The sequence below is a fragment of the Legionella beliardensis genome (genome assembly GCF_900452395.1).
GTDB classification, from domain to species: Bacteria; Pseudomonadota; Gammaproteobacteria; order Legionellales; family Legionellaceae; genus Legionella_C; species Legionella_C beliardensis.
Genome location: NZ_UGNV01000006.1, coordinates 1 through 57,671, shown reverse-complemented (window position 1 = coordinate 57,671; position 57,671 = coordinate 1). Strand labels below are relative to the sequence as shown.

Sequence of the window (57,671 nt, the reverse complement as noted above, 5' to 3'; positions counted from 1 at the left end):
TATGAAGTATGCTATAGACCATCTGTGGAAATACGTGGTTTCGCTGATCTTCGAGTACGTAATTAAGTTTTTTTACGTAGAAGTAGAAAGCCTATATACTTTTTTAGCAAAAGTTGGAAGTGCATCCATTAAGTCTGATTAATTTTATTATTAGACCTTTCTCGACTTGAAAGTACACTTATTTAGGTGTATTATTTAAAATAAAACGAGTTAGTTGTGATTACCGACGTTCTAATAACAAAGCAGGCGCTTAAAGATTTAAAGCGTGCGCCTAAACATTTACAAGAAAAATTTCGAGCATGGCTAGTAGCGATTAATAAAATAGGCCTTACAGAAACAAGAAAGAGCCCTGGTTGGCATGATGAGCCATTAAAGGGTGACCGGGCAGGCCAACGTTCAATCCGGCTAAATAAACAATGGCGTGCAATTTATATTCTTAAGAAAGATGGCACAATCGAATTTATCGAGGTAATGGAGGTAACACCACATGACTACTAAAAGATCTCAAGCCGTTGATGCACTTGTGGCAACACAAGATATTTGGGAGGCCATGACCTTTGGTGGACTTATTCGCTCTTTACGCTTGAGTGATGAAATGACGCAAGTTGAGTTAGCTAAAAAAATTGGGGTTTCAAAACAATTTTTAAGTGATGTTGAGCATAATAGAAAAGACATTGGGATCAGCTTTGCTAAGAAAATTTCTGATGCCTTAGGGTATTCAATTGAACCTTTATTAGAATTATTAATTCGAGATCAATTAAGAAGTCAGCATTTAAATTATATAGTAGAGTTGAGAAAGGCATGTTAACCACTTGTTAATCGGGTCTAATAATAAATAGTTAAAAATACCTTGAATATCTATCTTCTAGTAGATAGAATAGTGTTTATGAAAATTACAACCATGCAAGAAAAAATATTAAATGCTGCTGAGAACTTGATTCAAACGATGGGTTATAACGCGTTTAGTTACAAAGATATCGCCCATGCAGTAGGTATTAAAACCTCTAGCATTCATTATTATTATCCTGCCAAAGAGGATTTAGCTACTGCAGTAATTGAATGGCATTTGGAGCGGGTAAGTGTCTTGCTGGACGAATTAAACGCTAACAATAATTTGTCCCTGCAAGCAAAGTTATTGAGCTTGGTAGACATAGTTATCTCATTGACTATAAGTAATGATTTAAAAATGTGCTTAGGAGGTATGCTGGCATCAGATGTAATTTCATTGCCTGAGAAGGTGAAAAAGAAAGTATGTATTTTTTTTGACACATTAGAGCGGTGGATAAGAGAAACACTTAGTAAGGAAAAAAAAGCTAATAGCTCATGGAGGAATCTTTATACGGTCAATGATTTGGCGAAATATTTGATTGTACAACTAGAGGGTGGGTTACTTATGACGCGCTTATACAAGGATTTTTCTTATATAGAAACGGTAAAGAATTTTATAAAAATAACTCTTTAATTTTTTTAACTAATTAATCTATCTATGGGTAGATAGATTAGCAAATTGGAATACTTATGAAACAAAAAATTTTATTAACGACATGTCTTTTAACGTTGGGATTGATAAATTCTAATTATGCAGGTGAAATGATGACGAATTCAAAAAAGATTAAAAAAGCAACTTTTATAAAACTATTAAGTAAACCAGAAGCTCAATCACAGCTAGAGCAATTCTTGCAAAAAGGGGCGCTACTCGTTCGGCAGACAGAGCCTGGTACACCGCTGTGGTTTGGCTTAAAGGATGGTAATAGTTTGGCTATTTTTGATGTCTTCTTTGATGACAAAGGTAAGGAGCAACATTTTTTAGGGCAGGTGGCTCATGCTTTAAAAGAAAATGCTAACGCGTTAGTACAAGGTGGTTGGGAAAAAGGTGTGTTACAAAATGTGAATCATTTTGACATTATTGCTGCAAATCATTTCTCAACGGCTCAAGTTTTAAAGACAAAGGAAGTGTCCTTTATTATCTTCAAGGCAAAGCCAAGCAAAAGCCAAGCGGTTGAAGCTTTCTTAAAAGAAGCAGCCCTGCTTGTGTCTGAAACAGAGCCTAGCACTTATTTCTGGCTGGCTTTGAAAGCTAATGAAGATACGTATGTAGTATTTGATGCTTTCCCAAGTCAAAGTGCTCAAAAAGCACATTTTTCAGGGCAAGTAGCTGCCAAACTTCAAAACAGTGCTGGTGAATTGATCGTAGATGGCTGGGAAAATGGTGTTTTGGCTAACGTACATAATTTTGAAGTTATAGCTGTTTCTTAATACTGAGCTACATTTTTCGGAGTCTTTTAAGTAAGTCTGATTATCACGGTAATCAGACTTAGCGCAAAAATTTACGAGGCGGATTAGTTCATTAATACCCTACTTCAAGCGATTAACATGCCTTTCTCAACTCTACTATATAATTTAAATGCTGACTTCTTAATTGATCCCGAATTAATAATTCTAATAAAGGCTCAATTGAATAACCTAAGGCATCAGAAATTTTCTTAGCAAAGCTGATCCCAATGTCTTTTCTATTATGCTCAACATCACTTAAAAATTGTTTTGAAACCCCAATTTTTTTAGCTAACTCAACTTGCGTCATTTCATCACTCAAGCGTAAAGAGCGAATAAGTCCACCAAAGGTCATGGCCTCCCAAATATCTTGTGTTGCCACAAGTGCATCAACGGCTTGAGATCTTTTAGTAGTCATGTGGTGTTACCTCCATTACCTCGATAAATTCGATTGTGCCATCTTTCTTAAGAATATAAATTGCACGCCATTGTTTATTTAGCCGGATTGAACGTTGGCCTGCCCGGTCACCCTTTAATGGCTCATCATGCCAACCAGGGCTCTTTCTTGTTTCTGTAAGGCCTATTTTATTAATCGCTACTAGCCATGCTCGAAATTTTTCTTGTAAATGTTTAGGCGCACGCTTTAAATCTTTAAGCGCCTGCTTTGTTATTAGAACGTCGGTAATCACAACTAACTCGTTTTATTTTAAATAATACACCTAAATAAGTGTACTTTCAAGTTTGGTTAGGCATAATAATAAAATTTATTAGGCTTAAGATTGAATTTTAAGTGCGGGAATGCAGCTTTTAAAGTCAATATTTCTTAATATCTTCTAAGCTCTTATTTAATAACTAATAATTATTTTATATCCTCAAAGTCTTTATCGCTGCAAATCACTTATGCATTTTTTAACCTTAAGTTTTACGATAGCCAATATTAACGTTAATTTAATTTTTTCTTAATAATAATCTAGTAAAATCATTATAATTTAATCAATTTGTATATTTTATGAGAGTTCCAGTTGAAATTTCCGGAGAGATTCCCCAACAAAGTCCTGATTTACAAGAGAACCAATCGAAACTTTTAGTCAATTTTAATGAAGAGCTGCCCAATGGAAAAGTATCAAAAAAGGAAATACGCACGCCTATTAAACGACAAAAGGGTATGACTTGTACACTATATGCAATGAGAAGAATAGCTTTTTTCAATAGCTTAGCAGATAGTAAATCTATTCAAGCTTATACAGAGTTAAAAAAAGCTTTGTCTGACTTTAAAATGACAGAAACTTGTTTTAAACATTTAATTCATACAGCAAATAAAATAATAAAAGATTTTGATCTTAACCTTGAAAAAGCCTTAATTAAAAATTTAAGTTTTATGCATTCCTACTCAAAAGCAGGAAGTATGTATAGGTTTAATTTATCGCCTATCGAATTCTATAATCAGCTAGATTTATTTCCAAAGTGGGTAATTCTCTATAGTATTTTAATTCAAAGAATATTAGCTCCTCTATTTAGTTTACAACAAACAGATTGGCATCCCAGTAAAGGAATGGATGCGCTTCGTGATTCGTTAAGTAAAAAAGGGGCTCACTTTTTTATGGGAAAATATGGGACATGGTGTTATAACAAACCGCCGAAAGAATATAAGGATCTATGCACCTCAACTCGGAAAGTATTATATTTTGATAAAGACAGTTATCAAGCTGATGAAGCTATGTTCACACATGGAATTATTGTTGATCAAATTAAAAATATAAATGGTAAAAATATGGTCTTTTATAGAGATCCAAACTATCCATCTTCTCCAGGTAAAAAAGAAAAGGTATTTATGCTAAGTTATGAAACCTTTGTAAAAAGGCTAACAGACTTTCGGGGTTTAAATTTCCAATCAAATGAATGCTCTTCAGAAGAAAAATTTGGATTAGTAAGCTGTATTCCAGAAAAAATATATAGTATTCGTTAACTTTGAATATGTTATTTTTGCCTCAAACAAAGAATAAAGAAAGTGCGGTTGCATTAGCTTGTTGAATCTGCACCTGAACTCAACAGATTAGGTCTGATTAGCCCAGTTATCAGACTTAAAAGGTAAAATTTAATATTGATTTTAGTATTGTTAATATCCTTCTCCCGAGGGTTTAAAATTATTATCTTAAATAATTTTATTTTGGAGCATAGTTTTTTGATTTGGGCATACTTAATGGAAGGTATCCATATTGATCTTCTATTCTAGAATTACCTGCTTTTATACTTTTATGTAGTGGCAACACAATATTCAAAAAAAATGAAGGGTTTGTATATTCCGGGTTTAACTCTGTCTTGGCATTTTGGGCTTAGTTTATGAGGCTCTTAAAAGAAGAATATTAAAGTAGTCATAATGTAAGTCCTTGTACTCTTTGATTTAATTTCAAGATATCTTCAACCATTGACCTTAAATCATAGTTTTTACCTCGAACTATATACTTTATCTGGTTCTCATCGAAAATAATTTCTCTTAAATAATTTTCTTTATTTATTTTCTCTCTCCGTTCATCCAAACTAGAAGAATGAGCAAAGCCTAGAGTAGATACGTCCGAGAAGTAAGCAGTATTAATCAATCTCTCATCGAAGTGTTCAATATGATCCCTAAGCTCTCGGTCATTTTCATTAAAAGAAAGCAAACCCTTACGTAGCATTTTTAAGTGTTCTTTGATTTTATCTTTTTCATCATCTGAGCCAGGAAATTTGTTTTTACCTTTAAATCCATCCCCTTTCCAATAAAATAATTTAGAAATATTTGCATGACTTACAATACAAGAATGAATGTTTCTAAAAAATCTATGTTTTTCTTTAGCTGTCCGTAGAACATAATCCTGTATCTCCTCAAAACTAGATAATTCAGTCGGTGAGTTTTTAAATATTTTAATATATGCTCTTAAATTATCCTTCGAGCTCTCAAATGCATCAATTGCCATCGTACACTGCAGTTCAAATTCCATATTTATAACTAGGATAAGATTTCCAAAATTATGTGCTGGCAAGATTGACTTCCTTCATAACTTATATATTTATATAGCTTAGTATTTTCTATACCAATCATCTTTTCAAATACTTGATTTAGTAACTTTGAAGAGTTCTTTTTGTCCATATATGGGTTTCTTCCAAAACTTGTTTTTGATACAAAATTCAAGAATATTATTGAAATTTTTAGCAAATATTAAAAAATGAAACAGTTTAGAGTGATTATAGTAATTAAGTCGTCTATTAAGAGAATGATTACTATTTAAATAAAACTAAAATTTAAAAGAAGAGATAAATTCTAAATTTTAGATAACGAGATGAGCGCTTCTACTCTAATAAGCATATTAACAGTTGATATTTATGCTAGATTATTTATAGAGCATAGGCTAATTAAAAATTATATATGAGCGAATGTTGGTACCTAAGGATTTAAAAGGAGATGAATTAGAGGATATATTTCAGCTGCTCAGCTTAGAAAACTTAAAGGGAGTTATTTAGTGAATAATTATTCTATTCTTATCTGCAACATACTTAGAGTAGAGTTATTAAAACCTAAGTTTGCTCCTTGCTACACGGAACCATTATCAAATACATTTAATTATATTAAAAATAAAATTGACCATAAAGTTGCCATTGATTTTCATAATTTCGAAATCCAGATTTCCATATCGACAGACAAACCAGTTTCTTTTAATGATTTACGCGATGAGTTTCTATGCCTACATGAATTATTTATGCTATTACTTGGATACTTCCCTGATATCAAAGAAATAAATATTTTTGGTGAAAATGAAAGTAACAATGATTATCTGAAAGAAAAATCCCAAAAATTGCATGAAGATTTACTTAGCTGTTATTACTCTTATAATGATATAAAAAAAAATTGTACCTGTCTGATAGATATAGCCACTTTCGATTATAAACACACTATCCTAAAATGGATTTCTTATAGGCATAAGTATAATTTACAGCATAGACTTTATTTATATACCACTTCTGCCATAGAGTTTTTAATTGACCTAAGATTGGCATTGCTTAGCCAAGTTTTTGAGCCTATGTTTCAGGTATTCTGTCAAAGGAAAAAACCAAAAATATTTAAGAATATATTACAGGAAATAATATTAATAAAGGGAACTCATATTTTTGAAAAAGAGATCAATAACAAGAAACTTGTCCCAATTATCGATAAAATAAAATCTAATAGAAATCAATTATTTCATGTTAATAAAATGAAAAATATACCTACTGGTGCTGAATGTTTATGTCTTTTTCATAAGCTCAACCTTTTATATAGACATTCACTCTTATATCACTTAGAAATAAATTTTGAAGATTATTCATTTAATTTTAAAAATTTAATTAAGCTTATAGAAGCCAGTTTTAAAGAATGTTCATAAATTCTATTCTAAATTATTTTAGTGAACTTTGATTTGCGTACAGTGATTACGAACCACTTTAGGGATAATTGATGGCTCTTTGCTATTTTAAAGCAATATTCAGTAACCTATCCTTTTATAAACACTACACGCTAGATTTTCTACCTAGAGGTAATATATTAATTCAAACAAATGTTATGTATTTTTAAATAAATGGATTAAGCACTGATGTTTTATAATAAATCTACTTGATATAATTTTGACTGATCGTCATAATCAAGTCTTTTTAAATATAAGAGATAGATTTTAAAAAATACTATCTCTAGAATAATTTTCACATTGTCTTCATTATGATTCCACCAGAAAAAATTAAAATTTCTCATTGGGTAGTTATGGGCGATAGCCTCTCTGATATCGGATGTACCGCCAGACGTTATCTTTTAGGAATCATACCGTTAGCTTCTTTTTGTATTTTAACTAAATCACCCAACGGACGATTTACTGATGGTTTTACTTGGTCTGAATATTTTATTAGTTCAATTTTATATGATAGTGAGTTAACCCAGCCTCGTGTTTCTCCATTATTATCAAGAGCTATAGAATTTAAGCCTAACTTAGATAAAATGATTCCCGAAGCTGAAAAAATCTCACCATTAATTAATAGCAACAATCATAACTCTATTACAATTAGTACACAATTTGATGATTACCCTTATTTAAACTATCAAGGTTACGAAGATTTTGCGCGGATTTATGCTGAAGGCGGAACCACTTCAAAAGATTATACAGGAAGACCTAGTAAAAGTATTAGTCGATTTTTTAGTCGGATTATTTTAAAAAATCTTAATAGCTTGCGCAAGGATTTATATCATTGGGATCAAAGTAGGAATATTACCCCAATACAAAAAAGTCAAACGATGATTATTGAGTGGACAGGTGCTAATGACCTAACTACTGTTAATTTAATACCAACTCAAAAAGAAGCACAACAAGCGGTACAAGCAAGAATAAAAAATATAAAAAAATTAATTGAACAAGGTTACAGGCATTTTGTTTTATTTGATTTGCCTGATTTAAGCTTAACACCACGTTTTCAGTATAAATCTAAAGAGGATCGTGCTCAAGCACATGCATGCTCAGAATTTTTTAACACTACTTTAGCCAAAGCCTGTCAAGATTTATCCGAAATTTATCCTTATTGCTCAATTGGCCTACATGATGTTAATAAACTCTTAATTAAGGTATTTGAAAATCCTAAGTTTTATGGTTTTGAAAAAAGCTTAAGGAAAGAGAGCTATACTGCAAGAAAGTCACCTAAACCGGCGGATAGCTACATTTTTTGGGATGATGTACATCCCTCTGACCATATGCATAGATTAATTGCCAATGATTTTAGGCAAAAAATTCAAAGTAAATATTGCTTTGTTTCACCCGCTATAATCGACAAAAAAACAATTGAAGACCCTATTACTGTTTCTGAGGAACAATTATTATCTTCTTTTCAAAAAAAATACCTGGCAAAGTTAAATAAAGATAGGCATAAATTTGGTTTGTTTAGGCGTTCTAAGATAGAGCCTGATAAAGCATCATTGTCAGAGATTTTCTATCACGGACTTTTTGGTGAGGGTTATAGAACGTGTCAAACTTTGAAATCCTTACGATGGATTGACGATAAGGGAAATATAAACTTAAATAGTCTTGCTTTGAAAAAAGCTTGGTTACAAGCTAATTCATTGGCAGCAACTAAACCTTCATTTTTTTTATCTATTTTAAATCATCCTGTGACTCAATTAGCTGCTATCTTCTTGTTGATAGGAGGCGTCATTGCCTTAACTATAGCGAGTTTTGGATTAGCTGGCGTGATTGCTGGTATGAGTGGAATAGCTCTAGGAGCCTCTGTAATAAGTGGTACAGGTAGCATCTTGTGTGGAGGAGCTATGCTGCGGAGTTCATTTTTTAATAAAGAAAAAGTAATTGCAAATAATGGATTAAATTCAACGAATTTAAGTACTTCATATTTAGGATTAGCAGTGAGTTAAATTATTACATCAATTGCTTAATTGAATTTTCTAAGCACAAAACTATTTATTATTAGGATTCAATAAATATTATTTTATAAAAATAAATCAAGCTGCAGGATTTTAAAGCTATGTGCCAGAACTTAAGAAATGCTATCCAGCGGTTGGCAGCTAATTTTTATTCGTTTAATGAAACTACTTTTATCTCCTTGTAAGCTTATTTCATAAGTAATTTATTGGTAACCTTTTTTATTCCTGTCAATTAATTTAATCTTAAATATAATAATCAACGATTGTAATTAACACGTCAATTTATCTCGGGTTTATCTTTAATAACTATGCTACACGAATCCTAATCTTATATAAAAACGTTAGTGTGAGTTTTGTCATATGCTGATTGCTACTTATAATGATAAGCTATATCAAAATGGACTGTGCGTCGTTTTGCTATCAGGCCAAATAATGCCACTTACTCCTAAACAAGAATTTATAGATTTCAGATTAATTTTTGCTTTTCTAGTAGAATAATCAAATGAGGTTAAAACTTAAGCCTGGTAAATTATTCATGATTATTCAGCGTACAAAATAGAGTCATTTTATCTGCTCCTATGGTATTATGAGTCACAAAATCTTTTATCTTGGCGTACCTAATCTTAATTGATGTAAGAAATTCAATGATACATCCACTTATATAGTTATAATGAATACATATAATTTATCAGTTATTGATTTAGCTATTCCCTCACCCAAAGTAGGAAGCATTGATACTTATTCAGGTTATAGCCTTACGTCCAAGCTTGCTATCAAAGCGCACCAAGATTTTCAATCCCAGCAATTGAAACGGCATTCTAATTATACGCCAGAATTAAGTATCGCCCACACCATTTCTCATCAACACTGCCTTTTTAATATTTCAGGAAGAATAGACGGCGTTTATCAAGAAGAGACATTGCGAATTGAGGAAATTAAAACTGCTTTTGAGCCTCATAAGTTAATTGAAGTATTGTCAGAAAATTATTATAGCCACCCTTTTTGGCTTCAGCTTCAAACCTATGGCTACATTCATTGGTTAAAAAACAAAACTATTCCCAAACTTAATTTATTAATCCTGTCATTACGAAATAAAAAAACCTACCCGCTGGTTTTAGACTTTAATAAAGATGCTTTTGAAAATTGGCTTAGCAGCCGTTTAAACGAATTGGTTTTAGAAATTAAAGAATCTAAACAACGAATCAAGTGGCGTAAAAAGCAAAGTAAAAAATTGGTTTTTCCTTTTGAACAGCCTCGACCACACCAAAATGAATTAATGGAATCGGTAATTAGCGCTATGGCTGTTAAAAGACAAATGCTTATTCAGGCCCCAACTGGCCTTGGCAAATCGATTGCCATCTTATATCCCACCCTAAAAGAATCATTAAAACGTGGTCAAAAAACGTTCTACCTTACGCCGAAAAATACCCAACACCAAGTTGCTTTAAAGGCAGTACACCTTCTGCAAAATAAGGGCGCTTCATGCACGTCATTAGTCCTTACGTCCAAAAAAAAATTGTGTATGAAAAATGAGCCAATTTGCACGAGCAAACAATGTGAATTTGCCGAAAATCACTATACTAAATGCACTGCACATGAGTTGTTGCATCAGATTCAAGAACACCAAAACCTAGATGCGTCCTTTTTTAAAGACCTCGCAAAAACCTACCAAGTCTGCCCTTATGAGTTACAAATGGAGAGCATTCCCTTCTCTGATGTCGTCATTGGCGATTACAATTACGTTTTTTCTGCCACCAATACGCCTGAACGAATAGTAGGTTTTCAATTAGGAGAGAAGGAAAAACCTAATTTAGTCATTGATGAGGCGCATAATTTACCCAGTCGAGGCATGGATTATTTCTCACCAGTTCTTGAGGTAGAGTTCTTTAAGACCTACTTATATGAGCTTGATAAATACCCTCAGGCCTTTCAAAAAAAGCTGAAAGAAATTTTAAATCAATGTATTGCTACCATTGAGGGCTGTGCTCTTCCTAATGTCTATGAACCCCATCTGACGAAAGCGCCAGAAGCGTTATTTAAACGGCAAGAGGAATGTCTTAATCAATTGCTCACAGACTACCTGGAATCAGATTTAGCGATTGAGCCTAACGATCTCATTTTAAAGCTCGTTAATTATTGGTCAGATTTCACTGCAGCTCTTGAGTTCGTGAATCAAGGACGTGAGGAGTTTTTTATTTCCTTTAATCCTAAACGCCATGCTTTAAAAATTAGTTGTTGTGATGCCTCCAGTTTTCTAAAAGAACATTACAGTCATTTTGAGCAAATAATAGGCTTTTCAGCTACCCTTAAGCCGTTTGATTATTACAGTCGATTAATGGGCTTAAATACTTCCCATCTACATACTGAGGAGTTTTCTTCTCCTTTCTTACCTACAAACCGCAAATTGCTGCTCATTCCACAAGTATCTACAAAATACCGCTATCGACAAGCAAATAGTTCAAAAATTATTGAGGTAATCATTCGTCTATCAGCATTAAATCCTGGTAATTATTTTGTTTTTTTCCCAAGCTTTGAATTTTTAGACCAGGTTTTTTCACGAATGCCTTTTCTCTCGTCATTTACGCTGCTTCGCCAAGAGCGGCGAATGGAGGAAAAAGAAAGTAAAAATCTTTTGAAACAACTTCATCTAAACGATAAAAATCATTTGTTTTTTGCAGTGCAAGGAGGAATGTTTGCGGAAGGCATTGATTACTTAGGTAGATTGGCCATTGGCGCTTTTATCATAGGTCCGCCTCTCCCCTCTTTTAATTGGGAACGAGAGCAAATGAAACAGTATTATGAGACTCATTATAAAGAGGGGCAAGCGTACGCCTACACCTATCCTGCGATGGCAAAAGCAATTCAGGCAGCAGGAAGGGTTATACGTAGCGAAACCGATAAAGGTTTAATTGTATTGGTGGATAATCGTTTCCTTCAGTCTAACTACAGTCAGTGCCTGCCTAAAGATTGGTTTGCTCAAAGTCCGAAAGAGCTTGTCTCAAGGTCAATTTTAAAGGATGTGCAGTTATTTTGGAGTCAAGAAGAAAACATTCAAACTTTGCATCTTAAGAATAATAAAAAAACTATGAAGAACTAAGCATAAATGACTGAATTAGCCCAAAAAAAAATTCTTATCGTGGATTGTCAGACGACTGGAATGCACCCCAGTACAGGCTATTTATTACAAATAGGCTGGAGTATTGTAGAGCCTTCTACGTCGCAAACTTTTGATATTGAAAAATGGACTTTAAAGTTACCTAACGAGGAGTTGATTCCTGGCAAAATTAAAAAAATGCTTCGTCTTACCGAGGCAGAACTTTCGCAAAGTGTCGAGCCCAAAACGGTATTTGACAAATTTCAACAAGTTTTAAAAGAGCTCGGTTCTGATCCTATCGTCATTGCGCATTACGCTCAGTTTGAAAAAAACTTTTTAAGCCAGTTTTATTTAGAGCAGGTGCAAATGAATGAATTAAATTTTAAATTAATTTGTTCTCAAAAAATAGCAAAACGACTATTACCTCACTTACCTAGCCATAACTTAAAAGCTGTGGCAGGGTTTTTTAAATGGCCTAATACGCCTAAAAATGACATTCATTCCCATGTATCCATGACTATTCATGTGTGGCAACAGCTTTTACCTAAGCTTCTTATGGCCAATGTATCCTGTTATACAAGTCTTCAAGCATGGTTAGCCACAAAAGGTCTTAATAAAAAAAACGTGCATTATGAATACAATATCGAGCGGTTACAAAGACTGAAACTATCGGCTAAACCAGGTGTATACCGAATGCTAGCTGAGGATGGCACTATTTTATACATTGGTAAGGCTACCTCTTTAAAGGCTCGAGTTAATTCCTATTTTCGCGGTGTCAAAAATAGAGATCGACGCAAATTAGAAATGTTAGCCCAAGTTTGGAATATCGAAACCATAGAATGTAATACCCCTTTGGAAGCGGCCTTACTTGAATCCGATGAAATTAAAAGATGGTCGCCATCCTACAATGTTTTATTAAAATCAGAGAGTCGAAGACTGATTTTTTATAATTACGACTATAACAAATACTCTGAAAACAAAGATTCTATCTACTTCAATGGACCTTATAAGCCTTATGACGCCATTGTGATGATTATAGAATTATTTAATGCATTTAAAGCACAATTAACTATTGATTATTTTGATGATAGCCTTAGTCCTGAAATAATGAATAAGGCATTGATACTTTTTTTTAGTACTTATGGTATAGAGAATCCTGCGATTGAGAAGCTATGTATGAGACAGCTATTTCTTATTGGTTATAAGCTATTAAAACAATTTGAAAGCATGCATGGAAAAGGTTCATTTCAAAAAAGGTGGGCCCAAGAAAAAAAGAAAAATCTCGAAGAAGAGTTGGTTTTGGAAGAAAAAATAGCCCGAAAAATTGCGCGTATGCTTATAAGGGCGGCGGAGGCAAAACGCAAAAGCAGAAGGATTATGCGTTTATATAATTCAACTTTTATTATCCAATCCACTCAGGAAAAATTAACAGTGATAAATGGGGAGTTAATGGATAAAGCAACTATTACACCTATACCTTTTAATTTGTTTCATTATGACCGCTTATCTATTTTGTTATCGGCTCTAGAAAACAAAACCATCGACTTAGTTCCACACTTCTCTCTTAAACATCATTTATAAATCAAACAAAGTTAATTTTCTTATCTCAATAATCTTTTCTTGTTGTAGTTTAATTTAATCACTAGAAATTGGACAGAACGGCATTTTCGTAAATAGCCTTAATGATTTAACCAGGTATTTTTGGGATACTACATGAGAAGATTTCAATATCATTTTATGTTAGTACACCTTTGTCCAATGAAATACAATGGCAAGTAGCTATGGGGTTTCCATAAAATTGGCTAGAACCTCCTCTTTGGAAATGAGTAGTTTTAAATTAAAATTGACTGCACTAGGTTTTCATAGAGTAGGTAGACAAGCAATTACTCTTAAATAGTTTTTTAATTAACAGGTATAATTAGATAGTTCTTCTTTCTCGTTTATTAGTCTTTACTTCTTTGTTATTGATTGTGGGCGCTGCCAATACGCAGCCGCCGAAAACCTTTACGCAAGCTAAGAAACAGCTACGTGTTCTTTTTGCTCTGCAACGTGAAACGTTGTATTGCCGATGTCGCTTTGATGCCCGACTTCAAGTTAACTTAAAGAGTTGTAATATGGAGTCTGCGGCTAAATTTAAACGGGCAGAGCGTATTGAGGCTGAGCACACGATGCCTGCTGAAAATTTTGGTAATCACTTTGCGTGCTGGCGTGAGCCCCTATGCATTAAGAAAAATGGCAAACGTTACAAGGGAAGAAAGTGTTGTGAAAAGAGTGATAAACTGTTTAGTCAAGCGGAAGGTGAGCTTTACAATCTTTGGCCTGCAGTAGGCCTTGTTAATCAAGCACGCTCTAATTATCGTTATAGTATATTAGAAAACCATACTCTTTTTTATAGCTGTCCCATTACGATTGACAAAGCGTCTTGACGAGTTGAGCCTGCAGATTTCGCAAAAGGCATTGTTGCGCGTGCTAATTTATTCATGTCTGAAAATATGGTATTGAGCTACGTGAAGCCCAGCAAAATCTTTTTATCGCTTGGGATAAACAATTTCCCCCAGAGGCGCATGAAAATGGTGGGCAGCAGCTGTTGCTAAAATAGAAGGCTATCCGAATCCTTATATCACCAATCACCCGTTAAAAACGAATGGCTCTTTAGCAAAATAATTTTTGTTACCCAGGTTAATAAAACCATCAAAGAAGGATAAATTAATCTTATTTTGCCAGATTTTAGAGGGACAAGCTTGTTTTGTAATTAATAGAGCACCTGGGCATGATGTTTCCTAAGTCTAGTAATGAATGACTGCTTTCAAGCAGTTTTTTGTTTTCTTAACAAGATGGGAAGGATAAAAAACATCATTGTGGGCTAGTTCTTCATCTTTGGCAGACTAAATTGATTAGAATAAGTCTGCCATTAGATTAACTTAGTTAAAAATTTTATAGTAACTTACTTTTTATAAGCACAATTATTGTTAGTTACTTCTGCTATTTCATCAGCCATTAATTCTAATGCTTCTACTGAAGGCTTAGTCCTACCTTGTGTCATCTGGCTAACTCTTGCTGAAGGGTTATAGTTTTCAATATTATGTTCGAACAAGCTTCCTTTTGGTTCAGCAGGATGCTGCTTAAAAAATCCTACTCTTGAAGAAGAGGCTAAGTCTTCGGAATTATTAGCGACTGGATAAAAATAAATTGAACCATTCGATGATTCTAGAGCCAGGTGAGTAGAGCCATCTGATAACTCGATATATTTTCTCTTCATAGTATTTAACCCAAATTTAAGGTAAACACATTGTACTATTAGATTAAAATTTAGTCAACAAGTAATTTAAGTGGATAATCTGTGTGTCTGTCATTTAACTTTTGATTGTATGAAGGATAAAAAGAGTTAAATGACCACTGCCCTATTTAAGGCCTAATTTCTAAATAATTACCTTATAAGTCATTTCTAAAGGTGTTAAGATCAATTTTTATTTCTAGAGTATTATTTCATGTCAGAAAAGAGTCGTGGCACCGTAAAGTGGTTTAAAGAGGATAAGGGCTTTGGTTTCATTGAAAGCAACGGTAAAGATTACTTTGTTCATTTTAGCGCTATTCTAAGCAGTGGTTTTAAAACCCTTTCAGAAGGTGCTGCTGTGTTATTTAAACCTACACAAGGTAAAAAAGGACCGCAAGCTGAAGAAGTTGAGGTTATTTAATAGATTTTGGATATAGCCATTCGTTAGCTTATTTTTTACTTAATCATTAAATTTCAATTTGAAAGACGTGTGGCAAACCGTACACGTCTATACAGCTTGCGGGTATCCTTAGTTACCAGATTAATTAAATAATTACCGCTTCTAAAAATGGCGTAGTATATAATTTCTTAAACTGTTAATTTAGCTTCACTTAACGCAATAAAGTGCATTAGAAATAATCAGCTAATGCTTGTCCCTCAAGTCGCAATTCAATCAGCTGCCCAAACCACCATGTCTCATTTAAATCAATTTTTAATAACAAAAAATCATCCGTTGTTGTCTGATATTTAATAAAACAATTACCCTGCTCTTGGTAGATTTTATTAAGAATAAGACCATATTCTTTAAAATAAACTAATCCATAGCATGACTTTTCAGGCCTAATTTCTGGGTTAATGAGGACGAGACTTTGATTTGGCCACACTGGGTAAAAGCAAACTTTAATGTGGCTTTACAACGTACCGTGATGGAGCTGCAAGGCATTCCTGCTTGCCTCTTGAAACCATTGCACCTAAAAAAAGTCTCGTTGCGTCATGCTCTTTCGGATTGCCGCAAACTCATTTGATAGCCATTGAAGAAGCGATTAGTCATCACTGCGCCACCGCCTGGGTAAAGCTTCGTAAGCAAGGATTGGCCGCTCATTACATGTCTATCTTTCTCCACACCAATCGTTTTGATGAACATCTTAAACCCTACTCTAAATCCATCAGTTTTCGCCTAATTAATCCGACCGATGATATAAGACAATTAACCGCATGTGCTAAACACGTGTTAAGCGCCTGTATAAAGAAGGTGTCCCGTATAAGAAAAGTGGCATTATGCTCGCTGAACTAACGTCTAAGTCACCTGCGCAAATGGATTTATTTAATTAGCCTTCGGATGCCATACTGGCTAAATCTGAAAAACTAATGAGACTCATTGAGTCTATTAATAAACGGTATAGCGCACGTTCAATCCGACTTGCTACCGAAGGCTTTTAAAAGCAATGGACGATGAAGAGAGAGATGAAAGGCCCTAGTTATACAACGTGTTGGACTGAGTTACCTGTCGCTAAAACATAAGAGTAAGATTAATATTTTTTAGCACATTAACTTAATGGCTATTTATCCTTAATCCACCCTCAACGTTTAAGCCACACTCTCTACATTAATTAGCAAATCTAAGCCTTCTCGATTCTATAAATACTGCTCGCTATGAAATTGGCGCCATCTGAATAGTTAGAGGTTTAGTCGAACGCATTTGTAATTCTAGTATTCAATCAACTTAGATTAAATTATAAACGAATGTCGTTTTTGCAACAGAGCCATATTAATTTTGAAAATTCAACGCGGTCATATTAGTTAATAGATCATTGGCCTATGCTTGTTTAACAGCAAAACTATTGGCTGTTGAGGCAATAAACAAAACTAACCATGAATAGAGACGTAATAACTTCACCGATTTGTCCTTGTTTGAGGTCAAACCTCACCATTAAAAAAAGAAAATGATGAGGCTCATTCATTCTATTAATTTGGCGTAACAATATTGAATCAAAAATCAAAGGTATCAATAAAACTTAATAATTGATTTAATGCATCTTTCTTACCTTCAGTTTTTATCTCATTAGTATCTATAGCTTGTTGCAAAATCTTATTTTTAAGGATAATTTGATTCAATGTTTCTCTATTTGGCGTTATCGTTGCATCCGCTTGATTCGATTGGATAAACCTTCAATGTGATGTAAACTACCATTGTTAAGCTCAACCACGTATTGCTTATTGATATCGGGGAAAACAAAATTCATAGTAAGGGTTGTATTAGCTGCTTTCTCACCATTGAGTTTAACGGCAGTGTAGAATTAATGAGCCGTTTAAGTTTGCCATAGTCAGATTCTAAGCGGTTATTACGGTATTTAATTTGCAAATGTCTAACCTGTGGCGCTAAATTTCCTTTCTTCTTCAATTCTTTAATAGCCTGATTATACGCTAGATTCTTGTCTGTATTGATGAATATAAATCAAGTTGATATATGACTTTTCATCTAAGTTGCATACTTTGTATTTTTTATGATTAGTTTGATTAAGTTGACGATAGCCAATTAATTGCTAAAATAGCTGGTCGGTTTTTATTATTGATGAAGAAATTATGTTTGGTAAAAAAGAGTTAACCTTTAATTTTGATGCTCAAGCGATGCGTATCGCTACAGCTAAAGCTGTTATTGAGACAAAATTAAGCAAAGAGTTTAAACTACATCCGGCTCTGTTGGCATTAAATCCACTTAAAAATAAATTAGACGAAGAAAAGAATCCTAATAAAAAAGAAGCAGCAAAAAAGATGATTTGTGCTATGGAGAGTGCAATTTTATTTCAACTAGCCTCACTTCAAGGTTTAGGGAATATTCATGAAATATCGCCCCACCATATTTCGACCTTAATTTATCTTCAAGAATATAAAGAAAAACCTAATTTTAAACAAGAATTTGATGCTGCTGTAGCTCTAGCCAGACCTATTTTAGATGAACAATCGGGTTGGAAAAAAGCTATTGATTACATTGCTAATATTATTCTTAAGCTAGATATATTTTCAAAAGAACCTAGCAAAAAACATTTTTCCTTTTTTGCTCCACCTAATCGATTCGAAGCAGAAATTGAAAAGGTTGAGGAAGAGATTGAGTTAAAGTTAAATACTTAATTGAGCATATATAAATTATTACTTACTATCGGCAAAAGATGTATAGGGCTGATAGAGCTATTCAAGACCTACTTATAATTTCGCCGTGAGCAGCGTACCATTCTTCATTGGCACACCTATCGCGCAAAATGCGCTTTTAATTGATGCAGGCCTCCAGGTGGCAAGGTTCAATAATAACCTATTTATCGGTCTCTTATGTTGACCGGTATAGTAACCAGGTCACTGATGATGGGGTGATTGCACGCCTGACTTGGCACTTTGCTTAATCACTTAATGTTGCGCCAGAGCTGATAGAAAGGCTAAGGCACAAAGGCCTGCCTAACCCCTGTACATACTTATGAACCTTTTTCAAATTATCATTTTAGGTGAATATCTTCCATTGGTCTTCGCTGAACCTCGACCAGTGCTTTCTTAGGTTTTAAAGCTGGCGCGCTTTGGCGAGATTCAAGAAAATACAGTGTCTATGTTTTAACCCCACTTAATTATACTTATAATAATTTACCCTTTTCAGAATCCGTAGCGACACCAAGTGCTGGTTTGCAAGCTGGCCTAGATGTTCTATTAAGACAAGGATTTTCTCTTAAATTATTATTAGAGCTTGTCTATTCAGGGCCTATTAAAAGTAATCAGAGTATTGTTCAACTGCCTAATCCACTTGGCTTAACCCGTATTATTGAGTTTCAAGCTATTTAGCCTTGAAACTCAAAACTAAATGGCACTTATTACTTATCGTATTCAACATGAATAAGAAAAATGGACTAAAATTACCTCAATTGTATGAAGATTAGTAACACACTATTGGGATTAATCATATGTTTTACAAAAATCAACAAGTAAAAGATAAGGTTTCGCAAATTATTACGGTGCTTAGAAGTTTTTTTCACGAGAAGAAGCTTTGCAAAATGGATTAGCGGCGAAGAGCCTGCAAACCGTGATTAACGCTGCCCGGATTACAGCAGATGCTCTTATTAGATAGATAAATCAAGTAAAAGATAAGGTTTCGCAAATTACGGTGCTTAGAAGTTTTTTTCACGAGAAGAAGCTTTGCAAAATAATGGATTAGCGGGCGAAGAGGCCTTGCAAACCCGTGATTTTACCACGCTGCCACCGGAGATTTTACAGCAGATTGCCTCTTATTTAGATAATCCAAAAGATGTGGTGAGATTATTTCAATTATCAACCGCTTTAAATGAGATCTTTTCTAATGAGGCCTTTCTAAAAGAAATTGATTTTGAAAAAAATTATCTCCAATACCAAGATACTCGTAATGAGAATATTATCAAAACTATGCCGGGTCCTAGTGCCAATAAATCACCTGATGCAACATTGAATATTTTACTTTATAGCTTAGAAAACAAAAAAAATATGAGCGATGTTAAAAATTTATATTACAGTGAAACGAATGATTTGGACAAAAAAAATGATTTCGCCAACCACCTTCTTCGTAGTGATGATAAACGACCAATTGATTTATGGCATGGTATAAATTTTGATTTCACTTCTCAGCCTGGCTGGGGAGTAATGGTTTTTGACACCTTTCTTTATACTGGAAAGAACGGACATATAAGACACGCCCATGCTATCCTTATTTTTCCGAAAGACCAAGCAGAAGCAGAACAAATGATAAAAGAAATTCGAGCCGTTACTGCAGATAAATCCATTTATATTAAAACGGAAAATGGGAATGACTATAAAGAACTTTTAGGACCTCATATTTATTTAATTAGCAGAAAACATCATGATGTTCGAGAAACCTTAACTCATATTTTAGTTTCCGAATTTAGAGTAGCAAACCAAGCGCAAGAGAATTTACAGAATATGCCCACGCTTAAATGAACAATACCTTAATCTATATTGGATACATTCTTCAAATAGGGCTCACCTCTAAAGCAAGGTATTTTCAGTCGAAAAATCCACTCAGTCAAGCGCAAGAAATACTCAAAGAAGATAATGAAGATACCAATATAAACGCTATTACTTAATAAAACAGAAAACTATTTTTAATAGCACCATCTTAATTTAAATAATTCACCCAATACTTTATTGTGTTAGTTATTGTCTAAAATAACCAACATTTGCCTAACCAATAATAAATTATTTAATAAAAATCATTAATAATTACTTTGTTTTAAGCAAACGAATACTTTAGCTAGTTAAGGGTCTTAATAATGATGATTTATAAATTAAGAATGGTATCTAATTATCTCATAAGGTCAAAATACCTTTTTAATTCCTACGGTGATAGGGTAAGACAACATGGGACCATTTTCACCACCAATAATACGGGTTAAGCCAAGCGATGGGACGATACTCTGATTACTTTTAATAGGCCCTGAGTAGACAAGCTCTAATAATAAGTTAAGAGAAAATCAAAGGCTATATATTAAATCAGAAGTCGTTTAAAACATCATTTTTTGGAGACAATACATGATTAGATTAGTTAGTTATGCTTAGGGCAATATAATTAGAAATGGCTATTTTTAAGTAGGCCAGCCTAGCGCCAAAAGCGCTTTGGCCAGAAATAGGTTAGCAATCTATCATTTAAGATTTGATATCATTGTATTACTTGCATGATTAGATTCGCTTTGATTATATTGATGAGGGCGGTGATGAAAAAAAGAAGCTATATGAGATTTAATAGACTGTTTGGGCTCAATAGGTAAGGAAGAGTCAAGTAACATTTTCTTAGCCTGCAAAGAAGCAATAAATTCTTTATATCCATCAAATTTAGAGGTAATTTCATTTTGAGTAGATTTATCGGTAAATAAATCAAGCGTCATCCAGAGTTGAAAATTGATATCTGTCTGCTTTAACATATTAGATAAATACTTATCAAGAAAATTTGACTTTTTACTATTTGTCCAGTTTTCATCCCAACTCTTTAATAACCTGCTTGTATTAAAGTCTAACTGAGGGAGAGAGGATTTTGCCTTATCAGAGGACTGCTCATTTATCGCTTCTTTCGACAAGCCAAAAGCAAGTATATCAAAAAGAAAAACAGTCGACTGTACTGATAACTCATAAAGAATTTCATTATATGGCGATTTAATGTCAGTTAAATTTTTTATAAAAAATGCCATACAGTCTCGAATCGCAATTTGTAAATTTATCGAGTAATCATTATAGTTTTCACCTGCCTCATAAAACATATCAAGCACTTGAAGCATCTTATCGATTAGTGATTTATATTCTGCGCTTGTGGCGGTGAATTTCTGGGTAAACTCTTTGGTACTTAAGCTGAAATTTGTACTTGCATTAGAGAAACTATTGTTGATTCGTGTTGTTTTACAAAAACTAGTGTGGGAATAACTTCTATCTTCTGAAATTTCTATCTCTTTTTCTTCTTCTAATGTTTTCTCATGCAACTCAAAGTGATATTTTCTATCAAGATTTACTTTACCTTTGTAAAATTTATTATTTAAAATGGTCTGATAAATCGCATCCCTCTCGCATTCTACGCCGTTAACAAAGTATTTTGTCCATTCTATCCGTATAGGCTCAACAAGATTTGTTACAGTTTTTGTTATAGTTTTTGGCATACATCTTCCTTTATACATAAAATAAAAAGTGCATTTAAATAAAATAACATTATATAGTTAAATCATTATAAATGAATCCGATTATTTTAGAGCCGTAGAGTATATGGTGTTGCAAAAATAAGAGGGTTGTATACTAATTGAATTTAGCTGGTTCTTTCTATAAGTTTTAAAAATCCTGCTGATTTCAAATGGCGCCATTTTCATGGTACCGTGATTTTGCAATGCGTACGCTGGTATTGTAAATACGGGATTGGTTATCGAGATGAAGTAGCCTTCATCAATGCGCAGTTCGGCATTTACAGTTGAGATCCACCTAAATTTAACGTTTATTGTTACTCCGGCATTATCCTCACAGTTACCTTTTCTACTCATTGAACTGATTTTCCATAATACGTCCTAAATAAGAACGCCATGAACTTTGTCTAAAATTTTGACAGAATCCAGCGTAGCTATTGTATCTCATAACAATTTTATGTACAATAATATAACAATTAGACTTTTATTATTTCAATATGATAAGCCTTGATGAATTAAATCAACTACATGAAAATTTAAAAAATAATATTTTTTTTCGTTCTCAGTATAATATATTGAGGCAAGAAGGCAGAGAACATTGGGAAAGAGTTGTTTTTTGCATTGAAAAAATGATAGAAAGTTATTATCTAGAAGATATTGTAGCCCTCAAAAAGGCATTTAATAATTTTTTAAAGGAATTAAGTCTTGTAAAACAAGTGAATATAGGAATTGAGGTTTATGCCACATCTTCTTATTATCTAGAGTTTCAAAAATGGTATCGGATTCTTTTGAATAAAACGTTACCTGAAAAAGGCTATTTTGAAAATACACATTATTTTATGCCTTTAATTGATATTCTAGCTGCGCAATATCAACAGTATGAAAAGAAAAAAGTAGGTTTCGTTGATGATTTGCAACGACAAAGAGAGAGAAAAAAGAAGCGAGAAGCAGATATTTTTGCTTTAAAAATAGCGCCTAAACAGAATGAATTTTCTTCTCTTTTAAATGTCTCAAGTTATGTATTAGCAAATATTTTACGCTTTTTAGATAAAAAATCGGATTTACTTAGTTTGGAGTTAACTTCATATTTTTTACGTGATACAGTACAAAAATTAAATCTTTGGCACAATGTAATAATTACTCATAACCAGCTAGTAGCTCTTAAGCAGAAATATGCGCAAGATTTATTTGTTGATTTACTTTCATCTACTTTCTCGCGAACACCTGTTAAATCTTCAACTACTGAGGAGGATATTAAAGATTTCAACTTTGTTCAATATATGAATGAGGCAGGTAAGCCTGAAAATCAACCTATTGAAGCTCATAAACAAGGTAAATCCAGAGAAAGCTATAGGCTACATTTTTTAGGAGAATCTAGTAGGGTGATTCCCGATGAGAAATTATTAGATGAATCATTAGAAGAAATTGAGAAAAGTTATAGTTTGGACTCTTTATTAAGATAGTAAGCTAGTAATCTGTAGTAATGTAAAGAACCATCCCACCTACTGAGTTTACCCGCTCAACAGATGAGATGGTTCTTTATATTACGGCCGTTTTTGCAACGCAGCCGGTATTTCCATCGCCTTTAACTTTAATATATATTTCAAAGGTACTAACAATTAAAATAGCAATTTTTATACTAGCCTAATCGCTTTTTTAATTCAGGCGCACAATGCTGTACCCAGGGATAAATCGTCGTATGATCAATTGATAATTCTCACTCCGCCATCATTTCTACTAGGTCCCGGTAGCTGATGCTGCATTTACAATACCAGTGTACATGTTGCAGGATCACTTCGCCATGAAAATAACGCCATTTGAAATCTGATGAATTTTTAAAGCTCATAAGGACTACGCAAAATCAGGTATTATACTTATAGACTTATTTTTGCAACAGGCCCATACACCTAATTGTAGATGTTTTGATTTTAATTGACATTATTAAAACTGAATATATTATTGCCATTCAATGAATCAAGATTTTTAATTATTGACTGCCATTATTGTTGTTATGCAAAACGCATTGCCATGCTAAGCTAATACCAAATCATTTTATGTTTATAAAGGTTAAAGTTTAAAATCTTAACCTGCGGTCAGAGTTCAACTAGGTGGTCTAAATTGCTTATTGATAAGATGCTTTAGTTGGATACTGAGTATCCACTTATTAAATTGTCTTTATTAAGTATTTAACTTATTTGCTAATCTGTATTGGGTTAGCTAGTTAAATCTGAAAAACTAATGACGCTTATGGAGTCTATCAATAAAAAATATGGCATGCGTACGATTCGGCTTGCCGCCGAAGGCTTTCAGAATCAATGGACGATGAAACGTGAGATGAAGAGTCCTTGTTATACCACGTGCTGGACTGACTTACCTGTCGCTAAAACATAAGAAGTATTTTTTAGCACATTAATTTAACAGCTATTTATCTTTAATCCACTATCAAAAATTTTTTAGTATCCAACATTAAGTTAATGGTGGCTTTAGATAGGAATGGGTTTGCCCTTCATCAGAAGATGAAGATTGGGGTTTTTCGTCTTCAAAAAACAAGTGCAAAGATATTTTGTTTTTTTGTCGTTCTTGTATTTTGGCATCATTTAATAATGACTGGTAAGCACTTGCTACATGATTATCCAAAAAATCTGCAATTGATGTAAATCCTCGCTCTCTAGCCTCTTCAGCTATAGTTTTTTCTAGAGTATGTTCTAGGGAAAGATCACCATGCTTAATTAACAACTTGACCATTTCTAAATTATTATGACGCATAGCGAATCTTGTTAGGCATCCTGACATAAAATAAGTAGAAGATAAATCCACTTTAATTAAATCTTTATCGCCTTCAAGTAGTAATTTTAATTGATGTAAATCATTATTGATAACGGCTTGTTTAATGTCTTCTTTTTTTCTTACTATTTCCCTAACTGTTTTTTGATAAATCTCATTACGACCTTCAGAATTAATCGAATCAATTAAATCTTTAGAAAGTACATTCTTACCGAGATTTTTATTATTTGCCTTATCTTTAAAATCGTGATCGTAATTAAGTTTATTAATTATTCCCGCAGCCAAGCCTATTAATGGTCTATCGAGAAGATATTCTTTTATTGCTAGTTGCACTTCACCAGAGGCTTGCTTAATATAGTTGTTAACAATTTGTGCATTCTTTGACTCTATATCAGCGCCATTTCTTATTAACATTTTTACAACATCTAAATGACCATTACTAATTGCATCAGTTAACGGTGTTTTATATTCATCTGTTACAGCATTTATATTTGCACCCATATTAATGAGTGCTTGTGCTAAAGCTAAATTACCCAGTGCACAAGCTCTATGCAACATAGTCCGTTTAGTACGAGGCTCTCGTTCATTGATATCGAAGCTAAAATTACTACTATTTTGTGTTATATAATTATAAAATTCTCTAACAGAGGTATCTTTTTTAATAAAATCAAATAATAAAATTGGTAAAATAGAAGGCATGAATTTATCATCATTAATGTAACTATTGTTTAATTATAATACTTTTATATTAAATAATGTTCAAGAAATAGCAATTTTTAAAATTAAGGGCTTTGTCGCGAAAAATTTTTAAGACACGGGGTGAAGAAACCCTATGCGAATTTATGCAGCAAGTCTGTAAAACTGTTCAAAGATGGGCTGGTTTCCAGCCTGTCCAGGCTGTTTTTTTGCAGCATGTGGTGCAGATCAATTCCTGTTAAGGCTAATCAAATTATGTTCAACAAATTACACTGCTAAGTAAGGTGAGTTAACTTGTGATGTCAACATTATCATTAACCTGATTGTTAGCTTAATGAACAAAGTATTTATTATGCTTTACCGTTGCAGTGAAAAGTACCTATGGTGAAGCAAGCTTTGAGTATAAAAAACGAGGAGCGCCTCCTGAAAGCGGGCACTATTTATCAAGCGACCAGGTCAATAAATTAATAGATATATTGCTTAGCTGAACGCCGGAGGAATTAACCCTTCTCTTGCTCGCTGTTTAATTTAATCGGCCGCGTTGCAAATACTATCAAAGATAATAAAGTTAAATTTTAGGTAGATCTCACTTGTAAATTCCAAACTGTTCATTGATAAAGGCTACTTCGGTTCTTGCTCCATAAAGCCACCTATTGAACTGTCCTTTTTTGAACATGCACATGATTTCAAAGCTTTTAATGCTAGCGAGAGCTGTTTTCATCGATTGGAAACCTAAGGTAGGATTAATAAGCCGTTTAAGTTTGCCATGGTCTGATTCCAGGCGATTATTACGATATTTGATTTGCAAATGGTTAACATTCGGCGCTAAATTTCCTTCCTGTTTCAATTCCTTAATGGCCTGATTATAAGCTGGGTTCTTATCCGTATTAATCACATTAATATCACAAGTCGGATTATTATTGATTAGTTTCTTAAGAAAGCATTTAGCTACTTTGGCATTACGCCGATGGGACAAGTAAAAATCAATGGTATTGCCACCTTCATCAATGGCTCTGTATAGATATTTCCATTCGCTTTTCACTTTAATATAGGCTTCATCCAGGTGCCAGCAGCTACCAGTCTAATTGTTTTTTCAATTCAGGCGCATAATGTTGGACCCAACGATAAATACTGGCGTGATCTTGCTCAAGACCGCACTCCTTCATCATCTCTTCTAAACCGCGATAACTAATGCCGTATTTATAATACTAACACACATTGCAAATCACTTCGCCATAAAATAGCGCCATTTGAAATCTATAGAATTTTTAAAATTCATCAGAACTACTACGCGAAAATTCAGATATTATACTACAGTATTGTTTTTGCAACATGGCCCCTAATTGACTATGGAGAAAAATAATTACACAATGGTCGATTTGGAAAAGATAACTATAAGGATATATATGTTTAAAAAGCTAAGTGCTGTTTACATTTTCATGGGCATACTCTGTATGTCTTATTCATTTGCGGCAAAACCTTTATGGAATATTACCGTAGCGTCAGGTAGCAATATACAGTCAATTGCAGAAAATGCTACTGGGGTAATTACGTATCGCATTGAAAATCAATCAAAAAGATTCAAGGCATTAAATCTTCTTCCTATAAGGGGTGTAATTAAGCCACAAGCGGCCCCATGTCAACTATCTCCCCATGGGACACCGGGAGATAGTTGCCTTGTCACCTTAAACATTATTGGCAATTTGCTGCCTGTTTCTGGAATTAATAAGGGGCCTGTTTTTTGTCAAGTTAATCCAGATGGTAGCCCTAATAAAAATCAGTGTTATCAGCCAGATGCAAAAAATAGTCTTATTATAAGTAAAGCTAAAAAACTCGAAGATTGGAGTAATTGGGGACAAAATATCCACAACAGTCATTTCAATATAAACTCAGGAGTCACTAAGAATAATATAAACCAAATACTTCAATTGTGTAAAATAGACTATACTCAAGGCCTTGTTCCTACTCCTAATAATATTGTTGCTTTTTCTAACAGTGCAAAACCCGTTATTGTAGATGATATAATTTATTGGACCGGGTTTGCAGGAAAAATTGGTGCCCATAAAATACTGCGTGATCAGTACGGTAATTTTCAAGGGTGTAATCAACTTTGGGTGCAGGACGTAAGCACAATGCTTAATGTCCCAGGAATTCCTGGCATGAAACCACCGGCTGTGCGCGCTTCACCAGCTTATTATAATAGAGCAACGGGGGAAGGTACGTTACTTTATACTGCTATTGATACGCCTAAATCGCTGGCTTTAAGCCTCCTATTTAGGACGCCACCTATGGCCTTTGCTGTGGATGCAGCCACTGGAACCTTTCTGTGGAAAATAGATTTAGTTGATTTAAGTGAAGTTGCTGTTGGTGGGGCAGCAGTGATACCTAGTGCAACGGATAGTCCTCGAATTTATAATAATACAGCATTTTTAGGATTCTCTAGCTTTAACAATTTTTTAGAAATTCCTCAAACGTTTAGAGGTCATATGCTTGCCTTAAATTTAGGCGGGCAAGGTTCATCACCCGATATGCCGTCAATAAAATGGACTCAATATACTATTCCTGCTCCTCCTGGTAGCTATAGTACTCCAGGGACTTGGTTTGCTGGTGGCGGAGTATGGGCGAGCTCTCCTTCGATTATCCCAGAATTAGGTTTGGTCATTTTTGGTTCAGGACAGCTTTATAACTACCCTGATTTTGCAGCCTCCTGTATGGAAAGACCAAAATCAGTAACTACATCAACGTTTAGCACGACTAAAAAAGGAGAAACAGGAATTGGTGCACAACAATGTCTCCGAGAAGCTGAGAAAAAATTAATTCAACTTGGTGTGACACAACCGTTAGCAGCTAATTCCATTATTGCATTAAAAATTGAAGATGGGAGTTTTGCTTGGCACATACCCACCACAGGATTAGATAGTTGGCAAAATGCGTGTGGTTCAAACAGTAATATTCCTTGTAATGTTCCGGTTCCAGGCCCGGATTGGGATGTGGGTGGTAGTGCGCCAGTCGTTGCCAATCTAAAGAAGCTAGGAAAAGTGGTTATATCACATAACAAAGGAGGCGAGATTTTCTGGATTCAAGCATCCACAGGTAAGCTCTTAAAAAGAGTAGATGTTTGTGTGGGAAGTTCTTTTGGTGGAATTCATTGGGGCCTAGGCTATGATCCACAAACAGAAACGCTCTATGCTGCTTGTTCGGCGGGTGGGTATGTGAGCGAAACACCAATAAACTTTATGTCTATTTTGGCCAATGGTAGAAAGACTTGTATGACCGGCTATCTTAATGCAATTGATGCAAATACAGGCCGACTCAAATGGCAAACGATACCTGCACAATCAGAAATTGTTGACGTAAATTCTCCTGGCTGCCCGGATGAATTTTATAGTAATGATGAGCGTTTTAAATATGGTTTAAATTTTAACTTAGTCTTAAAAAATAACCAATTTAACGTACCTGTTAATGTGATGCCAAATAGCACTTTAATACCTTTAGCTAACCAACAAAAAGCGCGAAGTAATGGTGTTGTGGCTATTTCTAATGGCATTGTCTATTGGCCGGTATATTATGGCGTGGTTTATGCTCTAGACACATTAACGGGTGCTTATTTAAGCCAGTATAGTTGCGATCAGGGGGCTATGTATACAGCGGGGCCTTCAGTGGCTAAGGGTTTGCTAATGTTTGGGTGTGGCTATGCTAATTTCATCCCAGAAGATTTTGGTAAGTCTATTATGGTTTATGGTTTACCTAACATCGCAACAAAATAACTGCAGTAACCTTATTAGGCTATAAAATTAAAAGCTAAGAGTCGGCTCTTAGCTTTTAATAGCATCGTTAATTTAACTTTTAAAAATGCATGTAAGAGTTCTTTTTGCATTTTAGATACAAAGAATTTCAGTTGCAGACCTAGCTCTCCTGAACTTGCACTTTGACGTAAAAATATAAATAAAAATTTATTAGTAATTTTCTATTATTAAAGCATGTTTGATTATGATAATAGGTAACACTATGCCACCAGGGTCCGGTAAAACATAATCAGGGGAGTACTCAGCAAGCATAAATTAATTTAGGATAACTAGCCTAACGGATATACTTTGAGAGTAGCCTGCACATCTCCGTAGAGCTCGGTAACTGCAAGGCTTTTTTCCAAGCTATCTCAGCTCAGGTGCTATATACTCAACCAAGACGTCTGTCTTTTTAAGCAAAGTGGTAAATACAATTCAAGCAAATAAAATAATTAAAAAGCAAATCCGGTTGTATTCTAAAGAAAAGGGCGATTTTATTAAAAAAGTTAAAATTTACGTAGACATCGTCGGCCTAAGAACCCCTAATTCTTTTGCTGCCTAATTAACATTACTTAATAGCAATGGTTAAAATTGGTTAACCCCACTAATTTAGCGAGGTTACTTTAAGTATACGCTGCTATGTAGCTACTACGGAGTATAAAATCTTTTTCCTTTACCTATATTAATACAGGTATACCTTACCGGCGTATCGTTAAACTACTAACGAAAGATTAAACATTAAACCATGAGTATAAAAATGATTAAGGTTTAACCGGTTATTCAATGTTTGATCATAGGCTCGACCTAACTCACTTTTTCCCCAATCAGCAAATTCATAACCTATACCTGCCTGCAAATAGTCAGTAATAGATTTTTGTAAACCAGCACCTACTGTATAGGTAAATGTATTTTTTGTGTGATTATGGAAATTAGAATTAGGAAGCGCTTCAGGAATCACAGGTGTATTAGTAAAATCATGGGAGCGATTAAAGCCAATACCTAAGCTACCGCTCACCCACGGCGTAAGCCAATAACCATAATCTTTCAATAGTTTTCCTTTTACTGCCACACGTTTGTGTCTTACTTTATATCGATAAGTATGGTTATTAAACTCTGGATCAGCATCATCCCAAATTACTCCATGAAATTTAGCACTGCCGGCTGTTGCTATAGCTAATCCTAGCTGAGCTTGCCAATCAGAAGAAAAGTTTCTCTGTAGGCCTAAAAAAAACTCTCCAGAGGCCAGAACATCACTTACCTTTTTAGCTGAATAAGTTTTAACAATTTCTGGCGTTAGGAAAAGCGTCCTTGACTCTTTGCTGTCGGTCCATATAGGGCCTCCACTAATAGAGCTTACCCAACTCCAGGTCTTGGCAGGTAAAACTGTTGGGCCCATAGTACCAGCTAAAATTTGACTAGACACACTGCTAGCTGTTGCTGCTAATATAAATAAATACTTCTTCATAAGTTGTTCCTTACATAAAATATAGGGATTAAGGAAAGAATGAGAATGGGATTCAGCATATATAATAATTGAATCAAAGTAGATGCCATGAAACTTTAAGTTTCTCTTGCTTTTGGTTATAGACTATCTCAATTATTCACAACTCCAATTTGATGCTAGCACGTTATTTTAATTGATAGAATACTGTTTACTTTTATATTTAAGTACTTATTAGCCTATTCAATAATAGCCTTATAACAAAACCATGATTTAACTTTTAATACTACATTTCACATGCTCCTGAGAAAGGATGCTCATCAACGCCATTTTAATGTAGATACTGATGTCAATAATCATTCCCGATAATGCCTACACTGCGTTAGGTGGCTCTACCTAATTATGCTACAGAAAGAGAATAAACTTATAACGTTGGTATGGAAAAAATACTGTTATATATCAGAAACTTAAATTAATTTAGTAACTATCTATTGCTGCAAATTAGCTACACTCTTGAAGTTGAAGCGGCGTTTTGTAGTCAATAGTTAAATTTTAAATTCTAATTTTATTAACATACACTTACTCTGGCTTACTCATAAGTTTTATGCATGTCTTTTGCTATACAAACCATAAGTCTACTTACTTCGCCACTCATATTACTTTTGTAAAGAAATAGCAAAAAATTATTTGTTTAAAATTTAATCTATTTGTAAATTTATATAATAACCACGAAATGAATTGTCCTTTAAGGTTATGATTATGTCTACTAAAGAAGAGCGAGATGAAGAGGCAATGAGAAGCCAGCAAGACTATGCTGCATTTTTAATTAGATTTATGGGTGAAGTAATTGACCTCTTGGCTACTTTAGCTAAAACAGAGCCCCATAATAACCCATTAGAGTCTAACGATACCAAGGCTAAATACGTACCTAATTTATCTTTCTTTTCTCCGGAGCCTACTTCTACTAATGATTTTAATTTAGATGACTTAACTATGGAAAATAAAGAAATGATTAAACCATCTAATGAAGGATTAAGCGACAATGATACGTCGTTTAGGTTTGGCTAACTAGCGATAAACCTCAGTTTATCATTAGGTTCGGCACCACCAAATTAAATAGCGTAATTATGGCTAGAATGAGGGAAAGGTTAATGGCCTTTACGCGAGTACGAGGATTTAAGTGATGAAAACAGCTTCTGATACGGTTAGTGCGTTTGAAATGAATAATCATGCGAAATTATTTGCCATGGTCATAAAGCAATTATTAGAAGGCAATTATACGAGCTCATTTAGGTTAAGTAAGATAAATTATCCTTTCAAACAACTAGTCGCTCATAACAAGGCTTTAAGCACCCTTATTAATAACATTATTCAACAATGTCAGACTCTAGCCAATAACGAACATACCCTAGCCTTATTAGGTTTTCTAGCTCAGCATGACTTGAGCTGTTTAATTAGCCCACTTAGTGCAGCTGACTCTTATGAACAAGCCATTAAAATTAACCCTAATCATGCTTTTGCCATAAATAATCGTGCACAAATGTATCGAAGTGGTCAAGGTAGCCCTGTTAACTTTTCTAAAGCAATTGAATTATTTGATAAAGCAATTGAGTTAGGCAGTATAGCGGCACTAAGTAATCGTGCCTCGATGTATCAATTAGGCCATGGAGGCCCTGTTGATTTTCAGAAAGCCATTGAGTTCTTTGATAAGGCCATCGCGTTAGGTGATACATATGCCATGATGAATCGAGCGCAGATGTACCAACGAGGCCAAGGTGGCGAGGTTGATTTATCTAAAGCAATTGAATTGTATGAAAAAGCGATTGTATTAGGCGATACAAGTGCTATTTTTCCTCTTGCATGTCTTTACCGAAGCGAAGGGACTAATGTTACTCGAGCTATAGAATTACTAGATATGGCCATTAACTTAGGTGATACAAATGCACTATTGGTGCGGGCTTATATGTATGAATCTGGCCAAGGTAGCGCAGTTGATTTTTCTAAAGCGATTGAACTCTATGAAAAAGCAAGAACTTTAGGCAATACTAGTGCTGCTTTTATGCTTGCTTGTATATATCAACTTGGACAACACGGCGAGCCTAATCTTGCTCAGGCGATATATTTATATGAGCAGGCCATTCGAGGCAACTCAAACGACGCGTTGAGAAATTTAAATGATATCTCTATTAATGAAGAGGTTGCTAAAAAACTAGTAGACCTCGTATGGGATGAGCTGATTGAAGGCAGGCCATTTTCTGAAAAGACGTTAGCAGCATTAAGTAAATATTGCAAACCTATTATAATTGAGAAAATAACTGGTTCTGAGTTAAAAACAAGTGTTGCTTTTTTAAAGCAGTTAACATTTAACTTTCGACACCCCCTGACTTTAATCCTTAACGATAATGATGTGAGTAAACAAAGTAATGAGCTTAATAAAATAATACAACAGGCACGTTTACTGAATCCTGTAAGACAACTCTTTTTTAAGCAAAGTCAGCAGTCAACCTGTGCCTTAGCTAAGCTACCCCTCGAAATAACTGACTATATTTTGTCATTCACACAGCCAGGGCTTTTGTATGATAGAAAACGAGAACATAACAATAATTTTTCTGATGTTCAAAGTCAATTTAGTGAACAACACCTACAACGTATTGTTGATCTAATAAATCAACTTAAGAAAGAAGTTAATAGTCACTGGCCCTACCCTAATAAAAAAGCTAAAAAGGAAAAAATTAACGCCTTAGTCGATTTGATATCGCTATCTAAATCAATGACTATTAATGAAGCGATTGAAAAAATTGAGCAACGTTATCCAGTAATGAGAGAGGGCAAAACAAGTACAAGAACAAGTGATTTATTAGATGCTTTAAAATCCTCCGTAATCGTACCCAGTCAGCCTTAATCGCGTTAAAATTAATAATAGAATACGGCTTGTCTAGCAACTTATTTTTTTGGCGGATTCTCTTTTATTCAGAGTTTTAGGGTCTAATCATTAATTATCCCTCTTTATTATAACGCCCACCAAAATTTTTTTAATGCCTATCAAGGGCTGTTTTTACAACTACCTGTACTTTACCCTGATTAAGTCATGACTAGCCTAACCTCAGCGCTAAGGCTTAAGTAGGCCCTAGCGCTGAGTCAATAGGATTAATTACAGAACGTCACTTTTTCTTTCAAGCTACCGTCTTTTTTTATAGCACTGAAACGCATCGCATTAGCCTTAGAGCAAAATTTGCTTGTTGCTAAATTATACTCAACATTAAGCACCGCTTTATTGGCATTAATAAACGGCATTAAATCGTCACACTCATTGTACTCAAAGCATTGCTCATTGATGGCAAAATCAAAATAAGGCAATAATTGCTCAACTTGGTTGAGGTCGTTTTTTAATCCGACCGCAAGACCTGCTTGATGTGCCATATTAGCTAACGAGGCATTATAATAAGCTTGCTCAGCACTTTTCAAAGGAAAACCGGTTTTATTGGTATAGCCATCGACATTATCAAATTCAATGGCATCAAAGCCTTTCTCTTTACACATGTTAATACGGGCCTGCATGATAGGTAGGAGAATTTTAGTTTGTCGAATATCAAGCCATTTTTCGCCTGGCCAACCATTGGAGCTCCCTTTAACCGACTCAGGAAATTGATTGGCATCTGGACGCCAATCTTCCCAAGAGCCAGCACTCACATAACAAATTGCTTTACTGCCTTGGGTATGAATTTTATTAACAAGTTTAGCATCACTACTAAAACCGCTGATATCATAAATATCAGCTAAAACAGAAAATTTGGGTGTTTCAGAGATAACATAATTCCATTTAGCTCCCTGAGCGATTTGACTTGTACATTTTGCACAAGCTATGGGTGGCGGTAAATCAGAGTTTTGACCGTCTGCTCCTGGATAAGTTAATGTTAACTTAGTGTATGAAGAAATACCTAAGGGTGATTCTACCTGATAGAGGTAATCCACGGTCCCTGCAAGGTTAGCATTAGCAAGAACATCGGCTCTCGGTACAACCCAGCTGTTATTAGTTCCTGTTGTACTGCCAAGTGACTTGACTTTACTCCAATTCCAGCCAGGACCTACATACTTATACAAGACGTCATTTTCAATGAGGTAGTTTGCGTAAAGCCCGCCTTGTGGAAACCCACTACTTGCACGGTGCTCTAGGTCAAGATAAACCCGATAGTATTTTTGTAACGAAGTCACTGAGTAAGAAAAGTTAAACACGGTGTTATCCGCTGAGGCTTGCGGATTGGTAATCACATCTGCTATAGGGGCAGACCATGACGTATTCATAAAGAAGCAAACAGAAATAATCGTTGTTTTTTTTAAATTCATTATCCTATCCTTAGTGATGATTTTATGAAGTTGGCTCCAAAATTATTAAAACAACTGCTTAGTAATTAAAGCACCCAAACTTCATTTTTCAAGCTATTTAGCCTCGAAACTCAAAACTAATTAGTACTTATTACTTATCGTATTCAACATGAATAAGAAAAATGGACTAAAATTACCTCAATTGTATGAAGATTAGTAACACACTATTGGGATTAATCATATGTTTTACAAAAATCAACAAGTAAAAGATAAGGTTTCGCAAATTATTACGGTGCTTAGAAGTTTTTTTTCACGAGAAGAAGCTTTGCAAAATAATGGATTAGCGGGCGAAGAGGCCTTGCAAACCCGTGATTTTACCACGCTGCCACCGGAGATTTTACAGCAGATTGCCTCTTATTTAGATAATCCAAAAGATGTGGTGAGATTATTTCAATTATCAATTGCCTTAAATGATGTTTTTTCTAATGAGGCCTTTCTAAAAGAAATTGATTTTGAAAAAAATTATCTCCAATACCAAGATGCTCGTAATGAGAATATTATCAAAACTATGCCGGGTCCTAGTGCCAACAAATCACCTGATGTAACATTGAATATTTTACTTTATAGCTTAGAAAACCAGGAAAATATCCTTGCTACATACTGCAACACTTGCAAATAAAGTATCGTAATAATCGACTAGAGGCAGATCATGGAAAATATAAGTCCCTTATTAATCCAGTCAGAGGCTTTCAATCGATGAAAACCGCATACGCGACTATTAAGGATTTTGAAATAATACTCAGGTTCAAAAAAGAACAATTCTATGAGTGGAAGGTGGAAATACCATTCGAAGTAATGAACAAATTGGTTTATACAATTGAGATCTAGCCAAAAATTAAGATTCTTTAAATTGTTTCTTACTTACAACAGAGTCCCCTTCCTTATCTTTAATAGTATTTGCAATGCGGCAGTAAGACTACTAATAAGTGAAATAGGTTGCAAAAATTAGTAGTCTTTATACAATCACCCCTTTTTGTTGAGCACTCTATACATGACTTACATTGAATCCTCTAGGCTGATTAATGAAGACCGCTTCATCCCTGAAGTTGTTCAAGAAATATTAGCGGGAAACACGAGACGACTACCATTATTAATAGATAAGCTTAATTTACCCGCGTTTAAAAAACGGCTAGAAACGGATAGTGCATTACAACAGGTGATTGCGAAGGTCTGTGCTGACTGTGAGCAGCAAATCAAAGACGGCAACTCCTTTGCTTTGGTACTGCAAGCACGCTTGTATTATTTTGGGGTAGGTTATCCACTAGATTATCAAAAGACGATTTACTTGTATGAGCGGGCCATACCATTAGGCCATAGTGAGGCTATGTTTGGTCGAGCGGTGATGCACTATTTAGGCCGAGGCGGCCCAGTAAATCTTCCCGAAGCCATTCGCCTCTATGAGCAAGCGATACAATTAGGCAATAGTAGTGCCATGTTTAATCGTGCCCTGATGCATGAGCGAGGCCAAGGTGGGCCCGTGAACTATCCTGAAGCCATTCGCCTCTATGAGCAAGCCATACAATTAGGCCATAGTAGTGCCATGACTAATCGCGCTTTTATGCATGAGCGAGGCCAAGGTGGGCCCGTGAACCTTCCTGAAGCCATTCGTCTCTATAAGCAAGCTATACAATTAGGTAATAGTGAGGCCATGTATTACCGCGCCCTTATGCATGAAAATGGTCAAGGCGGGCCTGTAAATTTATCCGAAGCCATTCGCCTCTATGAGCAAGCCATACAATTAGGCAATAGTAATGCCATGAATGGTCGCGCCCTTATGCATGAGCAAGGCCAAGGTGGGCCTGTAAATTTACCCGAAGCCATTTACCTCTATGAGCAAGCCATACAATTAGGCAATAGTTATGCCATGAATAATCGCGCCAATCTATATCGATTCGGTCAAGACGGGCCTGTAAATTATCCCGAGGCTATCCGGCTCTATGAGCAAGCCATACAATTAGGCGAGCATAGTGGTTTTATGGTGAATCGGGCAACAATGCATCAAAATGGTCAAGGCGGACCTGTGAATTTACCCGAAGCCATTCGCTTGTATGAATGTGCCGCTCGCCAAGGAAATTCTTACGCTCTAGATCATCTTAAAAAAACGACCTTCAATGAAAATCTAGCGAAACAACTTCTTGAAATCATCTGGCGTGACCTTGTAGTTGGTCAATCTTTTACTACCAGGACCCTTTCAGCATTAAGTCAATATTGTAAATCAGAGATTATTAATCGTTTAAAAGAAGAACCCCTAAGCACAAGCCTGACCTTCTTGAAACAACTAAAGACCAATCCCAACCATCCGCTTGCTTTCATTCTCAATGACGGCCAACTGACGCAAGCGCACCAAACCGACGAATTTAAATCACTCATGGCTCAGGCAAAAACAACCCTTGATACACGGATTACTTTTTTTAACCAAGGCACTAAACAAGAAACAAACTCAGGCTTTAACCGCTTACCCTTAGAGCTTAAAATGACCCTTTTTTCATTCGTGCAACCCAATTTGGACGCTGATAAACAGGAAAACTTTTTTTTACCTAAATTAAATTTGTTTTAGAAAGGGCCCTATAAGATTAAGCGTCTAATTTTTGCAAGGCTTAGTTTGAAAATTTAAACGCCAATTCAATAAGCACTTAACTTAAAGGTTAAGCTGTAGGCCATTAGAAGGTAATTGTTCATTTAACAATAGCTGGTAATGGCTTACAAAGGCTTGTAAAAACAAGTCACTTTCGGATACCTGTTGCAAAGACAGTAGCCAGTCTTTGACCTTTTTCTCAGCTTGACTGATTAACGTGTTAACCAATTGATAAAATAACTGAGGGTGGGTATGCACTAAAGACGCACCTTCTTCCCTGATAAATTTATTTTGGTCAGCAGATGTGAGTTTCGAAACCAAGGTAATTAAACACGAGCCAGCCACTTCCTGAGCCTCTTTGTCAGTACCGGTCAGTCTTTCCTTAAGCACTGAGAGCAATTGCCTTACCTCCCTTGGTGACACCCGGGGGATAAGGACAGATAAACAGTTGAGCGCTGCTTGTCGTACATTCCACTCATTATCTGTCAATTTCACCTGCACGGCGGGTAGTAGTGCACTGAGCTCAATGGATGATACGCGAGGAATAAGCCTGGCTAAACAGTTGAGTGCCGCTTTTCGTACATTCCAGACATTATCCGCTAAATTCAACTGCACGGCGAGCAACAACGTACTGACTTCATTGGGTGATACGTACGGAATAAGCGTGGATAAACACTTAAGCGCCGTTTGCCGTACCCTCCAATCGTTGTCCACTAATTTCAACTGCACGGTGGGCAGCAGTGTACTCATCTCATTGGGTGACACGTACGGAATAAGCATGGCTAAACACTTGAGCGTCACTTGTCTTACATCCCACTCAATATTGGCCAATTTTAATTGCACGACTGGCAGTAGTGCACTCACCTCACTGAGGGGCACCCGAGGGATAAGGAGAGTTAAACACTTAAGCGTCTGTAGTATATAGCTATCATTATCTGCTAATTTTAACTGTACGGCGAGCAACAGCGCACTCACCTCACTGGGTGCGACCTGGGAGATAAGGAGGCTTAAACACTTGAATGCTGCTTCCCGCACATTCCATTCATTATCTGCCAATTTTAACTTTACGGTTTGCAGCAATGCATTGACTTCATTAGATGATAGGCGCGGGATATTCACAGTTAAGCACTTGAGCGCCGCTTGTCGTACAATCAACTCATTATCCGTTAATTTTAGCTGGATAGCTGGCAACAATGCATTGACCTCCCTGGATGACAGACATGGGATAAGCACGGCTAAACATTTGAGCGCCGCGTGTTGCATCATCCGGTCATTATCCAACAATTTTAATTGCACGGCGGGCAGCAGCGCACTCACCTCACTGGATGACACGTACGGAATAAGCACGGCTAAGCAATCGAGCGCCGCCTTTCGTACAGACCACCAACCACTATCCGCTAATTTTAACTGCACGGCGGGCAGTAGCGCACTCACCTCACTGGATGACACGTATGGAATAAGCATGGCTAAACAATTGAGTGCCATTTGTCGTACCATCCACTCCTTGTCTGTTAATTTTTGCTGCTCGGCTTGCAGCAGCGCACTGATTTCACTAGGTAACAAGCAAGGTATAAGCAGAGCTAAACACTTGAGCGCCGTTTGTCGTATAGCCCAAAAATGATCTGTTACCTTCAACTGGATGGCTGATAGCAGTGCATTGACCTCCCTAGGTGATAGGCGTGGGATAAGCACGGCTAAACACTTAAGTGCTGCTTCTCGTATATCCTCATAATTATCCACCAATTTCCCCTGCACAGCGGGCAGCAGCCTACTGACCTCAGTAAGCGATACACGCGGGATAAGCACAGTTAAGCAATTGAGGGCTGCTTGTCTTACATACCAATTATTATCGTCTAACTTTAACCGAATGGCTGGTAGCAACGCACTGCTTTCACTGGTTGATAAGCGCGGAATAAAAAGGGCTAAACAGTTGAGCGCTGCTACTCGTACACTCCCATCATTACTCGTCAGTTTCACCTGCACAGTTGGCAGCAGCGCACTTACTTTGTCAGTTGCGATAAAGCCAGGTAGTAAGAGGGTTAATAATTCAAACCCTTGACAAATTTCCCTGGAATGCTCGCTATTTAATTTGGCTTTAATCTCATCTAAAGTGGCATCTGCTACTTTAAGCTCTTGCCCTTTCAATTGACCTAATAGACGCATGACAGCCAGTTTACTTGCTAGTTCCCAGAAAGGATTTTTCATAAGCAGCCATAAAGCATTTAACAGACGATGATGAGCGGCTGCCGAAAAAGCAATAGTGGTCATTATCGGATGCGTTTGCGACTGTAATAAATCCATGAGTAATCGTTGTTGATAAACCACCGCCTCCTGCTCTTGCTTTTCTAATAAGGCAAGCGTCGCAAGAAATGATTGCTGCTTATCGAGCAGGCGACACTTTAAATATAACTCTTGGGCAGACAGTTTTGAATAAATTAAAAGTAAGGGTGGATCAGCAGGTAGCTTGGCAAAAAAGTTAAAGGAAGAACGCATTGTGGACTTTATAATAATAAAAAAGCGTATTCTATTAGCTGCGTGCTTTTTTTTAAAACTAATTATTCATTTTTTTCATTTAAGAAAAAATCTCAAGAAAGGACCGTTCTTGAGACTATTCCACCTATTTATAAAGGATACAGGCATTATTGCTAAGAGCCATTCTGAAGATAGATTTGGATCGAGTAGGAGCATTCGCCTTTTAAGTGCTTACTCAATTTAAATACCTATTAATTTATAAGTAATCTCGAAACGAACATTATTTAAGCTAAAATAGTTAACCCTTTATCGGCTATTAAATTTAATAGTTTTAAAGAGGTGCCTCTTGGGTGTTTTTCCCCCTGTTCCCATTGGCGAACAGTTGATGGCGATGTGTTTAAATATTTAGCGAAAACGACCTGACTAACATGCTCTTTTAGACGCAAGGTTTTAATTTCTTGCGCTGTAAAAGATTTAATAGGAGGCAAACATAATGCATCAAATTCATGCATTGTAGTAGCATCTACAATACCAGCATCATAAAGACCTTTAGCGGACCCATGCACAACATCTAAAATTGATTTTTTCATTTTTCACCTACTCTAATTAGATTGCCAGAATCTAATGCATTCATAATTTCTATATCTGATAAAGAAAAATAAATTTTGGCTAATTTTTTTAAAGCTTTAAGCTCTTTATCATTAATATTAGCTTTTTTGTTTTTTGCAAAACTATATATAAAAAGGCTTTATTATTAAATTTAAAGGCAACTATAGTTCTCGCGCCTCCTCGCTTACCTTTATTATCTAATGGAATTCTTTTTTTATAAATGTTACCACCTAGATTAGCATCAAATAACCCATTATTCATTTCTGAGATGGCAACTGCTCGGAAATCTTGTGCTCTTTAGCCCATTCCGAAAAGGCATTGACTTTATATATTTCCAATTTTTTCTATTTTAAATAATTATATCACTTAGTGTTATAATTGCAAATATTTATTACGCTAAACGGCTGCGTTGCAAATACAATTAAAGATAATAAAAGTTAAATTTTAGGTAGATCTTACTTGTAAAGTCCGAACTGCTCATTGATAAAAGACACTTCATTGCAAGTACCATACATCCAGGCATTAAATTGTCCTTTCTTAAACATGCGCATGATTTCAAATCCTTTAATGGTGGCATAAGCGGTTTTCATCGATTGAAAGCCTAAAGTTGGATTAATGAGCCGTTTAAGCTTGCCAGGGTCAGCTTCTAAGCGATTATTACGATATTTAATTTGATGATGTTGAACACGGGCTGAAAGGTACCCTTCTTTTTTCAAGACTTTAATCGCTTAAGCATAAGCTGGATTTTTATCAGTATTGATCACACTAATATCACAAGTTGGATTGTTCTTTATTAATTTTTTCAAAAATCGAATAGCTGCTTTGGCATTGCGGCGATGAGACAGATAAAAATCAATGGTGTTACCACCCTCATCAATGGCTCGGTACAAGTATTTCCATTGGCCTTTCACTTTGATATACGTTTCATCGAGATGCCAACGGTTTGAATAGCGCTTTTTATACCAGTCTAATCGCTTTTTTAATTCAGGCGCATAATGCTGTACCCAGCGATAAACCGTCGTGTGCTCCAAGTTTAGACCACGCTCTGCCATCATTTCTTCTAAATCTCTATAGCTGATGCCGTACTTGCAGTACCAGCGTACGCATTGCAGGATCACTTAGCCGTGAAAATGACGCCATTTGAAATCAGATTGATTTTTTAAACTCCTAGAAGTAACTAGCTAAATCTACTTAGTATACAATTATCTTATTTTTTGCAACACGACCAAAATTTATTACTTTTAGCAAAAAAGTTTGCATGTAAATATAATATTACTTGCTAAAAATCCGGTTCTGTCATTATATCCAAAAACAGGCGGCATCATCGAAAATTATGATGTCGAGAAAAAAATCCTTTTTTTGTAGGTTCAGCTATATGAGCTGAAGTGGGTAAAGTTGCTTCGTTAGGAAATTTATTAACTATTTTTTTCAAATCGTCACACTCTTTTTTTAAAGTTACATTTTCTTGTTGCAGAATCCTTATTTGTTCCTCAAGAACACTTAATTTATCGAGTAGCTGAGAAGTTGAATAATCCTGAGTTACAGCTGTTGCTTTTTTAAGTATTTCTGAGCACTCAATTTTGAGAGCACTTAACTCTTGATAGTGTACTCTACGAGTTTCTTCTTCTTGTTTTCTTTTAAGTTCACTCTCATCTATTATGCTAACTAATTGCGCTTGAGTCTCTTGAAATCTTAAAGTACTTTCTTCAATTTCTTGTTTTCTTTTGAGTTCACTCTCATCTATTATGCTAACTAATTGCGCTTGAGTCTCTTGAAATCTTAAAGTACTTTCTTCAATAAATGCATTTGCTTTCTTTAAGTTTTCTACGTTTTTCTCGTTTTCGAGCCCGAGAGTGATAAAAGCGCTTTCTAAACCGGTTAGCTTTCTATTTGAAAGGCTGTCTTTCTCGCTAGCATATAATTGATTAGCAATTATAGCTGCTCCTTCTTCAAAGATATGTCTCAATCGTTGTGTTTCTTCTTCGCCTTGTTCACTAGAAAGATTATATTTCACTTGATTGCTAACTAATTTGGCAACAGTTCCAATACTAGGCATAACGCTCATATCAATAGCATTAACAGCATTAGTCTTAGGCTTAAAAGGAAGCATAATGATTTGAGCTTCTGCAAATAAGGCATCAATTCTACCTATTTTCTTATGTAAAAACCGGTAGGCTTCGAAAAGCCCAGCCGTCCATGACTTTGAAAATGGCTCTAAATTTTTATAATAATTTCTTGCTAAATCCACTTTGATTTGGATAGTCGAAAAAAGAATATCAGTAGGATTACATTTTAGATCTTTTACTAAGGTTTTAATTTCGTGAGATAGTTGTTGAAGCTCTTTAAAACCTACATGGTTATAAGGTACTGGTTTAGTCATAAATTAAAAATCTTGATTCATTGAATGGCAATAATATATTCAGCTTTAATAATGTCAATTAAAATCAAAACATCTACAATTAGATGTATGGGCAAGGAAGTTAATGAAGACGCTTGGTTTTTCAAGTCAAAAGCCTATCAAACGTGCCTATCAACAAAATGCGAACAAGGTGAAGACGTGGGTGACTCAAACCTACCCGGCTATTAAAGTCAGAGCATCAAAAGAAGGGGCACGAATCTATTTTGCCGATGAAATGGGTTATCCAATCCACTGATAATCGTGGCAGAACTTATGGCTTGATTGGCAAAACACCTGTGATTAAAAAGTCAGGCTCTCGAGTTAAAGCTAATATGTTAGCAGCCATTAGCCCACACGGATTCATGAATTGGATGGTCTTTACAGACACGTGCGATAGTTAAAAATTCATTGAGTTTTTAGAGCGTATGCGCCGCCAAGTCAAGCAAAAAATATTTCTTATTGTTGATAATCTTAAAGTACATCACAGTAAAAAAGTCCAGCGTTACATTAATCAGTTTAAAGAAGACATTGAAATTTTTTTTGCCCCCTTATAGCCCTGAATTAAATCCTCAGGAGTTAGTTAACCAAGATGTCAAGGCTAACTGCAATCATTTGAGCGCACTGAAAACCTTGAATGACTTAACCATAAATATTCACTATTATCTGACAAAAATTCGATTTAATCCCGATAAAATCATGAACTTCTTTAAGAAAAAAGAGGTTGCTTATGCAACTATATAATTATGGCACTGTTGCAAAAACGACGTTTGTTTGTAATTTAATCTACCTTGATTGAATAATAGAATTAAAAAATGCGCTCAATTAAACCTTTGGCTTTTAAATGGCGTCAATTTCAATTTTGCAATGTGCTGGTACTGCAAATATGGGCTCAGTTATCGCAATTTAGAAGAAACGATGGCAGAACGTGGATTCACACTGGATATTACGACAATTTATCGCTGGGTTCAGCACTATGCGCCTGAGTTAAAGAAAAGACTAGACTGGTATAAAAAGCGTTACTTAAGAAGATCGCACCTCGATGAAACCTATATTAAATTGAAAGGCGAATGGAAATACCTATATAGAGCCATTGATGAAGGTGGCAATACCATTGATTTTTACTTGTCCCATCGGCGTAATGCCAAAGCAGCTAAACGGTTTCTTAAGAAACTAATCAATAATAATCCGACTTGTGATATTAATGTGATTAATACGGATAAGAATCCAGCTTATAATCAGGCCATTAAGGAATTGAAACAGGAAGGAAATTTAGCGCCGCATGTTAACCATTTGCAAATCAAATATCGTAATAATCGCCTGGAATTAGACCATAGTAAACTCAAACAACTGATTAATCCTACGCTTGAGTTTCAATCAATGAAAACTGCCTATGCGACTATTATAGGCTTTGAAATCATGCGAATGTTTAGAAAAGGACCCTATTTAAGATTCAGCGTCTAATAATGACAAAGCTCAGTAATTCAATAACTAACCTAGCTTAAAGGTTAGGCTGTGGGCTATTAGAGGGCAATTGTTCGTTTAGCAATATTTTATAGTTTGTTACGAAGGCTTGTAGAAACTGGTCATTTTCAGGTATGGATTGCAAAAGTTGCAACAAATCCCGTTCTTTTCTCTCTGGTTGACTGATTAGCACATTAATTAATTGATAAAATAGTTTAGGGTAAGCACTAACTAGAGAATTACCATCCTCTCTTATGAATTTATTTTGCTCAGCATAAGTTAGCTTAGTTACCAGTTTAATTAAACACAAGCCAACAACCCCATGAACATTTACATTGTTATCTATATAACCAGACATCAAGACAGTTAATAACTCAGCTTGGTTAGTTTCTCCAAGCTCTTTACTCTTTAATTTGGTTTCAATCTCATCAAAAATGGTATTCGCTAGTGTAAAGTCTTGACCTTTTAGTTTACATATCAACTTTAGTACAGCCAATTTATTTGTTAATCCTAATAAAGGATTTTTTATAAGCCACCATAAGGCACTTAGCAGGCGATTATAATAGGCTTTCGAGAAAGAAATAGCAGTCATTAGTGAGTACTTTTGCGAGTATAATAAGCTCATTATCAAGCGTTGCTGATAACTAACTGCTGCTTGCTCTTGCTTTTCTAATAAGGCAATCGTCGCTATAAACGACTGTTGCTTATCTAATACGCGACACTTTAGATATAACTCTTGAGCAGGCAGTTTTGAGTAAATTAAAAGTAATACATCAATAGGTAAGTTTGCAAAGAAATTAAGGGAGAAGGGCATCGTATTCTTTAAATGATAAAAGAATATATTTTAGTGATTTTATGAATTTTTTTAAAACTGATTATTCAATTTTTTCATTTAAGAAAAACCATTACAAAACGACCTATTTTTTGACATTAGCTAGCTCATTACAAATAAGCATTACATCCTAAAATTATTTTCTGAAATGGATCCTAAATCATTGTATTCGATTGCTTTTTGAATACATTCAAGTGCTATTTTGCGTAAATTTTTAAATAAATTATTTTTTCTTCTGCGGTTTGGGGCAAATTAGTGTTATAAAGGTATTGATTTATTTTATTAGTATATCGTTTACTTACACCATTGAAATGGTTCATGTAATTTAAAACTGAGTGGGGCAGAATAGGAAGTATGTTGCCATTCTTAAGGCCAATTTCAGGCGACTGACGGTTAAAAAACCGATATAAAGGATTAACAGCTGGCGTGTTTTTAACTCGATCGATTTCAGCTTGCACTTCAAGCTAAACATTATAAGGCATAACATTAACTTTCAAATTACTTGGAATTTTTGCTTTTATTCTTTCATAAATTTTTTCATCCAGTGTATCAATAATAATCACTTTAATGTTTGGGCATTCGGCGAAAACACGATCCTCAATGCAATTGAGATTTTCTCGTAAAATGATTGTTCTTAGATTACAACATCCATAAAATGCACCAAGCTCTATTGTTTGTAACGTGGGTGGTGTATCAAGTAAAGAGAGATTTTTGCATTCATGGAATGCCCATGCAGCGATTGTTTTAAGATTATGAGGCCAAACTATTTCTATAAGGTTGGTGCAACCTGTTGCGAAAAATTGAATTTAAACTAAATTGTGTTTAAAAATAAAGAAAATTATTTACTAAAACTAAGCTATATATTGTCCTTAGGTTAACTACGGTTGGCGAAATAAGAAACGACCGTCTTGCAACACCACCAGATGTTCATCTTGCTAGACGTGCTACCAACTATTTTGTGCTAAAATTAAACAACAAAAGCTTATTTTATTGTTATATGAACAAACCAGCACCATATGCTTTTTCTCAAATCCATCAAATTATTTTATTTACCTCAAGCGCCTATAGTTAGGTTGAAATCTTTTTTGATTAAACACACAGTAATGCAATAAGACTACTAATAAGTGAAATAGGTTGCAAAAATCAGTAGCCTTTATACAATCAACCCTTTTTTGTTGAGCACTCTATACATGACTTACATTGAATCCTCTAAGCTGATTAATGAAGACCGCTTCATCCATGAAGTTGTTCAAGAAATATTAGCGGGAAACACGAGACGACTACCATTATTAATAGATACGTTTAAGTTACCTGTGTTTAAAAAACGGCTAGAAACGGATAGGGCATTACAACAGGTGATTGCGAAGGTCTGTGCTGACTGTGAGCAGCAAATCAAAGACGGCAACTCCTTTGCTCTGGTACTGCAAGCACGCTTGTATTATTTTGGGATAGGTTATCCACTAGATTATCAAAAGACGATTTACTTGTATGAGCGGGCCATACCATTAGGCAATAGCGAGGCTATGTTTGGTCGAGCGGTGATGCACTATTTAGGCCGAGGCGGCCCAGTAAATCTTCCCGAAGCCATTCGCCTCTATGAGCAAGCGATACAATTAGGCAATAGTTATGCCATGATTGGTCGCGCCCTTATGCATGAGCAAGGCCAAAGTGGCCCTGTAAATTTACCCGAAGCCATTCGCCTCTATGAGCAAGCCATACAATTAGGCAATAGTTATGCCATGAATAATCGCGCCACCCTATATCGATTCGGTCAAGGCGGGCCTGTAAATTATCCCGAGGCTATTCGGCTCTATGAGCAAGCCATACAATCAGGCAATAGTAATGCCATGAATAATCGCGCCTTGATGCACCAGAATGGTCAAGGTGGGCCTGTAAATTATCCCGAGGCTATTCGGCTCTATGAGCAAGCCATACAATTAGGCAATAGTTATGCCATGAATAATCGCGCTTTGATGCATGAGCGAGGCCAAGGTGGGCCTGTAAATTATCCCGAGGCTATTCGGCTCTATGAGCAAGCCATACAATTAGGCAATAGTTATGCCATGAATAATCGCGCTTTGATGCATGAGCGAGGCCAAGGTGGGCCTGTAAATTTACCCGAAGCCATTCGCCTCTATGAGCAAGCCATACAATTAGGCCATAGTGATGCCATGTTTTACCGTGCCGTGATGCATCAGCAAGGCCAAGGTGGGCCTGTAAATTTACCCGAAGCCATTCGCCTCTATGAGCAAGCGATACAATTAGGCGATAGTGATGCCATGACTAATCGTGCCCTGATGCATGAGCAAGGCCAAGGTGGGCCCGTGAACTATCCTGAAGCCATTCGCTTGTATGAATGTGCCGCTCGCCAAGGAGATGCTTACGCTATACATCGCCTTACATTAATAACCTTCAATGAAAATCTAGCGCAACAACTTCTTGAAATCATCTGGCGTGACCTTCTTACGGGGCAATCTTTTACTACCAGGACCCTTTCAGCATTAAGTCAATATTGTAAATCAGAGATTATTAACCGTTTAAAAGAAGAACCCCTAAGCACAAGCCTGACCTTCTTGAAACAACTAAAGACCAATCCCAACCACCCGCTTGCTTTCATTCTTAATGACGGCCAACTGGCGCAAGCGCACCAAACCGACGAATTTAAATCACTCATGACTCAAGCAAAAACAATCCTTGATACACGAATTACTTTTTTTAACCAAGGCACTAAACAAGAAACAAACTCAGACTTTAACCGCTTACCCTTAGAGCTTAAAATGACCCTTTTTTCATTCGTGCAACCCAATCTAGACTCTGATAAACAGGTAAACTTTTTTCTACCTCAATTAAATTTGTTTTAGAAAGGGCCTATAAGATTAAGCGTCTAATTTTAAGGCTCAGCTTAAGACATTAGAGGCCCATTTAATAACTACCTGTTCAACGGTTAAGCTGCGGACTATTGGAAGGTAATTGTTCATTTAACAATAGCTGGTAATGGCTTACAAAGGCTTGTAAAAACAAGTCACTTTCGGATACCTGTTGCAAAGACAGTAGCCAGTCTTTGACCTTTTTCCCAGCTTGACTGATTAACGTGTTAACCAATTGATAAAATAACTGAGGGTGGGTATGCACTAAAGACGCACCTTCTTCCCTGATAAATTTATTTTGGTCAGCAGATGTGAGCTTCGAAACCAAGATAATTAAACACGAGCCAGCCACTTCCTGAGCCTCTGTGTCAGTACCCGTCAGTCTTTCCTTAAGCACTGAGAGCAATTGCCTTACCTCGCTTGGTAACATTCGAGGGATAAGGACAGGTAAACAGTTGAGCATTGCTTGTTGTACCCTCCAATCATTGTCCACTAAATTCAACTGCAAAGCAGGCAGCAGCGCTCTCACCTCACAAGGTGACAGGCACGGGATAAGTAGGGCTAAACAGTTAAGTGCCGCTTGTCGCACCCCCCCATCATTATCCGCTAATTTCACCTGCACGTCGGGCAGCAGCGCTCTCACCTCATTGGATAATACGTACGGAGTAAGCATGGCTAAACAGTTAAGCGCCGCTTGTCGCGCCTCCCCATCATTATCCGCTAATTTCACCTGCACGTCGGGCAGCAGCGCTCTTACCTCGCGGGGTGACAAGTGTGGTATAAGCACAGCCAAGCACTTGAGCGCCATTTGTCGCACTCCCCAATTGTTATCCGCTAAATTCAACTGTAAGGCAGGCAGCAGCGCTCTTACCTCACGGGGTGACAAGTGTGGTATAAGCACAGCTAAGCACTTGAGCGCCATTTGTCGCACTCCCCAATTGTTATCCACCAAATTCACCTGCACGGTAGGCAGCAGCGCTCTCACCTCACGGAGTGACAAGTGTGGTATAAGCACAGCTAAGCACTTGAGTGCCACTTTTTGTATCGTCAGGTCATTATCCAACAATTTTAATTGCACGCCTGACAGTAGTGCACTCACTTTACTGAGTGGCGACTGAGAAATAAGGAGGGTTAAATACTTGAGCACCGTTGCTCGTACAGACCACTCATTATCCACCAGTTTCAACTTAGCTGTTTGCAGCAGCTGGCTTACTTCATCGGGTGACAGGCGAGGGATAAGCACCGCTAAACAGTCGAGCGCCGCTTCTCTTACAAACCACTCATTGTTTGCCAGTTTTAACTGGGCTGCTTGCAGCAACTGACTCACTTCACTAGGCGACAGACGAGGGATAAGCACCGCTAAACAATTGAGCGCCGCTTTTCGTACAAACCAATCATTATTTGCCAGTCTTAACTGGACGGCTTGCAGCAACTGACTCACTTCACTAGGCGACAGACGAGGGATAAGCACCGCTAAACATTTAAGCGCTGCTTTGTGTACCTTCCAATTATTACCAGCCAATCCTAACTGCACGACTGGTAGCAGCAGCTGATTCACCTCATTAGGCGATAGGCAAGGGATAAGCACCGCTAAACACTTGAGCGCTGCGTCTCGTACACTCTCGTGCTCATCCGCCAATTTCAACTGTAGGGCTGACAGCAGCTGTTTCACCTCATTAGGTGATAGGCGAGGGATAAGCATCGCTAAACAGTTGAGCACTGCTCGTTGTACAGTCTTATCATTAACAGCCAGTTTCAATTGCACGATTGGCAGCAGCGCACTTAACTTATCAGTTGCGATAAAGCCAGGTAGCAAGAGGGTTAATAATTCAAACCCTTGACAAATTTCCCCGGAATACTCGCTATTTAATTTGGCTTTAATCTCATCTAAAGTGGCATCTGCTACTTTAAGCTCTTGCCCTTTCAATTGACCTAATAGTCGCATGACAGCCAGTTTACTTGCTAGTTCCCAGAAAGGATTTTTCATAAGCAGCCATAAAGCATTTAACAGACGATGATGAGCGGCTGCCGAAAAAGCAATAGTGGTCATTATCGGATGCGTTTGCAACTGTAATAAATCCATGAGTAATCGTTGTTGATAAACCACCGCCTCCTGCTCTTGCTTTTCTAATAAGGCAAGTGTTGCAAGAAATGATTGCTGCTTATCGAGCAGGCGACACTTTAAATATAACTCTTGGGCAGACAGTTTTGAATAAATTAAAAGTAAGGGTGGATCAGTAGGTAGATTTGCAAAAAAATTATACGAAGAAAGCATGGCGTTCGTTAAATAATAAAAAAGGTATTATAGTGGCTTTATGCTTTTTTTAAAAACAGATTATCTAGGTTTGTCATCTAAGAATAAGTCTTAAGAAAGGGCCCAATTTAAGATTAAGCGTCTAATTGTTGCCAAGGCTAGGATTAGAAAATAGACGCCAATTTAATATGTACTAATCTAGGGATTAAGTTCTAGGCTAGTAGAAGGCAATAGTTCGTTTAACAACGCCTTATAATTTGTTACAAAGATTTGTAGAAGCAAGTCACTTTCTGATGCCTGTTGCAATAGTTGTAGCCCACTCTTTGTATCAGCTTGACTCATTAGCGCATTAATTAATTGATAAAATAGCTTAGAATGGGCACTACCTAAAGAGGCGCCATACTCCTTTATAAATTTATTTTGCTCCAAATCCGTAAGCTTGGAAACCAGGACAATTAACCACAGACCAGCCATTTCATGAGCAGCTGTCTCAGCACCTGCCAATTTTTCCTTAGTTATTAAGAGTAACTGATTTACTTCGCTTGGTGACACGTGATGGATAAGAACAGTTAAACAATTAAGCGCCACTTGTTGTACAATCTTGTCATTATCCGCCAGTTTCAACTGAACTACTGGCAGCAGCGCACTGAGCGCACTGGATGACACGTGGGGAATAAGAACGATTAAACACTCAAGCGCCGCTTCTCGTACACACCTCTCATTATCCGCCAGTTTTAACTGAACCACTGGCAGAAGCGTACTGACATCACTGGGCGATATGTGAGGAGCGAGTACGGTTAAACACTTAAGCGCTGCTTGGCATACAAACCTCTCATTATCCGCCAATTTTAACTGAGCTGCTGGCAGCAGTGCACTGACCTCACTGGGTGATACGTAAGGAGCAAGTACGGTTAAACACTCAAGCGCCGCTTGGCGTACACACCACTTATTATCCGCCAGTTTCACCTGAACCACTGTCAGAAGCGCACTGACCTCACTAGGTGATACGTGAGGAGCGAGTATAGTTAAACACTCAAGCCCCACTTGGCATACAGAACTCTCATTATCCGCCAATTTTAACTGAGCTGCTTGCAGCAGTGCACTAACCTCACTAGGTGATACGTGAGGAATGAGTATAGCTAAACATTTAAAAATCTCTTCTCTTACATACCCCTGATTGTCCGCGAGTTTAGACTTAACCATTTGCAGTAGTGTACTGACCTCCCTAGATGATACGTGAGGAATGATTATAGCTAAACACTTGAACACTGCTTCGGGTACATACGACTCATAATTTGCCAATTTCAATTGAACCATTTGCAGCAGGGCACTAACCTCACTAGGTGATGCATGAGGCATAAATATGGTTAAACAATTGAGCATCTCTTTTGATATATATCTCATATCCGCCAGTGTCGACTGAAATATTGGTAGATGCGCACTACTCTCACTGGGTGACATGTGAGAAATGAGTGTGGTTAAACAATTGAGAGCTGCTTTTTGTACAGGCCATACCTTACTCGCTAGCTTCGGCTGAACTGCTTGCAATACCACACTGTGTTCGCTGGATGACAGGTGGGGAATAAGTACCGCCAAACAATTGAGGGCCGCTTGTGGTACAGGCCATACCTCACTCGTTAACTTCGGCTGAACCGCTTGCAATACCACACTGCGCTCAGTGGGTGACAAGTGGGGAATAAGCACAGTTAAACAATTGAAGGCCGCTTGTGGTACGGGCCATACTTTACTCGCTAGCTTCGGCTGAACCGTTTGCAATATCACACTGCGCTCAGTGGGTGACAGATGAGGAATAAGTACCGCTAAACAATTGAGGGCAATTTCTTGTACATTCACCTTTCCTCGTACATTCACCTTATCCGCCAGTGTCGATTTAATCCTTTGTAGCAGCGCACTAACTTCACTAGATGACACGTGAGGAATAAATACAGTTAAACATTCAAGCGCCGCCTGTCTCATCCTCTCATCACGGCTCAACAGGTTCAACTGAACTGCTTTAAACAGCACACCAAATTGAGCCGTTGCTATAAGTTCAGGCATCAGGACCGTTAATAATTTAAGTCCTTGATAAACTTCTTTATGACGTTTGCTTTTTAATTTAGTTTCAATCTTATCTAGAGTTACATCCTCTAATATAGGCTCTTGACCTTTCAATTTATTTAATAGTCGTATTACAGCTAGCTTACTTGTCAGTTCAAAGAAAGGATTTTTCATAAGCCGCAATAAAGTGTTTAATAGACGATTATGAGAGACTTCTGAAAAAGCAATGGTAGTCAATGTCGGATGCGTTTGTGAATTTAATAAATCCATTATCAATCGCTGTTGATAATCAACCGCCACTTGGTTGTGCTTTTCTAATAAGGCAATTGTCGCCAGAAACGACTGTTGCTTATCTAACAATCGACACTTCAAATATAATTCTTGCGCAGGAAGCTTTGAGTGAATTAAAAGTAAAACATCAACGGGCACGGTTGTAAAAAAGTTAAGAGAAGAAAGCATGGTGCTCTTTAAATGACAAAGGAGTTCATTGTAATGATTTTATGACTTTTTTTAAATCAATTATTCATTTTTAACAAAAAATCTTAAAAAACGGCCCTTTTAATAATTTCGACGCTATTTTATTTAAAGTTAATAAATTGCTATATCGTCTTTTGCGCTAGAGTTATTGTCTAGCGGCCAATGGAAATACTTGTATCGCGCAATTGATGAGGGTGGTAATATTATTGATTTTATTTCTCCCATCGCCTTAATGCTAAAGCAGCGAAACGGTTTCTGAAAAAATTACCGACCTGCGACATTAGTGTTACTAATACCGATAAAAATTCAGCTTATAATCACGCTATTAAGCATTAAAACAGGAAGGCTGTTTATCTAACGAGTAAAGCACCAGCAAATCAAATATCGTAATAACCACTTAGAGTCTGCCCATGGCAAACTCAAACGCTCATTAATCCAACTTTAGAGTTACAATCAACGAAAACCGCTTATGCTACTATCAAAGGTTTGGAAATGATGCGCATGTTTAAGAAAGGACAATTCAATATCTAGCTACATAGTACGAGAGCCGAAGTATCTTTTATTAATGAACAGTTCAGTATTTACAAGTGAGATCTACCTAAAATTAACTTTATATATCCTTGATAGTATTTGTAACGCAGCCTTTAAACTTATATTAAAGAGAACGATCTCTCGTTCTCTTTAATTTTATATTATGGTTGCCAAATATCTGTTATTAATTTTGCTGACAAATCATTTCTATTTAATGTACCAAGTTGATAGATTTCTTCAATTGTTTTTAAAAGACTATAGTGCGTATATCGAGAATTTGAGCGCATACTAGCCTTTACTCCCGCACCTACGAATGCTGTATAAACTTTGTTAGCCTCTGTCCAGGCATCTTCATCAAAAGTAAGAATGAAGAGTGTATCTTTCATCACATTAGGATTATTAAAAATAGGACCGAATGTTTGTGCTAGCCATGCATCAGAAAAACTAACATCAGTATCATGTCCATCATTTAGCTCATTAGGTGTATATAACGCAAATGAAGGCAGGTTATTGTTTGCTAAATCAGTAAAAAATTGATTTGCTGGAACAATATTTTTGCAAATTGTAGGATTATTTTGTACCGATTTAAAACTAATAAATGGTGCATGCTTACGTACATAATTCCCTCGACTTGAACCTGTATAACAAGGGGCCGATGGCAAATCTTCAACATATGCCTTCCACGTTTTACCTTTCTCAATAAGTAAATCGCCCAGATGTTTTCCATCTAAATTGACATTACTGTTCGAGGTTACATTAAATGTACTTCCGCCAATTAGAGCGAAATAATTTGGCTGAGAAGGATGCGTCGTTGCACGAAAATCGCCAAGGTAGGCACCCGTTGTAAGTAGTGATTTCATGAATGGTTGTCTTACTGCATCGACTTCATTGGTATTTTCAAACGTAATCATTACGATATGTTTGATGTTGTTCCATGATGTTGGACGCCCATCACTAACACGTGTATAAGTCACATTAGCTGTTGCACTAGTTTGTGCAATAACATTTGCAGTAACAGGCGCAGCAGAAAAGAAATCTGTGCCATTATTGACATTACTTGCTGTGATTTTATAACTGCCAGGCGCTAAATTGTTAATTTGCCACGGGCTGTTCCAATTCATTACTTGTTGGCGGGTGATGCCTTGTCCTGTTAAAGTCACTTGCGGATTAGTGAGTTCTTGAGCTGGTGCTGCTTGCATGTTAATCGTCAGACTACCAACATTTGCAGCCACACGCATATACTTAACAGTAGCACTTGCTGTTTGATTTGCTTTTACAGTCACTGTAACTGGTGTGGCCTGATAAGTATCCATACCATTAGTAATATTATTTGCCGTAACCGTATAACTACCAGAGACAAGATTAGTTAATCGCCATTCTTGCCCCCAAGGGAGAATTTGCTTACTGGTGTTTCCCATTCCTGTTACGGTGACTTCTGGATTTACTAATTCTTCTACTGGCGCCTTGTCCATCTTAACACTTAAGGTGCCACTTACAGCAACGCCATCTGCAGCTTTAAAAACAAATGGGCTCGTGGGAAGTGGTGAATTTGGAGAAGCATTAAAAGAAATAGTCATTGGATTACTACAGTTAGCATCGGGTGGAAGATTAGGTGACCATTCTGTCCCTCCTACTAGCACCACTTGATTCCCTTGTTGGCTATCTAATTTCCATGCAACCCAGGGTGAACCCCAAATGTTGCTAGGCATAGTAAGTACATAATTAAAATTAAACTCAATATCTTTAAGTGAAATTGACTGAGCGGTATTATTGCAAATTGAAATTGTCGTTACCCAGTTTTTATTTGCTACCGTTACTTTTACAGGAACAGGAACTCGTGCAACAGTTTCCTTATAATACTCTGCAGCATACGTAGTCGACATAAAAAAAAGAAAACACAGACACTTAAAAATTAAAAGCCATACTTGCTTCATAAAAATCCTTTTAAAATCAGTTAAAAATCTATTAAATCTATAAGCTATTAGCAATATTGAAATACTGTCAATAAAATATTCATTTATTTGAATAATTATGAAGACAATATGACAAATATTAGAGCGCAGAAGTATAGGCTCTATTCTTGTCAAAATCTATGATTTGGTTATTTTAGATTTTCATAAATGTAGGTTCATCGAGGTGCCCTCTTCTAGAGTAACCTTGTTTATACCAATCTAGTTGTTTCTTTAGTTCAGGTGCATAGTGTTGGACCTAATGATAAATACTGATGTGTCGATATTAAGATCACATTCTGTCATCAGTCCTGTTACAAAACCAAGGTTGTAGCATACTTTCTGAATTTTGGCGTAGTCATTCTAATGAGTTATAAAAATCGCATAGATTTCAAATGGTGCCATTTAGTTACTGGAATATTTACAACCAGTGTATTACTTTCGGCAAACATTCAAAACCAGGCTTAGAAAAATAGAATCCTTGCATTAAAATAATCCCCTCTTGTTGTAACCATTGCGCTTCTGCTAGATTTTCAATACCTTCTGCAATAACTTGTATATTCAATAGATTTGCAGTTAACAATATCCCTTTTACTGTAGCTTGTTTGGCAGTATTCGTATCAATGTCCCGAATTAATTTTAAATCTATTTTAATATAATTAGGTTGAAAATTAGCAAGCAACCCTAGTCCTGCGAAGCCGGCACCAAAATCATCAATGGCTGTTTTAAAGCCTTTAGCTTGATAATATTGAAAAATACCAAGTAGTTTCTCAGGCTCATGAATTTGTTCACTTTCAGCGACTTCAAAAATGATTTTTTCTAAAGGAAAGTTAGCCAGTTCAGCAGCTTGAATTGTAGTGCGAATACAAAGTTCAGGAGAATAAATGGCATTGGGCAAAAAATTAATAGATAAATAACTAGTAATATTTAATTTTTGTGCAAGATAAATACTACGAATACGGCATTCTTGGTCAAAACGATAACGATTTTCATCAGTAACTTGAGCCAAAATTTCAGCAGCCCCCTCGCCATTTTTGCCACGCACTAATGCTTCGTAAGCAAAAACTTCTTGTTTACCAATATCAATAATCGGTTGAAAAGCAAATGTGAAATCAAAATCAAGTTCTAATTGGCAAATTTTACAGAGCTTCTTTAAATGATGATTATGATTAGTTGTCAATAAATGTTTCCTTACTTTTATTGGGTATCTATCTTATTTGTTAGTCTATATTACTATAGCTAATTAAAGGCTAGAAAAGCAAAGAGGTATTAAAGCAAATTTATCTAGTTCAATTGATGATTACGGAATGATTAGCTGTTTAACATCGGTTCTTAAACTTAGTTTTGTCATAGAAAATATAAAAATAAATCAACTAGGTTAACGGTATTTCATCTGCTATACTCAAATGACGAGGATGGACATAGAATGTCTTAAAAGGATGTATAAAAGTCTTACGGACAAGACGATAGTTACGGATAAACTAATCCTTCCTCGACTACTCTTTTATTTTTATTGTCTATTAGTTGAAATCATGCGATTTTTTAGGGAAAGACAATTCAATGTCTGGTTACGTGGCACAAAAACTGAAGTAGCCTTTATCAATGAGCAGTTCTGCATTGACAGTTGAGATATAGCTAAAATTTAACCCTAAAGGACACATACATTTTCCTTTCCCTTTTCTTTAGCCCTATAGAGCGCTAGGTCTGCTCTAGCAATCAAATCGTTAATACTTGTGTCCTTTTTATCTATTAATGTTGCACCGATACTTACACTGGTTTTAATGTTTTGATTATTTGATATAGCAGTTAGTATCGAATTAGCTTTAATTATTAATTCCTTATTATCTACTCCATGAAGTAGCACCATAAATTCATCTCCACCGAATCGACATAAATAATCTGTTTGCCGAATATTACTAAGACATATAGAGGAAATTAACTTTAATTGCTTATCGCCTTCTAAGTGACCAAATGTATCATTAATATGTTTAAAGCTATCAACATCAATGATCATGATCGCAAAGTTAAGGTTCCTCCTAATATGATTAGCAAAAGAAATAGCAGCAACAGCATAAAAATGATGTCGATTAATAGCACCTGTAAGATAATCTTTATTAGCAAGATTATATAAGTTATCTTGTGAGATTTTCTGTTGGGTAATATCTCTCTCTATCGCACCAAAATAGGAAACTTCACCATTCTTATCAACTAGTGGAATGACTGTAAAATCTAACCAATATTCCTGGCCGTCTTTACTATAATTGAGAAGTTCAACACGAGCAGGCCTTTTTAATACTAATGATCTTTTTATACGCCTTAGCGTATTTACATCAGTATTGGGACCCTGCAACAT

The 57,671-nt window shown here is 36.0% G+C and carries 49 protein-coding genes and 7 pseudogenes; 29 read left to right on the top strand and 27 right to left on the bottom strand.

Annotated elements, in window-relative coordinates; genetic code table 11:
* Positions 1-216: 216 nt before the first annotated feature.
* The 4 genes from DYE47_RS15810 to DYE47_RS15795 all read left to right on the top strand — a co-directional run bounded on the left by DYE47_RS15810 (position 217) and on the right by DYE47_RS15795 (position 2,256).
* A complete protein-coding gene (locus tag DYE47_RS15810) occupies positions 217-498 on the top strand; it encodes a type II toxin-antitoxin system mRNA interferase toxin, RelE/StbE family (protein ID WP_115304397.1) in 282 nt (93 codons plus the stop codon).
* Positions 488-808 carry a helix-turn-helix transcriptional regulator gene (locus tag DYE47_RS15805; RefSeq protein ID WP_115304398.1) on the top strand — a complete coding sequence of 107 codons (321 nt, stop codon included), beginning with the start codon at positions 488-490 and terminating at the stop codon, positions 806-808. The genes DYE47_RS15810 and DYE47_RS15805 overlap by 11 nt, the downstream gene beginning before the upstream one ends.
* A 78-nt stretch (positions 809-886) precedes the next feature.
* Positions 887-1,462: a TetR/AcrR family transcriptional regulator gene (locus DYE47_RS15800; protein WP_242604274.1), complete on the top strand. Its 576-nt coding sequence runs from the start codon at positions 887-889 to the stop codon at positions 1,460-1,462.
* Positions 1,463-1,518: 56 nt separating this feature from the next.
* Entirely contained in the window at positions 1,519-2,256 is a 738-nt protein-coding gene (locus tag DYE47_RS15795; RefSeq protein ID WP_242604275.1) for a putative quinol monooxygenase, read from the top strand.
* A 112-nt stretch (positions 2,257-2,368) separates the two neighbouring features.
* On the opposite strand, the gene DYE47_RS15790 is transcribed toward DYE47_RS15795, so the two are convergent.
* Together DYE47_RS15790 and DYE47_RS15785 are read right to left on the bottom strand one after the other, a co-directional pair.
* Positions 2,369-2,689 (bottom strand): helix-turn-helix transcriptional regulator, encoded by a 321-nt coding sequence (locus DYE47_RS15790; RefSeq protein WP_115304398.1) that lies wholly within the window; start codon positions 2,687-2,689, stop codon positions 2,369-2,371.
* The gene (locus DYE47_RS15785) at positions 2,679-2,960 is read right to left on the bottom strand and encodes a type II toxin-antitoxin system mRNA interferase toxin, RelE/StbE family (RefSeq protein ID WP_115304397.1); all 282 of its coding nucleotides are present in this window, start codon (positions 2,958-2,960) and stop codon (positions 2,679-2,681) included. The genes DYE47_RS15790 and DYE47_RS15785 overlap by 11 nt, the downstream gene beginning before the upstream one ends.
* A gap of 320 nt (positions 2,961-3,280) precedes the next feature.
* On the opposite strand from DYE47_RS15785, the gene DYE47_RS15780 reads away from it, so the two are divergent.
* A complete protein-coding gene (locus tag DYE47_RS15780; RefSeq protein WP_115304396.1) occupies positions 3,281-4,237 on the top strand; it encodes a hypothetical protein in 957 nt (318 codons plus the stop codon).
* A gap of 406 nt (positions 4,238-4,643) precedes the next feature.
* Here the strand turns inward: DYE47_RS15780 and DYE47_RS15775 are convergent, their stop codons facing one another.
* Complete coding sequence (locus DYE47_RS15775; protein WP_115304395.1) at positions 4,644-5,291, bottom strand: hypothetical protein; 648 nt, start codon at positions 5,289-5,291, stop codon at positions 4,644-4,646.
* Between the two features lie 477 nt (positions 5,292-5,768).
* Here DYE47_RS15775 and DYE47_RS15770 point away from each other — a divergent pair, with 477 nt between their 5' ends.
* From DYE47_RS15770 to DYE47_RS16465, 5 genes are all read left to right on the top strand, one after another.
* Complete coding sequence (locus tag DYE47_RS15770; RefSeq protein ID WP_115304394.1) at positions 5,769-6,668, top strand: hypothetical protein; 900 nt, start codon at positions 5,769-5,771, stop codon at positions 6,666-6,668.
* A 329-nt stretch (positions 6,669-6,997) separates the two neighbouring features.
* Complete coding sequence (locus tag DYE47_RS15765) at positions 6,998-8,686, top strand: SGNH/GDSL hydrolase family protein (RefSeq protein WP_115304393.1); 1,689 nt, start codon at positions 6,998-7,000, stop codon at positions 8,684-8,686.
* Between the two features lie 679 nt (positions 8,687-9,365).
* Entirely contained in the window at positions 9,366-11,792 is a 2,427-nt protein-coding gene (locus DYE47_RS15760) for an ATP-dependent DNA helicase (RefSeq protein ID WP_115304392.1), read from the top strand.
* Between the two features lie 6 nt (positions 11,793-11,798).
* Positions 11,799-13,370 (top strand): GIY-YIG nuclease family protein, encoded by a 1,572-nt coding sequence (locus DYE47_RS15755; protein ID WP_115304391.1) that lies wholly within the window; start codon positions 11,799-11,801, stop codon positions 13,368-13,370.
* Between the two features lie 377 nt (positions 13,371-13,747).
* Positions 13,748-14,215, top strand: coding sequence for an endonuclease (locus DYE47_RS16465; protein ID WP_242604276.1), 468 nt, complete (start codon positions 13,748-13,750; stop codon positions 14,213-14,215).
* Between the two features lie 518 nt (positions 14,216-14,733).
* Here the strand turns inward: DYE47_RS16465 and DYE47_RS15745 are convergent.
* Entirely contained in the window at positions 14,734-15,048 is a 315-nt protein-coding gene (locus DYE47_RS15745; protein ID WP_115304390.1) for a hypothetical protein, read from the bottom strand.
* Positions 15,049-15,277: 229 nt separating this feature from the next.
* Between DYE47_RS15745 and DYE47_RS15740 the strand changes: the two genes are divergently transcribed.
* Complete coding sequence (locus DYE47_RS15740; RefSeq protein ID WP_115304389.1) at positions 15,278-15,484, top strand: cold-shock protein; 207 nt, start codon at positions 15,278-15,280, stop codon at positions 15,482-15,484.
* A 208-nt stretch (positions 15,485-15,692) separates the two neighbouring features.
* Here DYE47_RS15740 and DYE47_RS15735 read toward each other — a convergent pair whose 3' ends face one another.
* Positions 15,693-15,947, bottom strand: coding sequence for a hypothetical protein (locus tag DYE47_RS15735; protein WP_115304388.1), 255 nt, complete (start codon positions 15,945-15,947; stop codon positions 15,693-15,695).
* A gap of 65 nt (positions 15,948-16,012) precedes the next feature.
* Here DYE47_RS15735 and DYE47_RS16690 point away from each other — a divergent pair, with 65 nt between their 5' ends.
* Both DYE47_RS16690 and DYE47_RS16685 read left to right on the top strand, forming a co-directional pair.
* Positions 16,013-16,357, top strand: coding sequence for a DinB/UmuC family translesion DNA polymerase (locus DYE47_RS16690; protein ID WP_115304387.1), 345 nt, complete (start codon positions 16,013-16,015; stop codon positions 16,355-16,357).
* Positions 16,358-16,512: 155 nt separating this feature from the next.
* Positions 16,513-16,584 (top strand): annotated as a pseudogene (locus tag DYE47_RS16685) (DUF4113 domain-containing protein); the annotation flags it as partial.
* Between the two features lie 468 nt (positions 16,585-17,052).
* On the opposite strand, the gene DYE47_RS16535 reads toward DYE47_RS16685, so the two are convergent.
* Genes DYE47_RS16535 through DYE47_RS16455 form a run of 3 tightly spaced genes read right to left on the bottom strand, consistent with a single transcriptional unit; the run spans position 17,053 to position 17,464 of the window.
* On the bottom strand, positions 17,053-17,178 hold the full coding sequence (locus DYE47_RS16535; protein WP_278043883.1) for an alkyl sulfatase C-terminal domain-containing protein: 126 nt from the start codon (positions 17,176-17,178) through the stop codon (positions 17,053-17,055).
* Between the two features lie 17 nt (positions 17,179-17,195).
* Entirely contained in the window at positions 17,196-17,306 is a 111-nt protein-coding gene (locus DYE47_RS16530; protein ID WP_115304385.1) for a hypothetical protein, read from the bottom strand.
* Positions 17,303-17,464 carry a transposase gene (locus tag DYE47_RS16455; protein ID WP_242604278.1) on the bottom strand — a complete coding sequence of 54 codons (162 nt, stop codon included), beginning with the start codon at positions 17,462-17,464 and terminating at the stop codon, positions 17,303-17,305. Before DYE47_RS16455 ends, DYE47_RS16530 begins: the two co-directional genes overlap by 4 nt.
* Before the next feature lie 182 nt (positions 17,465-17,646).
* On the opposite strand from DYE47_RS16455, the gene DYE47_RS15705 reads away from it, so the two are divergent.
* From DYE47_RS15705 to DYE47_RS15700, 3 genes are all read left to right on the top strand, one after another.
* A complete protein-coding gene (locus DYE47_RS15705) occupies positions 17,647-18,192 on the top strand; it encodes a hypothetical protein (RefSeq protein ID WP_115304384.1) in 546 nt (181 codons plus the stop codon).
* 537 nt (positions 18,193-18,729) lie between these two features.
* Positions 18,730-18,885, top strand: a complete 156-nt coding sequence (locus tag DYE47_RS16155) for a hypothetical protein (protein ID WP_160149930.1) — start codon at positions 18,730-18,732, stop codon at positions 18,883-18,885.
* A gap of 351 nt (positions 18,886-19,236) precedes the next feature.
* Positions 19,237-20,028: an F-box protein gene (locus tag DYE47_RS15700; protein WP_115304383.1), complete on the top strand. Its 792-nt coding sequence runs from the start codon at positions 19,237-19,239 to the stop codon at positions 20,026-20,028.
* A gap of 701 nt (positions 20,029-20,729) precedes the next feature.
* Here DYE47_RS15700 and DYE47_RS15695 read toward each other — a convergent pair.
* Entirely contained in the window at positions 20,730-21,731 is a 1,002-nt protein-coding gene (locus DYE47_RS15695) for a hypothetical protein (protein ID WP_115304382.1), read from the bottom strand.
* 159 nt (positions 21,732-21,890) lie between these two features.
* Between DYE47_RS15695 and DYE47_RS15690 the strand changes: the two are divergent.
* Together DYE47_RS15690 and DYE47_RS15685 are read left to right on the top strand one after the other, a co-directional pair.
* Positions 21,891-21,995: pseudogene (locus DYE47_RS15690) on the top strand (IS6 family transposase); the annotation flags it as partial.
* Positions 21,996-22,243: 248 nt separating this feature from the next.
* Entirely contained in the window at positions 22,244-23,209 is a 966-nt protein-coding gene (locus DYE47_RS15685) for a hypothetical protein (RefSeq protein ID WP_115304381.1), read from the top strand.
* A gap of 182 nt (positions 23,210-23,391) precedes the next feature.
* Here the strand turns inward: DYE47_RS15685 and DYE47_RS16450 are convergent.
* A pseudogene (locus tag DYE47_RS16450) lies at positions 23,392-23,592 on the bottom strand (hypothetical protein); the annotation flags it as partial.
* A 392-nt stretch (positions 23,593-23,984) separates the two neighbouring features.
* On the opposite strand from DYE47_RS16450, the gene DYE47_RS15675 reads away from it, so the two are divergent.
* Entirely contained in the window at positions 23,985-24,137 is a 153-nt protein-coding gene (locus DYE47_RS15675; protein ID WP_115304380.1) for a DUF4113 domain-containing protein, read from the top strand.
* Between the two features lie 75 nt (positions 24,138-24,212).
* On the opposite strand, the gene DYE47_RS15670 is transcribed toward DYE47_RS15675, so the two are convergent.
* The gene (locus DYE47_RS15670) at positions 24,213-25,229 is read right to left on the bottom strand and encodes an ankyrin repeat domain-containing protein (RefSeq protein ID WP_115304379.1); all 1,017 of its coding nucleotides are present in this window, start codon (positions 25,227-25,229) and stop codon (positions 24,213-24,215) included.
* Positions 25,230-25,812: 583 nt separating this feature from the next.
* Positions 25,813-26,434, bottom strand: a pseudogene (locus DYE47_RS15665) (IS6 family transposase); the annotation flags it as partial.
* Between the two features lie 198 nt (positions 26,435-26,632).
* Here DYE47_RS15665 and DYE47_RS15660 point away from each other — a divergent pair.
* Entirely contained in the window at positions 26,633-28,993 is a 2,361-nt protein-coding gene (locus DYE47_RS15660; protein ID WP_115304378.1) for a PQQ-binding-like beta-propeller repeat protein, read from the top strand.
* Between the two features lie 730 nt (positions 28,994-29,723).
* On the opposite strand, the gene DYE47_RS15655 is transcribed toward DYE47_RS15660, so the two are convergent.
* Entirely contained in the window at positions 29,724-30,476 is a 753-nt protein-coding gene (locus DYE47_RS15655; protein ID WP_115304377.1) for an outer membrane protein, read from the bottom strand.
* Positions 30,477-31,211: 735 nt separating this feature from the next.
* On the opposite strand from DYE47_RS15655, the gene DYE47_RS15650 reads away from it, so the two are divergent.
* Positions 31,212-31,520: a hypothetical protein gene (locus DYE47_RS15650; RefSeq protein WP_115304376.1), complete on the top strand. Its 309-nt coding sequence runs from the start codon at positions 31,212-31,214 to the stop codon at positions 31,518-31,520.
* Between the two features lie 115 nt (positions 31,521-31,635).
* Positions 31,636-33,354, top strand: a complete 1,719-nt coding sequence (locus tag DYE47_RS15645; protein WP_115304375.1) for a tetratricopeptide repeat protein — start codon at positions 31,636-31,638, stop codon at positions 33,352-33,354.
* 245 nt (positions 33,355-33,599) lie between these two features.
* Here DYE47_RS15645 and DYE47_RS15640 read toward each other — a convergent pair whose 3' ends face one another.
* Positions 33,600-34,796, bottom strand: a complete 1,197-nt coding sequence (locus DYE47_RS15640; protein WP_115304374.1) for an endo alpha-1,4 polygalactosaminidase — start codon at positions 34,794-34,796, stop codon at positions 33,600-33,602.
* A gap of 220 nt (positions 34,797-35,016) precedes the next feature.
* Between DYE47_RS15640 and DYE47_RS15635 the strand changes: the two genes are divergently transcribed.
* The 3 genes from DYE47_RS15635 (at position 35,017) to DYE47_RS15625 (ending at position 37,392) form a co-directional block, all read left to right on the top strand.
* Positions 35,017-35,454: an F-box protein gene (locus DYE47_RS15635; protein ID WP_115304373.1), complete on the top strand. Its 438-nt coding sequence runs from the start codon at positions 35,017-35,019 to the stop codon at positions 35,452-35,454.
* Positions 35,445-35,663: a DDE-type integrase/transposase/recombinase gene (locus tag DYE47_RS16445; protein ID WP_423202365.1), complete on the top strand. Its 219-nt coding sequence runs from the start codon at positions 35,445-35,447 to the stop codon at positions 35,661-35,663. The genes DYE47_RS15635 and DYE47_RS16445 overlap by 10 nt, the downstream gene beginning before the upstream one ends.
* Before the next feature lie 163 nt (positions 35,664-35,826).
* Positions 35,827-37,392 (top strand): tetratricopeptide repeat protein, encoded by a 1,566-nt coding sequence (locus DYE47_RS15625; RefSeq protein WP_115304372.1) that lies wholly within the window; start codon positions 35,827-35,829, stop codon positions 37,390-37,392.
* A gap of 81 nt (positions 37,393-37,473) precedes the next feature.
* Here the strand turns inward: DYE47_RS15625 and DYE47_RS15620 are convergent, their stop codons facing one another.
* The 5 genes and pseudogenes from DYE47_RS15620 to DYE47_RS15600 all read right to left on the bottom strand — a co-directional run bounded on the left by DYE47_RS15620 (position 37,474) and on the right by DYE47_RS15600 (position 42,871).
* On the bottom strand, positions 37,474-39,903 hold the full coding sequence (locus DYE47_RS15620; RefSeq protein ID WP_115304371.1) for a hypothetical protein: 2,430 nt from the start codon (positions 39,901-39,903) through the stop codon (positions 37,474-37,476).
* 263 nt (positions 39,904-40,166) lie between these two features.
* Positions 40,167-40,472, bottom strand: coding sequence for a helix-turn-helix domain-containing protein (locus DYE47_RS15615; RefSeq protein WP_115304370.1), 306 nt, complete (start codon positions 40,470-40,472; stop codon positions 40,167-40,169).
* Positions 40,469-40,752, bottom strand: a pseudogene (locus tag DYE47_RS15610) (type II toxin-antitoxin system RelE/ParE family toxin). The gene DYE47_RS15615 and the pseudogene DYE47_RS15610 overlap by 4 nt, the downstream one beginning before the upstream one ends.
* A gap of 194 nt (positions 40,753-40,946) precedes the next feature.
* Positions 40,947-41,609 (bottom strand): annotated as a pseudogene (locus DYE47_RS15605) (IS6 family transposase).
* Between the two features lie 203 nt (positions 41,610-41,812).
* Complete coding sequence (locus tag DYE47_RS15600) at positions 41,813-42,871, bottom strand: hypothetical protein (protein ID WP_115304369.1); 1,059 nt, start codon at positions 42,869-42,871, stop codon at positions 41,813-41,815.
* Positions 42,872-42,974: 103 nt separating this feature from the next.
* Here DYE47_RS15600 and DYE47_RS15595 point away from each other — a divergent pair, with 103 nt between their 5' ends.
* From DYE47_RS15595 to DYE47_RS15580, 3 genes and pseudogenes are all read left to right on the top strand, one after another.
* On the top strand, positions 42,975-43,145 hold the full coding sequence (locus tag DYE47_RS15595) for a winged helix-turn-helix domain-containing protein (protein WP_115304368.1): 171 nt from the start codon (positions 42,975-42,977) through the stop codon (positions 43,143-43,145).
* Between the two features lie 151 nt (positions 43,146-43,296).
* Positions 43,297-43,630 (top strand): annotated as a pseudogene (locus tag DYE47_RS16680) (transposase).
* Positions 43,631-43,753: 123 nt separating this feature from the next.
* Positions 43,754-44,350: an IS6 family transposase gene (locus DYE47_RS15580; RefSeq protein ID WP_115304413.1), complete on the top strand. Its 597-nt coding sequence runs from the start codon at positions 43,754-43,756 to the stop codon at positions 44,348-44,350.
* A 37-nt stretch (positions 44,351-44,387) separates the two neighbouring features.
* On the opposite strand, the gene DYE47_RS15575 is transcribed toward DYE47_RS15580, so the two are convergent.
* From DYE47_RS15575 to DYE47_RS16675, 3 genes are all read right to left on the bottom strand, one after another.
* The gene (locus DYE47_RS15575) at positions 44,388-45,164 is read right to left on the bottom strand and encodes a hypothetical protein (protein ID WP_115304365.1); all 777 of its coding nucleotides are present in this window, start codon (positions 45,162-45,164) and stop codon (positions 44,388-44,390) included.
* 215 nt (positions 45,165-45,379) lie between these two features.
* Complete coding sequence (locus tag DYE47_RS15570; protein ID WP_115304364.1) at positions 45,380-45,640, bottom strand: hypothetical protein; 261 nt, start codon at positions 45,638-45,640, stop codon at positions 45,380-45,382.
* A 6-nt stretch (positions 45,641-45,646) separates the two neighbouring features.
* Positions 45,647-45,988: a leucine-rich repeat domain-containing protein gene (locus tag DYE47_RS16675; RefSeq protein ID WP_115304363.1), complete on the bottom strand. Its 342-nt coding sequence runs from the start codon at positions 45,986-45,988 to the stop codon at positions 45,647-45,649.
* 384 nt (positions 45,989-46,372) lie between these two features.
* Between DYE47_RS16675 and DYE47_RS15560 the strand changes: the two genes are divergently transcribed.
* Entirely contained in the window at positions 46,373-48,043 is a 1,671-nt protein-coding gene (locus DYE47_RS15560; RefSeq protein ID WP_115304362.1) for a tetratricopeptide repeat protein, read from the top strand.
* A 76-nt stretch (positions 48,044-48,119) separates the two neighbouring features.
* Here DYE47_RS15560 and DYE47_RS15555 read toward each other — a convergent pair whose 3' ends face one another.
* The 5 genes from DYE47_RS15555 to DYE47_RS15525 form a co-directional block, all read right to left on the bottom strand.
* A complete protein-coding gene (locus tag DYE47_RS15555) occupies positions 48,120-50,324 on the bottom strand; it encodes a hypothetical protein (protein WP_115304361.1) in 2,205 nt (734 codons plus the stop codon).
* Positions 50,325-50,501: 177 nt separating this feature from the next.
* A complete protein-coding gene (locus tag DYE47_RS15550; protein WP_115304360.1) occupies positions 50,502-52,820 on the bottom strand; it encodes a hypothetical protein in 2,319 nt (772 codons plus the stop codon).
* Between the two features lie 710 nt (positions 52,821-53,530).
* Complete coding sequence (locus tag DYE47_RS15540) at positions 53,531-55,303, bottom strand: alkaline phosphatase family protein (RefSeq protein WP_115304359.1); 1,773 nt, start codon at positions 55,301-55,303, stop codon at positions 53,531-53,533.
* Between the two features lie 436 nt (positions 55,304-55,739).
* Positions 55,740-56,498, bottom strand: a complete 759-nt coding sequence (locus DYE47_RS15535) for an EAL domain-containing protein (RefSeq protein ID WP_115304358.1) — start codon at positions 56,496-56,498, stop codon at positions 55,740-55,742.
* Positions 56,499-56,966: 468 nt separating this feature from the next.
* On the bottom strand, positions 56,967-57,671 hold a 705-nt coding region (locus tag DYE47_RS15525), incomplete at its 5' end, for a GGDEF domain-containing protein (RefSeq protein WP_115304356.1).

Bases quoted from the DNA above. Each gene is read 5' to 3' on its own strand.
- DYE47_RS15560 (WP_115304362.1), top strand. From the start codon at position 46,373: ATGACTTACATTGAATCCTCTAAGCTGATTAATGAAGACCGCTTCATC.
- DYE47_RS15800 (WP_242604274.1), top strand. From the start codon at position 887: ATGAAAATTACAACCATGCAAGAAAAAATATTAAATGCTGCTGAGAAC.
- DYE47_RS15550 (WP_115304360.1), bottom strand. From the start codon at position 52,820: ATGCTTTCTTCTCTTAACTTTTTTACAACCGTGCCCGTTGATGTTTTA.
- DYE47_RS15685 (WP_115304381.1), top strand. From the start codon at position 22,244: ATGATAAGCCTTGATGAATTAAATCAACTACATGAAAATTTAAAAAAT.
- DYE47_RS15640 (WP_115304374.1), bottom strand. From the start codon at position 34,796: ATGAATTTAAAAAAAACAACGATTATTTCTGTTTGCTTCTTTATGAAT.
- DYE47_RS15660 (WP_115304378.1), top strand. From the start codon at position 26,633: ATGTTTAAAAAGCTAAGTGCTGTTTACATTTTCATGGGCATACTCTGT.
- DYE47_RS15540 (WP_115304359.1), bottom strand. From the start codon at position 55,303: ATGAAGCAAGTATGGCTTTTAATTTTTAAGTGTCTGTGTTTTCTTTTT.
- DYE47_RS15670 (WP_115304379.1), bottom strand. From the start codon at position 25,229: ATGCCTTCTATTTTACCAATTTTATTATTTGATTTTATTAAAAAAGAT.
- DYE47_RS15790 (WP_115304398.1), bottom strand. From the start codon at position 2,689: ATGACTACTAAAAGATCTCAAGCCGTTGATGCACTTGTGGCAACACAA.
- DYE47_RS15755 (WP_115304391.1), top strand. From the start codon at position 11,799: ATGACTGAATTAGCCCAAAAAAAAATTCTTATCGTGGATTGTCAGACG.
- DYE47_RS15695 (WP_115304382.1), bottom strand. From the start codon at position 21,731: ATGCCAAAAACTATAACAAAAACTGTAACAAATCTTGTTGAGCCTATA.
- DYE47_RS15595 (WP_115304368.1), top strand. From the start codon at position 42,975: ATGAAGACGCTTGGTTTTTCAAGTCAAAAGCCTATCAAACGTGCCTAT.
- DYE47_RS15600 (WP_115304369.1), bottom strand. From the start codon at position 42,871: ATGACTAAACCAGTACCTTATAACCATGTAGGTTTTAAAGAGCTTCAA.
- DYE47_RS15620 (WP_115304371.1), bottom strand. From the start codon at position 39,903: ATGCGTTCTTCCTTTAACTTTTTTGCCAAGCTACCTGCTGATCCACCC.
- DYE47_RS15615 (WP_115304370.1), bottom strand. From the start codon at position 40,472: ATGAAAAAATCAATTTTAGATGTTGTGCATGGGTCCGCTAAAGGTCTT.
- DYE47_RS15760 (WP_115304392.1), top strand. From the start codon at position 9,366: ATGAATACATATAATTTATCAGTTATTGATTTAGCTATTCCCTCACCC.
- DYE47_RS15580 (WP_115304413.1), top strand. From the start codon at position 43,754: ATGTGCTGGTACTGCAAATATGGGCTCAGTTATCGCAATTTAGAAGAA.
- DYE47_RS15705 (WP_115304384.1), top strand. From the start codon at position 17,647: ATGTTTGGTAAAAAAGAGTTAACCTTTAATTTTGATGCTCAAGCGATG.
- DYE47_RS15650 (WP_115304376.1), top strand. From the start codon at position 31,212: ATGTCTACTAAAGAAGAGCGAGATGAAGAGGCAATGAGAAGCCAGCAA.
- DYE47_RS15765 (WP_115304393.1), top strand. From the start codon at position 6,998: ATGATTCCACCAGAAAAAATTAAAATTTCTCATTGGGTAGTTATGGGC.
- DYE47_RS15635 (WP_115304373.1), top strand. From the start codon at position 35,017: ATGTTTTACAAAAATCAACAAGTAAAAGATAAGGTTTCGCAAATTATT.
- DYE47_RS15780 (WP_115304396.1), top strand. From the start codon at position 3,281: ATGAGAGTTCCAGTTGAAATTTCCGGAGAGATTCCCCAACAAAGTCCT.
- DYE47_RS15740 (WP_115304389.1), top strand. From the start codon at position 15,278: ATGTCAGAAAAGAGTCGTGGCACCGTAAAGTGGTTTAAAGAGGATAAG.
- DYE47_RS15625 (WP_115304372.1), top strand. From the start codon at position 35,827: ATGACTTACATTGAATCCTCTAGGCTGATTAATGAAGACCGCTTCATC.
- DYE47_RS15575 (WP_115304365.1), bottom strand. From the start codon at position 45,164: ATGCCCTTCTCCCTTAATTTCTTTGCAAACTTACCTATTGATGTATTA.
- DYE47_RS15645 (WP_115304375.1), top strand. From the start codon at position 31,636: ATGAAAACAGCTTCTGATACGGTTAGTGCGTTTGAAATGAATAATCAT.
- DYE47_RS15805 (WP_115304398.1), top strand. From the start codon at position 488: ATGACTACTAAAAGATCTCAAGCCGTTGATGCACTTGTGGCAACACAA.
- DYE47_RS16530 (WP_115304385.1), bottom strand. From the start codon at position 17,306: ATGAATTTTGTTTTCCCCGATATCAATAAGCAATACGTGGTTGAGCTT.
- DYE47_RS15555 (WP_115304361.1), bottom strand. From the start codon at position 50,324: ATGCTTTCTTCGTATAATTTTTTTGCAAATCTACCTACTGATCCACCC.
- DYE47_RS15675 (WP_115304380.1), top strand. From the start codon at position 23,985: ATGACGCTTATGGAGTCTATCAATAAAAAATATGGCATGCGTACGATT.
- DYE47_RS15655 (WP_115304377.1), bottom strand. From the start codon at position 30,476: ATGAAGAAGTATTTATTTATATTAGCAGCAACAGCTAGCAGTGTGTCT.
- DYE47_RS15745 (WP_115304390.1), bottom strand. From the start codon at position 15,048: ATGAAGAGAAAATATATCGAGTTATCAGATGGCTCTACTCACCTGGCT.
- DYE47_RS15795 (WP_242604275.1), top strand. From the start codon at position 1,519: ATGAAACAAAAAATTTTATTAACGACATGTCTTTTAACGTTGGGATTG.